43 protein-coding genes and 1 tRNA gene are annotated in these 40,771 nt (G+C 66.7%); 20 read left to right on the top strand and 24 right to left on the bottom strand.

Translation table 11 applies throughout. The annotated features are described in order from the left end of the window. The 8 genes from B3T77_RS01360 to B3T77_RS01325 all read right to left on the bottom strand — a co-directional run. Window positions 1–413 (bottom strand): response regulator (locus B3T77_RS01360; protein WP_292076408.1); only part of this gene is annotated, 413 nt, incomplete at its 3' end. Continuing rightward, window positions 410–1,270, bottom strand: a complete 861-nt coding sequence (locus tag B3T77_RS01355; RefSeq protein WP_292076407.1) for a CheR family methyltransferase — start codon at window positions 1,268–1,270, stop codon at window positions 410–412. The genes B3T77_RS01355 and B3T77_RS01360, both read right to left, overlap by 4 nt. After that, window positions 1,267–1,722, bottom strand: a complete 456-nt coding sequence (locus tag B3T77_RS01350; RefSeq protein WP_039246217.1) for a chemotaxis protein CheW — start codon at window positions 1,720–1,722, stop codon at window positions 1,267–1,269. The genes B3T77_RS01355 and B3T77_RS01350 overlap by 4 nt, the downstream gene beginning before the upstream one ends. A gap of 3 nt (window positions 1,723–1,725) precedes the next feature. After that, on the bottom strand, window positions 1,726–3,972 hold the full coding sequence (locus tag B3T77_RS01345; RefSeq protein ID WP_292076405.1) for a chemotaxis protein CheA: 2,247 nt from the start codon (window positions 3,970–3,972) through the stop codon (window positions 1,726–1,728). 29 nt (window positions 3,973–4,001) lie between these two features. Next, complete coding sequence (locus B3T77_RS01340; RefSeq protein ID WP_292076403.1) at window positions 4,002–4,367, bottom strand: response regulator; 366 nt, start codon at window positions 4,365–4,367, stop codon at window positions 4,002–4,004. Beyond that, window positions 4,364–4,639, bottom strand: coding sequence for an STAS domain-containing protein (locus tag B3T77_RS01335; RefSeq protein ID WP_039246221.1), 276 nt, complete (start codon window positions 4,637–4,639; stop codon window positions 4,364–4,366). The genes B3T77_RS01340 and B3T77_RS01335 overlap by 4 nt, the downstream gene beginning before the upstream one ends. Next, entirely contained in the window at window positions 4,639–6,570 is a 1,932-nt protein-coding gene (locus B3T77_RS01330; RefSeq protein ID WP_292076410.1) for a methyl-accepting chemotaxis protein, read from the bottom strand. Before B3T77_RS01330 ends, B3T77_RS01335 begins: the two co-directional genes overlap by 1 nt. A gap of 45 nt (window positions 6,571–6,615) precedes the next feature. Further along, the gene (locus B3T77_RS01325) at window positions 6,616–7,293 is read right to left on the bottom strand and encodes a TorF family putative porin (RefSeq protein ID WP_292076396.1); all 678 of its coding nucleotides are present in this window, start codon (window positions 7,291–7,293) and stop codon (window positions 6,616–6,618) included. Between the two features lie 351 nt (window positions 7,294–7,644). Here B3T77_RS01325 and B3T77_RS01320 point away from each other — a divergent pair, with 351 nt between their 5' ends. Genes B3T77_RS01320 through B3T77_RS01305 form a run of 4 tightly spaced genes read left to right on the top strand, consistent with a single transcriptional unit; the run spans window position 7,645 to window position 12,446 of the window. Further along, entirely contained in the window at window positions 7,645–9,039 is a 1,395-nt protein-coding gene (locus B3T77_RS01320; RefSeq protein ID WP_292076393.1) for a sensor histidine kinase, read from the top strand. Continuing rightward, window positions 9,039–9,650 (top strand): response regulator transcription factor, encoded by a 612-nt coding sequence (locus B3T77_RS01315; RefSeq protein WP_292076390.1) that lies wholly within the window; start codon window positions 9,039–9,041, stop codon window positions 9,648–9,650. Before B3T77_RS01320 ends, B3T77_RS01315 begins: the two co-directional genes overlap by 1 nt. Window positions 9,651–9,684: 34 nt before the next feature. After that, window positions 9,685–12,174 (top strand): helicase-related protein, encoded by a 2,490-nt coding sequence (locus B3T77_RS01310; RefSeq protein WP_292076387.1) that lies wholly within the window; start codon window positions 9,685–9,687, stop codon window positions 12,172–12,174. Continuing rightward, window positions 12,171–12,446 (top strand): RNA-binding S4 domain-containing protein, encoded by a 276-nt coding sequence (locus B3T77_RS01305; protein WP_066554288.1) that lies wholly within the window; start codon window positions 12,171–12,173, stop codon window positions 12,444–12,446. Before B3T77_RS01310 ends, B3T77_RS01305 begins: the two co-directional genes overlap by 4 nt. 32 nt (window positions 12,447–12,478) lie before the next feature. Here B3T77_RS01305 and B3T77_RS01300 read toward each other — a convergent pair whose 3' ends face one another. Further along, window positions 12,479–13,105 (bottom strand): YceI family protein, encoded by a 627-nt coding sequence (locus tag B3T77_RS01300; protein WP_292076375.1) that lies wholly within the window; start codon window positions 13,103–13,105, stop codon window positions 12,479–12,481. Between the two features lie 171 nt (window positions 13,106–13,276). On the opposite strand from B3T77_RS01300, the gene fdxA reads away from it, so the two are divergent. Together fdxA and B3T77_RS01290 are read left to right on the top strand one after the other, a co-directional pair. After that, a complete protein-coding gene (fdxA, locus tag B3T77_RS01295) occupies window positions 13,277–13,618 on the top strand; it encodes a ferredoxin FdxA (protein ID WP_017505910.1) in 342 nt (113 codons plus the stop codon). 300 nt (window positions 13,619–13,918) lie between these two features. Beyond that, window positions 13,919–14,449 (top strand): CarD family transcriptional regulator, encoded by a 531-nt coding sequence (locus B3T77_RS01290; RefSeq protein WP_055753908.1) that lies wholly within the window; start codon window positions 13,919–13,921, stop codon window positions 14,447–14,449. A 73-nt stretch (window positions 14,450–14,522) separates the two neighbouring features. Here the strand turns inward: B3T77_RS01290 and B3T77_RS01285 are convergent, their stop codons facing one another. Then, complete coding sequence (locus tag B3T77_RS01285) at window positions 14,523–15,002, bottom strand: DUF3617 domain-containing protein (protein ID WP_038294089.1); 480 nt, start codon at window positions 15,000–15,002, stop codon at window positions 14,523–14,525. Window positions 15,003–15,238: 236 nt separating this feature from the next. Between B3T77_RS01285 and rpmB the strand changes: the two genes are divergently transcribed. Beyond that, window positions 15,239–15,535 (top strand): 50S ribosomal protein L28, encoded by a 297-nt coding sequence (gene rpmB / locus B3T77_RS01280; RefSeq protein WP_026108540.1) that lies wholly within the window; start codon window positions 15,239–15,241, stop codon window positions 15,533–15,535. Window positions 15,536–15,644: 109 nt separating this feature from the next. Then, window positions 15,645–17,369 carry a M1 family metallopeptidase gene (locus B3T77_RS01275; RefSeq protein WP_292076370.1) on the top strand — a complete coding sequence of 575 codons (1,725 nt, stop codon included), beginning with the start codon at window positions 15,645–15,647 and terminating at the stop codon, window positions 17,367–17,369. A 7-nt stretch (window positions 17,370–17,376) separates the two neighbouring features. Here B3T77_RS01275 and B3T77_RS01270 read toward each other — a convergent pair whose 3' ends face one another. Further along, window positions 17,377–18,153, bottom strand: coding sequence for a transglutaminase-like domain-containing protein (locus B3T77_RS01270; protein WP_066628713.1), 777 nt, complete (start codon window positions 18,151–18,153; stop codon window positions 17,377–17,379). Window positions 18,154–18,285: 132 nt separating this feature from the next. Here B3T77_RS01270 and B3T77_RS01265 point away from each other — a divergent pair, with 132 nt between their 5' ends. The 3 genes from B3T77_RS01265 to B3T77_RS01255 are packed head-to-tail and all read left to right on the top strand — an operon-like array spanning window position 18,286 to window position 22,031. Beyond that, the gene (locus B3T77_RS01265; RefSeq protein ID WP_292076363.1) at window positions 18,286–18,873 is read left to right on the top strand and encodes a biliverdin-producing heme oxygenase; all 588 of its coding nucleotides are present in this window, start codon (window positions 18,286–18,288) and stop codon (window positions 18,871–18,873) included. Then, a complete protein-coding gene (locus B3T77_RS01260) occupies window positions 18,870–21,044 on the top strand; it encodes a histidine kinase dimerization/phosphoacceptor domain -containing protein (protein WP_292076361.1) in 2,175 nt (724 codons plus the stop codon). Before B3T77_RS01265 ends, B3T77_RS01260 begins: the two co-directional genes overlap by 4 nt. Window positions 21,045–21,101: 57 nt before the next feature. Next, window positions 21,102–22,031 carry a DMT family transporter gene (locus B3T77_RS01255; RefSeq protein WP_292076359.1) on the top strand — a complete coding sequence of 310 codons (930 nt, stop codon included), beginning with the start codon at window positions 21,102–21,104 and terminating at the stop codon, window positions 22,029–22,031. A gap of 85 nt (window positions 22,032–22,116) precedes the next feature. Here B3T77_RS01255 and B3T77_RS01250 read toward each other — a convergent pair whose 3' ends face one another. Both B3T77_RS01250 and B3T77_RS01245 read right to left on the bottom strand, forming a co-directional pair. Beyond that, window positions 22,117–22,320, bottom strand: coding sequence for a cold-shock protein (locus B3T77_RS01250; protein ID WP_017505920.1), 204 nt, complete (start codon window positions 22,318–22,320; stop codon window positions 22,117–22,119). 196 nt (window positions 22,321–22,516) lie between these two features. Next, the gene (locus tag B3T77_RS01245) at window positions 22,517–23,278 is read right to left on the bottom strand and encodes an extensin family protein (protein WP_292076357.1); all 762 of its coding nucleotides are present in this window, start codon (window positions 23,276–23,278) and stop codon (window positions 22,517–22,519) included. A 102-nt stretch (window positions 23,279–23,380) separates the two neighbouring features. Between B3T77_RS01245 and ppk2 the strand changes: the two genes are divergently transcribed. After that, entirely contained in the window at window positions 23,381–24,130 is a 750-nt protein-coding gene (gene ppk2 / locus B3T77_RS01240; RefSeq protein ID WP_292076355.1) for a polyphosphate kinase 2, read from the top strand. 6 nt (window positions 24,131–24,136) lie between these two features. Here the strand turns inward: ppk2 and B3T77_RS01235 are convergent, their stop codons facing one another. From B3T77_RS01235 to tsaD, 3 genes are read right to left on the bottom strand one after another with little or no spacing between them, the layout of a single operon-like run. Next, window positions 24,137–24,520, bottom strand: a complete 384-nt coding sequence (locus B3T77_RS01235) for a Rieske (2Fe-2S) protein (protein WP_161639442.1) — start codon at window positions 24,518–24,520, stop codon at window positions 24,137–24,139. Then, window positions 24,513–25,511, bottom strand: a complete 999-nt coding sequence (locus B3T77_RS01230; protein WP_292076350.1) for an NAD(P)H-dependent glycerol-3-phosphate dehydrogenase — start codon at window positions 25,509–25,511, stop codon at window positions 24,513–24,515. The genes B3T77_RS01235 and B3T77_RS01230 overlap by 8 nt, the downstream gene beginning before the upstream one ends. 26 nt (window positions 25,512–25,537) lie before the next feature. Beyond that, on the bottom strand, window positions 25,538–26,677 hold the full coding sequence (tsaD, locus tag B3T77_RS01225; protein WP_409514545.1) for a tRNA (adenosine(37)-N6)-threonylcarbamoyltransferase complex transferase subunit TsaD: 1,140 nt from the start codon (window positions 26,675–26,677) through the stop codon (window positions 25,538–25,540). A 46-nt stretch (window positions 26,678–26,723) separates the two neighbouring features. Here tsaD and hemC point away from each other — a divergent pair, with 46 nt between their 5' ends. The 4 genes from hemC (at window position 26,724) to B3T77_RS01205 (ending at window position 29,035) form a co-directional block, all read left to right on the top strand. Next, complete coding sequence (hemC, locus tag B3T77_RS01220) at window positions 26,724–27,689, top strand: hydroxymethylbilane synthase (RefSeq protein ID WP_292076345.1); 966 nt, start codon at window positions 26,724–26,726, stop codon at window positions 27,687–27,689. Next, window positions 27,686–28,393 carry a uroporphyrinogen-III synthase gene (locus B3T77_RS01215; RefSeq protein WP_292076343.1) on the top strand — a complete coding sequence of 236 codons (708 nt, stop codon included), beginning with the start codon at window positions 27,686–27,688 and terminating at the stop codon, window positions 28,391–28,393. Before hemC ends, B3T77_RS01215 begins: the two co-directional genes overlap by 4 nt. Window positions 28,394–28,434: 41 nt before the next feature. Beyond that, window positions 28,435–28,510 (top strand) — tRNA-Thr (locus B3T77_RS01210). Window positions 28,511–28,681: 171 nt separating this feature from the next. Continuing rightward, complete coding sequence (locus tag B3T77_RS01205; RefSeq protein WP_292076342.1) at window positions 28,682–29,035, top strand: helix-turn-helix domain-containing protein; 354 nt, start codon at window positions 28,682–28,684, stop codon at window positions 29,033–29,035. On the opposite strand, the gene B3T77_RS01200 is transcribed toward B3T77_RS01205, so the two are convergent. From B3T77_RS01200 to B3T77_RS01185, 4 genes are read right to left on the bottom strand one after another with little or no spacing between them, the layout of a single operon-like run. Further along, a complete protein-coding gene (locus tag B3T77_RS01200; protein ID WP_292076340.1) occupies window positions 29,036–29,404 on the bottom strand; it encodes a hypothetical protein in 369 nt (122 codons plus the stop codon). 5 nt (window positions 29,405–29,409) lie between these two features. After that, window positions 29,410–29,865 (bottom strand): hypothetical protein, encoded by a 456-nt coding sequence (locus B3T77_RS01195; RefSeq protein ID WP_165118435.1) that lies wholly within the window; start codon window positions 29,863–29,865, stop codon window positions 29,410–29,412. 14 nt (window positions 29,866–29,879) lie between these two features. Beyond that, a complete protein-coding gene (locus tag B3T77_RS01190) occupies window positions 29,880–30,218 on the bottom strand; it encodes a hypothetical protein (RefSeq protein WP_200932903.1) in 339 nt (112 codons plus the stop codon). Between the two features lie 27 nt (window positions 30,219–30,245). Beyond that, complete coding sequence (locus B3T77_RS01185; RefSeq protein WP_292076331.1) at window positions 30,246–30,692, bottom strand: helix-turn-helix domain-containing protein; 447 nt, start codon at window positions 30,690–30,692, stop codon at window positions 30,246–30,248. A 159-nt stretch (window positions 30,693–30,851) separates the two neighbouring features. Here B3T77_RS01185 and metK point away from each other — a divergent pair, with 159 nt between their 5' ends. Beyond that, the gene (gene metK / locus B3T77_RS01180) at window positions 30,852–32,054 is read left to right on the top strand and encodes a methionine adenosyltransferase (RefSeq protein WP_292076329.1); all 1,203 of its coding nucleotides are present in this window, start codon (window positions 30,852–30,854) and stop codon (window positions 32,052–32,054) included. A gap of 4 nt (window positions 32,055–32,058) precedes the next feature. On the opposite strand, the gene B3T77_RS01175 is transcribed toward metK, so the two are convergent. From B3T77_RS01175 to B3T77_RS01160, 4 genes are all read right to left on the bottom strand, one after another. Continuing rightward, a complete protein-coding gene (locus B3T77_RS01175; protein ID WP_292076327.1) occupies window positions 32,059–33,327 on the bottom strand; it encodes a pentapeptide repeat-containing protein in 1,269 nt (422 codons plus the stop codon). A 52-nt stretch (window positions 33,328–33,379) separates the two neighbouring features. After that, on the bottom strand, window positions 33,380–34,009 hold the full coding sequence (locus B3T77_RS01170) for a bifunctional diaminohydroxyphosphoribosylaminopyrimidine deaminase/5-amino-6-(5-phosphoribosylamino)uracil reductase RibD (protein ID WP_174086034.1): 630 nt from the start codon (window positions 34,007–34,009) through the stop codon (window positions 33,380–33,382). Continuing rightward, a complete protein-coding gene (gene gpmA, locus B3T77_RS01165; RefSeq protein ID WP_174086032.1) occupies window positions 34,006–34,719 on the bottom strand; it encodes a 2,3-diphosphoglycerate-dependent phosphoglycerate mutase in 714 nt (237 codons plus the stop codon). Before gpmA ends, B3T77_RS01170 begins: the two co-directional genes overlap by 4 nt. A 199-nt stretch (window positions 34,720–34,918) precedes the next feature. Next, a complete protein-coding gene (locus B3T77_RS01160) occupies window positions 34,919–37,456 on the bottom strand; it encodes a TonB-dependent receptor plug domain-containing protein (RefSeq protein ID WP_292076321.1) in 2,538 nt (845 codons plus the stop codon). A gap of 339 nt (window positions 37,457–37,795) precedes the next feature. Here B3T77_RS01160 and rpsT point away from each other — a divergent pair, with 339 nt between their 5' ends. The 3 genes from rpsT to dnaN all read left to right on the top strand — a co-directional run. Then, the gene (gene rpsT / locus B3T77_RS01155; protein ID WP_017505938.1) at window positions 37,796–38,065 is read left to right on the top strand and encodes a 30S ribosomal protein S20; all 270 of its coding nucleotides are present in this window, start codon (window positions 37,796–37,798) and stop codon (window positions 38,063–38,065) included. 455 nt (window positions 38,066–38,520) lie between these two features. Next, window positions 38,521–39,996 (top strand): chromosomal replication initiator protein DnaA, encoded by a 1,476-nt coding sequence (dnaA, locus tag B3T77_RS01150; protein WP_369814631.1) that lies wholly within the window; start codon window positions 38,521–38,523, stop codon window positions 39,994–39,996. Window positions 39,997–40,105: 109 nt separating this feature from the next. Next, window positions 40,106–40,771 (top strand): DNA polymerase III subunit beta (gene dnaN, locus B3T77_RS01145; protein WP_292076313.1); only part of this gene is annotated, 666 nt, incomplete at its 3' end.

Below are 40,771 nucleotides of genomic sequence, written 5' to 3'. Positions count from 1 at the left end.
GGCGTGTCGCCGCGGGCGCGGACGCGCGACCGGGCGGCGGTCTTCACCTTGCCGATCAGGTCGTGGAAGGCGTCGACGCTGGCGACCGCCGGCTTGGCCACCGCGTCCACGGCGCCGATTTCCAGCGCGGCCAGGGTCACGTCCGTGCCCGCCGCCGTCAGGGTCGAGACCATGACCACCGGCATGGGCCGCAGCCGCATGATCTTTTCCAGGAACTCCAGCCCGTTCATATTGGGCATCTCGACATCCAGGGTGAGAACGTCGGGGTTCAGGGCCTTGATCGCGGCGCGCGCCTCGATGGGATCGGCGGCGGTGCCGACGACCTCGATCTCAGGGTCCGACTTCAGGGCGGCCGAGATCAGCCCGCGCATGGTCAGGCTGTCGTCGACGACGAGGACGCGGACGGGGCTCATGCGCCCCCCAGGCGATAGGTGGTCAGGCCGGCGGTCTGGAGCTGGCTGGTCGCTGGGCCGGAGACTCGTTCTGAGTGACCTATGTAGAGGGTCGCGCCGGGGTTCATCAGCGGGGTGAACCGCTTCCACACCCGCTCCTGGGTCGCGTCGTCGAAGTAGATGACGACGTTACGGCAGAAGATGACGTCGAACTTGCCCTTCATCGGCCAGTCGCCGATCAGGTTCAGCTCCTTGAAGCTGACCAGACGCTTCAGCTGCTGGCCCGCAACCCACTGGCCGCGATCGGCGCGGTCGAAATATTTGCGCCACAGGGTGACGGGCGCGGGCTCCAGCGCCTCTTCGGAATAGACGCCGTCATGGCCCTGGACGACCATGTTGGGATCGATGTCGGTGGCCAGGATACGCACATCCAGCTCGGCCGCCTCGGGCAGAGCCTGGAGCACGGTCAGGGCCATCGAATAGGGCTCCTGCCCGTTCGAGCAGGCCGCCGACCACAGACGGACCCGGCCGCCGGCGCGGGCGCGCGCCGCCAGTTCGGGCATGACCCGGTCGCGCAGGTCGTCGAAATGGTGCGGCTCGCGATAGAAGCGGGTGACGTTGGTGGTCAGGGCCGCCGTCATCTTCTGACGCTCGTCCACGCCGTCCACGCCCTCGACCAGGGCGCAGTAGTCGCGGAAGCTGGTCAGACCCAGGGTGCGCAAACGCTTGGCCAGGCGCGAATACACCAGCGCGGCCTTGCCCTCGTTCAGGGCGATGCCCGCGTGGGCGTGCAGCATCTGGGCGATGTGGCGGAAATCCTCGGCGGTGAAGACGAACTCGCCCTCGACGATGGATCCCCGGCCGGCGGCGGCGGTCATGCGGCTTCGGCCTCGACTTGCGGCAGGATGTAATCCAGTTCGATCAGGCTGATCATGCGGCCGTCGATCGAGAAGATGCCCTTGACGAAGGTCTTGACCTGATCGCTGGCGACGTCGGGCGTCGGCTGGACCGAGGCCTCGCTCATCTGCAGGATGTCGGACACGGCGTCGACCAGCAGGCCGACCATGCGGCCGCCGATATGGGCGACCATGATGACGTGGCGCGCCGTCGGTTCCGAGGTCGTCAGGCCGAAGCGCGCGCCCAGGTCGATGATCGGCAGGACCGTGCCGCGCAGGTTGATGACGCCCTTCATGTAGCCGGGCGAGCGGGGCAGAGGCGTCGCCGGCGTCCAGCCGCGGATTTCGCGCACCGACATGATGTCGACGCAGAATTCCTGACTGCCGATGCGGAAGGCGATCAGTTCACGCTGGAGATCTTTGGCTTCGGTCATGGTTCAGCTCGCGAGCTTGAAGTCGGGACGGACGGATTTGCGGCGCATGTCAGTGACCAGCACATCGACATCCAGGATCAGGGCCACGCGCCCGTCGCCCAGGATGGTGGCGGCGGCGACGCCCTCGACCTGCTGGTAGTTGGTCTCGAGGCTCTTGATGACCACCTGGCGCTGGCCCTGGATGGCGTCGAACAGCAGGGCCGCCTGCTGGCCGCCTTCGGTTTCGACGACCACGGCGACGCCTTCGGTCGGGTTCATCGGCTGTTCGCGGAAGCCCATGATCAGGGCCACGTCGATCAGCGGCAGGAAGCGATCGCGGAAGCGGATGACAGGATCAACGCCGCCGACGAAATGCAGATCGACGGCCTGCGGAGTCAGGCTCTCGACGATGGCCGGCAGCGGCGCGATCAGCGTCTGTTCGGCGGCGGCAACAACCATGCCGTCCAGCACCGCCAGCGTCAGCGGCAGGCTGAGGGTGAAGGTCGAGCCCTTGCCCGGAACCGAGCTGATGGAGATGCGTCCGCCCAAGGCCTGGATCGAGCGTTTAACCACGTCCATGCCCACGCCCCGGCCCGAAATGTCGGACACGACGGCGGCGGTGGAGAAGCCCGGCGCGAAGATCAGATTGTCGATCTGTTCGTCGGTCAGGGGCGCGTCGGCGGCGATCAGACCCTTGTCGACGGCGATCTTCTTGACCCGTTCGCGGTTGATGCCGCGGCCGTCGTCGGAGATTTCGATGACGATCCGGCCCGAGCGGTGAAGGGCGGCAAGGCGCACCGTACCCTCGGCCGGCTTGCCGGCGGCGACACGCTCCTCGGGCGTTTCCAGCCCGTGGTCGATGGCGTTCCGCAGCATGTGCGTGATGGGTTCGGCCAAGCGTTCGACCACGGTCTTGTCGACCTCGGTATCCTCGCCGGCCGTGACCAGACGGACCTGTTTGGACACCATGTCGGCGACTTCGCGGACCAGGCGCGGCATGCGCTGGAACACCGACTTCACCGGCTGGGCGCGGATGGCCATGACGCTGTCCTGGATCTCGCGGGTCAGCAGTTCCAGGTCTTCGAGGCCGAGCGCGATGCCCGAGGAGCGGGCCAGACCGCTTTCGAGGACGCGCTGCGACAGCATCGCCTGCTGGATGACCAGTTCGCCGACGACGTTGATCAGGCGATCCACCCGATCAAGATCGACACGGATCGTCACCGGCGCGGGCGCGACAGGGGCCGAAGCCGGCGCGGGGGTCGCCGCCACGGGTGCGGCGACGGGCTCAACGACGGGCGTAGCGATGATCGGCACCGGGGCGGGCTCGGGCTCCAAGGCGGCGAAGGGCACAACTTCGGCCGCCGGCTCGGCGGCGCCGGAAGCCTTGGCCAACAGGGCGGCGATATCCAGATCGTCGCTGGCGGGCAGGACGGCGGCCGGTTCGTCGTCGAACGCGCCGATCTCGGTTGCGCCGCCGGCGTTAAGGGGCGTGATGGTCAGGTCGCAGTCGCTTTCGACGAAGTCGAAGACCTCGCGCACGGCCGCCTCATCGACGGCGGCGGCCAGATTGACGGTCCAGGTCAGGCAGCCGTCCTCGATCGACAGCGCGTCCAGCGTCGGCGTTTCGCTGTCGTCCACAACGACCGTGACCGGGCCGAGGCGGCCCAGTTCGCGCAGCAGCAGGCTGGTCTCGTTGGCGTTGACGTACATCCGGCCCATCGGCTTGAACACGATGCGCCAGCCGACCGACGGCGCGTGGGCGCCCAGGTCGGCGCCCAGATCGGCGATGGGCAGGGGCGCAGGCTCGTCCAGCGCCATGTCGAAGGCCATGGGGGTGAAGCCGAAATCGTCTTCGTCTTCCTCGACTTCGACCGGCGCGTCGCCGCCATGGGTCAGGACCTGCATTTCGGCGACCAGGGCGGCGGACCGCGCCTCGTCCACCGGCGGGATCAACCCTTGCGCGGCCTGGATGTGGTCGGCCAGCACATCGGAGGCGCGCAGTAGGGTCTTGATGGTGATCGCGTCGCACGGCTTACGGCCCGCACGCAGTTCGTCCATCAGGGTCTCGAAGACGTGGGCGAACCGGACCAGGGCCTCCAGGCCGAAGGCCCCTGCCCCGCCCTTGACCGAATGGACGGCGCGGAAGACGGCGTTGATCGTCTCCAGGTCGGTCTGACCCTGTTCAAGCAGCATCAGCTTGGCTTCCAGGTCCGCGAGCAGTTCGTCGCATTCCTGGAAGAAGGTGGCTTTGATGGCTTCGAAGGCGTCCATTAGGTCGAGGTCCGGCGGGCTTCAGGCGATCAGGCGGCGACGCGGCGGACGGCGTCCACCAGCTTTGCGGGGTCGAACGGCTTGACGATCCAGCCGGTGGCGCCGGCGGCGCGGGCGCGGGCCTTCTTCTCGATGTCGCTCTCGGTCGTCAGCACCAGCACCGGGGTCGTGCGGTGGTTCGGATCGGCGCGCACGCCCTCAATGACGCCGAAGCCATCCATGCGCGGCATGTTGATGTCGGTGATGATGACGTCGGCGCCCTTGGACGCCAAGGTCTCCAGACCGTCCACGCCGTCCACTGCCTGGATCACGGTATAGCCCGCGTCTTCCAGCGCCATCAGCAGCATGTCGCGCATGGTGCGTGAATCGTCGATCGTCAGAACGGTCTTGGTCATGCCAACGCCCCCTCGGTGTTGAAGTCCGGCGCGCCATAGGCCGCCCATTGTTCCGTCCAATATTGGGACACAGACCCTAAACTTAGGTTGACGCCGTCGGCCGCCCACGTCTTTCGCGCCGACAGCAGGATCTGCAGGCAAAGGCCACCCAGGCGCTGCACCGCAGAGGCGTCCAGGACCACCGGATGACCGCGCAGGGCCAGCAGTTCGGCCTTCAAGGGCTCGGCCGCATTCAGGTCCAGCACGTCGGACAGGATCAGGGTTTCGGTCATCAGAACTCCTCCCAACCGTCTTCGACGGCGGCGGCTTGAGGCTTGGGCGCGGCGCCGCCGCGGCCGATGGTTTTCAGCGCGGCGACCATGTGGCTGGAGCGAGGAGCGGGCTTGGCGACGGGCGCAGGCGTGCGAACCGGCGCGGGCGCAGCGGCGCGCGACGGCGAAGACCCGACGCGGAACTGGGCCACCGAGGCTTGCAGGCTCTCCGCCTCCTGGGCCAGCGAATGGCTGGCGGCGGTGGACTGCTCGACCATGGCCGCGTTCTGCTGGGTGACCTGGTCCATCTGGTTCACGGCGGTGTTGACCTGGGCCAGACCGACGGCCTGTTCCTGGGCCGAGGCCGCGATTTCGGTGACCAGGCTGTCGATCTCGGCGACCCGGTCCACGATGCGTTGCAGGGCCTCGCCGGTCTCGCCGACCAGTTTGACGCCCGAGCCGACCTGACCCGTCGAGGCCGAGATCAGGGTCTTGATCTCCTTGGCGGCTTCGGCCGAACGCTGGGCCAGGGCGCGAACTTCGGAGGCGACCACCGCAAAGCCGCGACCGGCCTCGCCGGCACGCGCGGCCTCAACGCCGGCGTTCAGGGCCAGAAGGTTGGTCTGGAAGGCGATCTCGTCGATGACGCCGATGATCTGATTGATCTGAGTGGACGAGCTTTCGATGACGGTCATGGCCTGGACGGCGTCGCGAACGATCACGCCGCTCTTCTCGGCGTCGCCGCGCGCGGCCTGGACGACGTCCGAGGCTTGGCGGGCGCCCGAGGCGGTCTTGTTCACCGTGGCGGTAATTTCATCCAGGGCGGCGGCGGTTTCCTCCAGCGAGGCGGCCTGCTGTTCGGTGCGGCGCGACAGGTCGTCGGCGGCCTGCGAGATTTCGCCGGCGCCCGAACGAATGCCCGAGACGTTGTTGACCACGACCGAGACGGCCTGCTGCAGTTGGGAGATCGCGGCGTTGAAATCCGTCTTCAGCTGCGCGGCCTTGGCGCTGAACTCGATGTCGATCCGGTAGGTCAAATCTCCGTTCGCCATGGCCGAAAGACCTTCGCCAAGAGCGCCGATGGCCTGAGCGTCCTCGGCGGCTTCGCGCGCCTTGTCGGCCTCGCGTTCGGCGCGTTCCTGCTCGGACATCGAGCGCTGCGCCAAGGCGTCCTGTTCGACGCGGACCTTTTCGATCGCGGCGTCGCGGAAGGCCACGATGGCCTGACCCATCTTGCCGAACTCATCCTTGCGCTCGGCGCTGGCGACCTTGATGTCGGTGTCGCCGGCCATCAGCTTTTGCATATAGCCGATCATCGTGAAGATCGGGCGCACGATGGAGCGCGTCGCGACGAAGCCCGCGATGAGGGCGATCAACAGGGCCGATATCAGGCCCACGATCGTGGCGATCAGCGCGGTGCGGCTGGCGGCGGCCTGAGCCTCGGTCGAGGCCTTGCGCGCCACATCATTGGCGCTCTTGATCTGGTCGATCGTGTCTTCGACCGGCGCGACGTAGTTGTCGGCCGTTCCGTTGCGGCCGACCATCTGAACGGCCTGGGCCGCGCGACCGTCGCGGACCATCGCAGAACCGGCTTCCACGACATTCTTGTACCAAGTCGCATTGCTTTCCACCGCCGTGTCAACCAAGGCGGCGCGGTCGGCGGGCAGTTCGCCGCGCAGCTCGTCCATGGCCGCCAGGAACTTGGCGCGGTGCGCATCGACGCGTTCGATATAGTAGGGATCCTGAGACAGAAGGTAGCCGCGGAAGGCGTTCTCCTGGCGCGCCATGTAGAACTCGGCCGTCGCCGTGGTGCGATTGACCTGGTTTTCCACCGTGCGCACTTCGCCGGCCTTCTCCAGCTGGAGCAGGCTCGTGACGACGACGACGCCCATGACGGCGATCGCCGCCAAAACGAGACCAAAGGCCGCGAACAGCTTGCGGCCGACGGGCATATTTTCAATCAACTTCAACTCAGCATCCCCCGGTGGATCGGTAACTCAGAACGAATAGGTGGCGGCGGCGACGAGGCGACCCTCATAGGGCTCGCCTGCGCTGTGGCGGTCGGTGTCGTACCAGCGCAGATCGACGGCCAAGGCGTCGGTCAGCTTCTGTTTGGCGCCGACGTTCCAGGCGTTGTAGTCGACACCGCCGTCGGCCATGCGGTTGGCGACGGCGGCCGAAATCTTTGTCTTGGCGGCGACGGAGACCGTGCCTTGAAGCTCCAGCCACCAGGCCTCTTTCGTCGCCGCGAAGCCGTCGGGCGAATAGTTGACGCGCAGGCGCGTCGCCACGGGGCCCAGCTTGCGTGAAGCGTCCGCCTGATATTCCCAGTAGTTTTTGTCGACGCCGGCGCGCGACCCTGGCAGGTCGCGGTTCATGACCCCCAGATCGAAGGTGAAACCGCCCGCCTTGGGTCGCCAACCGACCATGCTGACGATTTCCAGGTCGTAGCCTTGAGATCCGGCGGCGTCAGAGACGAAGACGCTGGCGTAGCCTTCTCCGAAGCTGGCTTCCGCCTTGGCGAAAGGCGCAACGTCCTGATTGCTCTTGCCCAGCCCTTTGCCGACATACTGGCTGGCGACACCGACATCGAGGCCGAACGATTGGGCCTGGGCGTTGATCGGTGGTGCGAGGCCTACTGCCGCGACAACAAAGAAGGCTGACGAACGAAACATGGTGATCCCTGAAGCTTCTGCATTCTGAAGCCCAAGGATGAGGCGATGATTAATATTAAATCTGAACCGGACCGTATGTAGGATTGCGTAACCCATAAGGTGTGTCGCCCAGCGTCCGAGCTGCGTCATCGGCGGGGGTGCGAGTCACTCCAAACCGATTTTGAGCGAATACGTATGTTCACGTAGTCAAAATGCGCCTATACAAAAGTTGTCAAAAAAGCGGCGACGCCCGCCAGCCTAAGGTCTCGCGAGTTTCCGCATCCCAATTCATACTCCGGTGAAATATACCCAGCGGCCCAGGAATAGCACGAAGACATGATCTTCAGGTCCAGGACATGGTGGAGCGGGGCCTTGATCGCGTGTCTGGCTGTTCTTGTGGCGACGCTGGTTCGCAGCGTGCTCGAACCGTTTGGAAACTTCTACTATCTGCCGCTGGTCCCGGCGGTGATTGTTACGGCTCTGCTGGCGCAAAGGGGGGCGGTCGTGCTGGCGATCCTGTTGGCCATCGGGGCCAATCTGTGGCTGGTGCATCGCGAAAGCGTGCTGGATGCGGCGACCAACGCCGCGCTTTTTGCGGTCATCGCCTGGGTCATCGCGGAGGTCTGTCGTCGGCTGATCGACGCCTTGGAACAGGCCCGCGCCCTGACGCGCGATCTGGCGCTGCGCGAGATGCTGCTCGACACCATCGTGGCCACGACGCCGATCGTGACCCTGGACCGTGAAGGACGCACGCGCCGCGTGACCCCGGCCGCCGCCGATCTGCTGCGTGTGGATCGAGAGGCGGCGATGGCGCAGCCTTTCGGATCGTTGCTGCCCGGCTTCGACGACGCGGCCCTGGCGAAGTCTCGCCAAGGCGGCGAGGTGCTGAGCCCATCCTCCGGCCCCTGGACGAGCGGGACTTTAGACACGCCCGGGCCGCCGCTGACGCTTCACGCCAACGTCCTGCCCGATGACATCGCTCCCGAACACATCGTTCTGACGCTGGGCGATCAAAGCCAGGCCGAGACGATCCGCAAGGGCGAGCGCGACCTGAACGACAAGCTCAGCAGCGTCTGGCGTTTGAACTCGATGGGCGAAATGGCCGCAACCCTGGCCCACGAACTGAACCAGCCGCTGACCGCCGCCACCGTCTATTTGCATGCCGGCCAGGCCGAACTGACCCGGCTGGGGACCGTCGCGGAAGGGCCGGCCAAGACCATCGATCTGGCCAAGACCCAGTTGCTGCGCGCGGGCGACATCATCCGGCGCATGCGCGAACAGGTCGCGACAGGTTCGCGGTCCTTCACCGAAGAGCGCGCCTCGCTGATCGTCCTCGACCTGGCGCCGGTCTTCGCCCTGACGGGACAGGACACCGACACGACGATCGCTCTGGATGTGGAAGAAGACGACGATCAGGTTCTGGCCGACCGCATCCAGATTCAGCAGGCGCTGGCCAATCTGGTGCGCAACGCCGTGGACGCCGTCATCGGACGCGAGGGCGCACGCGTGACGGTGACCGGCCGGACGCTGGGCGCGGACGGCTATGAAATCGCGGTGTGCGACAATGGCGACGGCATCCCCGAAGACAGAATCGACAGCATCTTTCACCCGATGGCGACGACCAAAGCCGGCGGCATGGGTCTAGGGCTGTCGGTCACGCGTTCAATCGTCGAGAGCCATGGCGCGACCTTGGTCGTCAGCCGGAATTCTCAGGGTGGAGCGACCTTTTCGTTTCGTCTGCCGCGTCCAACGGAGTCCGAAATCTGATGCGCCCGCACTCCGTTTTCATCATCGATGACGACCCCGCCATGCGCGACGCCCTGGTGCTGATGCTGCGCGGGGCCGGGTATCGGGCGCGCAGTTTCGTCAGCGCCGACGACTTCCTGACCAATCTGCCCGAAGACCGCAGCGCCTGCGTCATCACCGATGTGCGGATGCCGGGGCTTCAGGGTTCTGAGCTGGTCGGGCGTCTCAAAAGCCTGCGCGGCGACACCTGGCCGGTGATCGTCATCACGGGTCATGGGGAGGTGACGCTGGCGGTTCAGTTGATGAAGGCAGGCGTCGTGGATTTCGTCGAAAAGCCTTTCGATCCGCAGCGAATGCTGGACGCGGTTTCCAGCTGTCTGGCCTCCCTGACCAGTCTGGAGGCCGAGCGAATCGCGCGCGAGGACGCCAAGGCCCGACTGGACACCCTGACCCCGCGCGAGCGGCAGGTCTTCGACGCCCTGATCGACGGCTGTTCCAACAAGGAAATCGCGCAAAGGCTGGAGATCAGCCCGCGCACGGTGGAAATCTTTCGCGCCAAGGTGATGACGAAAATGCAGGCCGCGAACCTGTCCACCCTGGTCCGGATCGGAATGCGCGCCGGCGACGCTTGAGCCGGACGAGATTCGTCGCCACCTTAGTCTAGACATGAGCGACCGGTCCGCAGGCCTCGCCCCGCCCCGCGTGACTGCGGTTCTGGGGCCCACCAACACCGGCAAGACCCATCTGGCGGTCGAGCGGATGCTGGGTCACGCCTCGGGCATGATCGGCCTGCCGCTGCGCCTGCTGGCGCGCGAGATCTATGAGCGGATCGTCAAACAGCGCGGCGCGGCGGCCGTCGCGCTGATCACAGGCGAGGAAAAGATCGTCCCGCCGCGCCCGCACTATTTCGTCTGCACCGTCGAGGCCATGCCGCTGGAGCGATCGGTCGAGTTTCTGGCCATCGACGAAATCCAGCTGGTCGCCGACCCCGAACGCGGCCACGTCTTCACCCAGCGGCTACTGCACGCGCGCGGCCGGTTCGAGACGATGTTCCTGGGCGCCGGCACCATGGAGCCGCTGATCCGCCGCCTTGTCCCGGACGTGGAGATCGTGACGCGCGACCGGCTGTCCACCTTGTCCTATGCGGGGTCCAAGAAGCTGACCCGCCTGCCCCGCCGCAGCGCCATCGTCGCCTTCTCGACCGATCGGGTGTACGCCATCGCCGAACTGATCCGGCGTCAGCGCGGAGGCGCGGCCGTGGTGATGGGCAGTCTGTCCCCGCGCACCCGCAACGCCCAGGTGGCCCTGTATCAGTCGGGCGAGGTCGATTTCCTGGTCGCCACCGACGCCATCGGCATGGGGCTGAACATGGATGTGGACCATGTCGCCTTCGCGGGCCTGAGAAAGTTCGACGGGCGGCGCACCCGCTGGCTTTACGCCCATGAGATCGGCCAGATCGCCGGGCGGGCGGGCCGACATCTGCGTGACGGCACCTTCGGCGTCACGGCCGAGGCCGAGGATCTGGATCCCGATCTGGTCGAACAGGTGGTCGAGCATCGGTTCGATCCGATCGAGGCGGCGGAGTGGCGGAACGCCCGGCTGGATTTCGACACCCTGCCCGATCTGCTGCGTTCGCTGACGGTGACGCCGCAGCGTTCGGGGCTGAGCCTGACGGCGGAGGCGCTGGACGAGACCCTGCTGCGTCGTCTGATAAAGGACGAAGAGATCGCGCGCGTGGGGCGCTCGCGCGGGGCGGTCATGCGTTTGTGGGAGGCGTGCCAGTTGCCCGACTTCCAGAAGACGACGCTGGATGAACACGCCCGGCTGGCCAAGGACGTCTTCCACGCCCTGACCGGCAAGCGAGGCCGGCTGACCGACGACTGGATGGCGCCGCGCTTCGCCTTCGTGGATCGCGACGACGGTCAGATCGACCAGCTGTCGGCGCGGCTGTCGGCGGTGCGCACCCTGTCCTACATCGCCAACCGGCCGGACTGGGTCCATGACGCGCAAGGCTGGCGCGACAAGACCCGCGCGCTGGAAGACCGGCTGTCCGACGTGCTGCACGAACGGCTGACCGCCCGGTTCGTGGATCGCCGCACCACCGCTTTGATGCGGGCGCTGAACGTGCGCGAAGACACGTTTGCAGGCGTCGCCGATGACGGCGAGGTCACGGTCGAGGGACAGGTCGTCGGCCAACTGGAAGGCGTGCGCTTTCAGATGGAAAAGGGCTCTTCGGCCCTGGAAGACCGCACCCTGCGCCAGGCGGCCGTGCGTGCGGTGACGCCCGAGATCAATCGACGGCTGGGGCGTCTGGCGGCCGAGGCCGACGACGGTTTCTCGGTCACGCCGGACGGGGCGGTGCTGTGGCGCGGCGTGCTGACGGCGCAGATCAATGCGACGCCGCAGGGGGTCGATCCCTTTACGCCCTCCGTGCGCCTGCTTGGCGATCTGGGGCCGACGCCCGCCCGCAAGCGCGCCCAGCGCCGGATAGAGGCGTGGCTGGCGGCGGAAGCAGGCCGCGCGCTGCGTGATCTGCGACGGCTGCGTCAGGCGGTGGAGTCGGGGACATTGAAGGGCCTTCCGCGCGGCATCGCCTTTCGCCTGATCGAGGCCGGCGGCGTGATCGACCGGCGCGAGGTCGAGCGCGATTTAGCCGCGCTCAGTCAGGTCGAGCGCCGCACGCTGCGCAGTTTCGCCATCCGCATCGGGGCGCATTCGGTGTGGCTGCCCGGCCTTCAAAAGCCGCGCGCCCGCCATTTCGCCCAGGCCTTCGTCTCCGCGCCGCTGATCCCGGCGACGCCCGATCTGATCCCCGCGCCGGTGGAGCCGCCCTCGGCGCGTCTGTTGTCCGCACACGGATTACGATTGGCAGGACGCTGGCTGGCGCCGGTCGAGACGCTGGAGAAGATGGCCGAGTTGCGGGCCGCCAATCACGGTCGGCTGTCCGACGAGGCCCTGACCGATCTGGGCTGGCGCGCCGATCAGGCGAAACAGATCATCGCCGCCCTGAAGGTGGAACGCGCCCGCCTGCCCGACAAGCCGGGCGCAGCGCCGATGATCGTCAAGGACTCGCCCTTCGCGGCGCTGGCCGTCCTGACCGAAGCGCCGCCTGCGCGACCCAAGCGTCGTCGGCCGCGTCGAAAGGCGAAGGCTTGAACGAGAACGCCTGTCGCATCGACATCTGGCTGTGGCGCGCGCGGTTCGTGAAGACGCGTAGCCTGGCGGCCGGTCTGGTGGAGCGGGGGGCGGTGCGGCTGACGCATCAGGGGCGCGAGACGCGGCTCGACAAGCCCAGCCGGTGCGTTCACGTCGGCGACCTGTTGACCTTCGCCCAGAACGGACGCGTCACCAGCCTGAAGGTCGAACGGCTGGGCGAAAGGCGCGGGCCTGTCGAAGAGGCCCGCGCCCTGTACTCGCTTACGGTCTAAACGGCCTCAAGTCGCGCGCAGCGCGGCAGGCCCTACTTCTGAATGACGAACTCGCCTTCGATGTGCAGCTTCACCTCGTCGGAGACGGCCGGCAGGGCGTAGTTGATGCCGAAGTCCGAGCGTTTGATGGTCGCTTCGCCGTCGAAGCCGGCCTTGTATGCGCCCATGACGGTTCCGGCGCCGTTGAACTCGACCTCGATGGTGACGGGCTTGGTCACGCCCTTCAGGGTCAGATCGCCGACCACGGTCGCCTCGTTGGTGTCATCGGCGTCGACCGTGACCGAGCGCGAGACGAAGGTCGCAGTCGGATATTGGGCGGTGTCGAAGAAGTCGGCGGTCTGCAGGTGGGCCTTCAGACGGTCGTCGTTGGGCGCCACGTCGGTCAGCGGGATGGTCGCGGTCAGGGTCGAGGCCGAGGGGTTGGCCGGGTCCAGCTTCAGCACCGCCTTCACGTTCACGAACTGGCCCGTATAGGTCGACAGGCCGAAGTGATTGACCGACCAGGTGATCTTGCCGTGGCTGGATTCCAGATCGTAGGTCCCGGCGGTGACTTCGGCAGGGTTCTTGGTCAGGGCGGCCTGAGCCACGACCGCGCCGCCTGCGACCAGGCTGAGGGCGGCCGCGCCGGCGACGGCGTATTTCATAAAGGGGGTGCGCATGGGGATTTCCTGTCGATGGGGCGGATATGCAATCAATACAGTTGCGATTAGGCGCCGTTCTGTCAAGGCGCTGCGAATGGCTCTCGCCTTAAGCCGCGCTGTTGACAGTTGGTTGCGTGGCCGCCATGTCGCAGGCCTCCCGCCCACAGACCGACACCCGTTTTTCGCCCAATGACCTACATCGTCACCGACGCCTGCGTGAAATGTAAGTTCATGGACTGCGTCGAGGTGTGTCCGGTGGACTGCTTCTACGAGGGCGAGAACTTTCTGGTGATCGCGCCTGACGAATGCATCGACTGCGGCGTGTGCGAACCGGAATGCCCAGTCGACGCCATCGTGCCGGACACCGAGGACGAGCCGGACGGCAAATGGCTTCAGGTCAATGCCGAATACGCCAAGGTCTGGCCCAACATCACCGTCAAGGGCACGCCCCCCGCCGACCGCGAGCAGTACGAGCGCGAAACCGGCAAATACGAGAAATACTTCAGCCCCAAGCCGGGCAAGGGTTCCTGATTCAAGGACTGGCGGCGCTCAAGCCTTGCCGTATTTGCACGTCCGCCCTGTGGACGTTTTGAAATTCCGCAGATTTGTGATAGGTTCTGTTTCATTGGATCGGGCGGTCCGCGAAATCTTCGCGCCGCCCGTGTTTGCGACAGAATCCCGCCCTAGACGGGATCGGCCAGAGGTTTGGTGATCCGTTTCCGCTTTTGACGCCCAACATCATCCCCTCCGACGGAGCGTTCCGGCGGATGAGATCCTGTTTGCGTTTCCTGCGCCTTCGTTTCGCCCGGCCCTGACCGGGAAAGGACGATTATGACGAGCAAGACTGGTCTGGAGTTCAAGGTTGGCGACGCGGTCGTCTATCCGGCGCACGGCGTCGGCAAGGTGGCGGCGATCGAGACCCAGGAAGTCGCGGGCATGTCGCTGGAGGTCTATGTCGTGACCTTCGACCACGAGAAGATGACCCTGCGCGTCCCGACCAAGAAGGCCGTCACGGCCGGTCTGCGTTCGCTGGCCGCCGACGACGTCGTGACGAAGGCCCTGACCACACTGAAGGGCCGCGCGCGCATCAAGCGCACCATGTGGTCGCGTCGCGCCCAGGAATACGAAGCCAAGATCAACTCGGGCGACCTGATCTCCATCGCCGAAGTGGTTCGCGACCTGCACCGCGCCGACACCCAGCCGGAACAGTCCTATTCGGAGCGCCAGCTCTATGAATCGGCCCTTGACCGCATGGCGCGCGAAGTCGCCGCCGCCAACAAGATCGACAAGGACGCCGCCGTCGAGCTGCTCGCCAAGTCGCTCAGCGCCAAAAAGCCGATCCCGACCGCCGAAGCCGCCTAAGCTTCGAGTCTCGGACTAAAGAAAAGGCCCCGGAGCGATCCGGGGCCTTTTTTGATGCGTCGCCGAGCCGGGGTCAGAAGTATTCGGCATTGGCCGGGCACTGGGCGCTGATGCGGCGCGCGGTTATGCTGGCGGGGATATAGGGGGTGCCGCGCACGATCTGGGCGCCGCCACGGAAGCTGAAGCTGGTTTCCGTGTAGGTCCCATTCAGGCGGACAGCGATGCGACGGCCCTTGCGGTCCTGGCAGGTTCCCTCGAAGCGGGCATTGCCGTTGCCGACCACGCGGGTCGGATAGGTGCAGCGCCACTTGTTGGTCGACAGGCCGCCGAAGAATCGGTTGATCTCGCTGGGCCGCACGCACTTCTGCTCGGTGTCGCGCTGGCCCACCGCGCTGGTGGTGTATTCCCAATAGCCTGGCAGGACTTCGGACTGAGCTGCGGTCTGGGCCGGAGCGATGGCGGGCGAGGCCAGCATGAAGCCGCCGGCCATCACCGGGGCCAGGACGGCGAGCGCGCGCTTGGGCAGGCGGTCGATCAAGGACGGACGGGACATGAAAGCCTTCTGTTCTGCTTGGGTCTCTTTTGAGGTCGTCATCATATGGGCCATACAGGGCGGCATTTGAATGACGGCTGAACGAGGCGTGGGGACGATGCGTCCAGACTCGGCTTGACGCCGAACCGCCTCTTCCCTTATACGGCCCCCTCTCGCGCGGGCTGGTTCCCGCGCGCAACTGTTTCATGCGTCCTCTCCCACGCTCGGGCTGGACGCCGCACCTTAAGGATCTGACGATGTCGCGTCGTTGCGAACTCACCGGTATCGGCCCCATGGTCGGCCACAACGTGAGCCACTCGAACATCAAGACCAAGCGCCGCTTCCTGCCGTCGCTGAAGACGGTCAAGGTCACGTCGGAAGCCCTGGGCCAGACGTTCAGCCTGCGCATCTCGAACGCCGCGCTGCGCACCCTGGACTACAAGGGCGGCCTGGACGTCTTCATCGTCAAGGCCCGCGACGAGCAGCTGTCGATCGCCGCTCAGCGCATCAAGCGCCAGATTCGCGCCAAGCTGGCCGAACAAGCCGCCGCCTGATCGGCGACCGCGACATAGAGTTCTGGAAGAGGCCGGTGGAAGCACCGGCCTTTTTCTTTGCGCCATTGCCCGCTCGCGCTAGCCTGTCACCTCAGAGAGGGACGGCTTCATGCGCATCAAGATTTTGCTTTTGGCGGCAGCCAGCGCCCTGACGCTGTCGGCCTGCGCCACCGTCGCCCAGCCGGCGCCGACGCCGCGTGAATCGACCGCCTTCACTCTTGCCACCGATCAGCCGCTGACGCCGGAACAGCAGGCGATGCAGTTCGACAAGGCCGATTTGTCGATCAAGGTCCTGCCCGAAGACAAGGCCATCGACGCGGTCGCCGTGCTGGACTTCACCGCCAAGGCGCCCCTGACCGCTCTGGTCGTCGAACTGGACACCCTGCTGACCATCTCCTCGGTCCAGATCGACGGGGTCGAGGTCGCCGTCGATCGCTGGTCCAACCCCGAAGGCCGGCTGACAGTGCAGCTGCCCCACATGTTGGCCACGGGCCGGTCGGTAGCCCTGCGCGTCGCCTACGCCGGCCAGCCGCGCGTGGCGCCCCGTGCGCCTTGGGACGGCGGCTTCGTCTGGTCCACCGCGCCGTCGGGCGAGCCATGGATCGCCACGGCGGTTCAGGGCGAGGGCTGCGACATTTTCTGGCCCTGCATCGACAGCCCGCACGGCGAACCGGGCCGGGTCGATCTGCACATCACCGTCCCGTCGGCCCTGTCGGCGCCGTCCAATGGCCGCTTCCTGGGCAAGGTCGATCACGGCGACGGCTGGACCACCTGGAACTGGTCGGCGAAATCGCCCAACACCTACGCCATCGCCTTGAACGTGGGGCCATACGAAGAGGTCGCGGGCGACTACGCCAGCCGGTTCGGCAACACGATCCCGATGCGCTACTGGCATCTGAAATCGGACACCCCCGAACAGGTCCAGGCCCTGTTCGCCCAGTTCCCAAAGATGCTGGACTTCTTCGAAGCCACCGTCGGCCCCTTCCCCTTCGGCGACGAGAAGATGGGCGTGGTCGAGACCCCGCACCTGGGCATGGAGCACCAGACGATCAATGCCTACGGCAACGGCTACAAGATCGACGGGCGGGGCTACGACTGGCTGTTGCAGCACGAGTTCGCCCACGAATGGTTCGGCAACCAGCTGACCAATCAGAACGCCGACGACATGTGGCTGCACGAGGGGTTGGGGTCATACATGCAGCCGCTCTATGCCCGCTGGCTGCTGGGCGACCGCTATATGCAGCGCGAACTGGCCAACCAGCGCGAGGGTCTGATCAACAAATATCCCGTCGTTTCAGGCACGCCCAAGACCGAAGACGAGGTCTACAAAGGCGACGTTGGGCCGGGCAATGACATCTATTCCAAGGGCTCGCTGATCAGCCACTCCCTGCGGATGCTGATCGGCGACACCGCCTTCCATCAGGCGGTCACCCGTCTGGTCTATGGCCGACCCGACCCCCAGCTGGGCAATTTCGCGCCGTTGTACCGATCCACTGGCGACTTCCTCGCGATCATCAACGACGTCACGGGTCGGGACTACGGCTGGTTCTTCCGCGGCTATCTCTACAACGCCGCCCTGCCGATGCTGACCCAGACCCGCGACGGCGATGTGCTGAAGCTGGAGTGGACGACGGGCGACGGCGGTATCTTCCCCATGCCGCTGGAGATCGAGATCGACGGGCGCGTTCAAACCGTGGCCATGACCGGCGGGCGGGGCCAGATCGCGGTTCCGGCCGGCGCCCATGTCCTGATCGATCCGCAGAACAAGGTGCTGCGCCAGATGGACGTGATCGACGAGCTTCAGGCCTATAAGGCGGCGCAGAAGCCGAAGTAGCGGCCGGTCAGGCCTCGGCCACCGTCACCGACTGGCGCACCATCTGACAGCGCTCCTGCGTCGTCAGGAAGGCGATGTCCGCCGCATCGCGCCCGCAGGCGATCCGCACCAGACCCTCGACCGGCGCCAGGCCCGTCGGATCGACCAGCCACCAGCCGTTGTCGAGCCAGACCTCGAAGATGGCGTGAAAGTCGGGCGGGCTGAGTTGGTGGGCGAAAGCGCTGACCGCGCGCGCAGGAATGCCCGACGCCCGACACAGCGTCATGCCCAGGTGGGTGAAGTCGCGGCACACGCCGGCCCGGTCGATGAAGGTGCGCGCAGCCGTGGTTTCGGTGTCCGACACGCCGTGTTCGTAATCGACGTTCTCGGTGATCCAGTTCAGGATCGCCAGCACGCGCGCGCCGCCCGCCGTGTCGCCAAACTCGCGCGTCACGAAGCGGCCGAACTGATCCGACGGGCAATAGCGGCTGGGCTGGAGATAGGGCAGGACCTCGGCAGGCAGTTCGCCCCAGTCATGCTGGGACACGCTGGGCGGCAGGCCCTTCAGCACGCCGTTCTCGACCACCGCCTCATAGGTCAGCTTGACCTCGCCCTCAACGTGGCAACGCAGGGTCCGTGCGCCAAAGTCGACGTCCTCGTCTTCATGAAAATCGACAGGCGGGTCGAAGGTCAGAGTTTCTTCCAGAATGTCCTGGCCCGGCCAGTGGGCGACCTGGATCTTGTAGATGGCGTCCGTCGGCGGATCGAAACGATAGACGAGTTCGGCGCGGACGCGCAGTTTCATGAAAATCTGCCGATCAAAGGGAGATGAGAAGGTTGCTGGTGAACGCCACGCGGTCTGGGCCGTTCCGTGGTGGTCCGCGCCTTCTGGCCTGTGCAAATCGACAAGACAAGACAGTGTGTTAATCTGAGCCCCATGATCGCTTCCCCTGCCCTTCTCGCTCTTCGGGAAGCCACCGCCTCAGCCCACGAAACCCTGGAAGTCCAGGCCCGGATCGAGCCGCGTCTGTCGGACCACGCCACGCGGGCGGCGACCGTGGCGGCGTTTTACCGCTTCCATGCCGGACTGGAGCCGCTCAGTCATCCGCTTGTGGCGGGGTTGAACGCCGAACTGGACGCCAGCTTCGAACCGCGATCACGCGCGAACGGGATCGCCCAGGACCTGACGATACTGGACCAGCGCGTTCCTCCGCCGGCGCGCCCGGCTGCGCCCGCCTCGGCCGGCGAAGCCCTGGGCTGGGTCTATGTGGCCGAAGGGTCGATGCTGGGCGGTCGGATCATTCGACGCCGGCTGGCAGCCGAGGGTCGCGATCTGGACGGCCTCGGCTTTCTGGATCCTTATGGCGAAGAGACCGGCGCACGCTGGCGCGCCTTCATGGATTTGCTGGACCGGGCCTGCGTTAGCGGCCACGTCACGATCGATCGGGTGGTGAAGGGCGGCGTAGACGGCTTCGCCTTCGCCCACCGCACCTTGCAACCCCAGCCGCAGGAGGCCGCGGCATGACCGAGACGCTCGACCTGGCCGACGCCGCGCTGAATGAGTGCGACCGCGAGCAGATCCACATTCCTCAATCGATCCAGCCGCACGGCTTCATGCTGGTGCTGGATCTGCAATCCCTGACCCTCCGCCAGGGGGCGGGCGCGATCGAGGAGTTGACGGGCCGCAAGGTCTGGATCGATCGCACCGTCGCCGACGTGTTGGGCGATGTCGCCGACCGGGCCGTACGCGCCATGGCCGCGCATCAGGAGGCCGGCTTCGCCTGTCGTTGGCGCGCGACCAATCGTCTGGAATACGACGTCGTGGTGCATCGTACGCCGGGAACGACTTCTGGCACGATCAACGATCTGATGATCATCGAGGTCGAGCAGAGCTCGCAGCAGGCCCGCCTCGGCGTCGATCTGATCGCCAACCTGGACGCCGCCGGCGCCGCGCTGGAACGGGCGGTGACGATCCAGACGGTGTGCGAGCGGGCGGCGGACGCCTTCCGTCGCCTGACCGGTTTCGACCGGGTGATGATCTATCGCTTCCAGGACGACGAGGCGGGTCAGGTCGTCGCCGAAAGCCGCGCCGATGGGTCCGGCTCCTTCCTGAATCACCATTTCCCCGCCACCGACATCCCGCAGCAGGCGCGCGCCCTTTATCTGCGCAACCCCGTGCGGGTCATTCCCGACAGCCGCTATACGCCCCAGCCTCTGCGCCCCATCGCGCCTGGCGAGGCGCCGCTGGACATGAGCGACAGCGGCCTGCGCTCCGTGTCCCCGATCCACCTGCAATATCTGAGCAACATGGACGTTCGGGCCTCGGCTTCGGTTTCGATCATCGTCGATGACGCCCTGTGGGGGCTGGTGGCCTGCCACAACGCCTCACCTAAGCTGCTGCCCTATGAGTTGCGCGTGGGCTGCACGGCCCTGGCGCGTAATCTGGCGCGACAGCTGAAGTCCAAGACCGACGCTGACCTCTATCGCGAGCGCACGCGCCTGCGTCGGATGGAGGACGAACTGCTTTCACGGCTGTCGCCAGACCGGCCGATGCGAGAGGCGCTGGGCGAAAAGGCCGACGCCCTGATGCAGCTGACCAGCGCGGACGGTCTGGCCATCGTCAGCGACGGCGATATCCAGACCTTTGGCCATACACCGCCCAAAGACGGCATACGCGACATCGCCGCCTGGGCGGCGGGACGGCCGGGCCTGCGCCCCGTCTCGTCGCACAACCTGGCCTCGGTTCTGCCCGCCGCCGAGGCCTGGAAGACACACGCCAGCGGTCTGCTGGCGGTGACCCTGCCTCTGGATCAGCCGGTGTCGCTGCTGTGGTTCCGTTCGGAGGTGCTGGAAACGGTGCGCTGGGCCGGCAATCCCGCAACGGCGGAGAAGACTGGCCCCAACGCCATTCTGACGCCCCGCGCCTCGTTCGAGAGCTGGTCGGACACCGTCTCGGGCCGCGCGCACCGCTGGGGCCCCGCCGCCGTGGAATCCGCCGCTCGGCTGAGGGACGCGCTGGCCGACTACGCCGCGGTCCATCAGATCCGACGGCTGAACCGATCGCTACAGGACCGCCTGTCCGAGCGCGACCTGCGGCTGGAACAGCAGCAGTATCTGATCCGCGAGGTGAACCACCGGGTTCAGAACAGCCTGACGCTGGTGTCCAGCTTCCTGGGCCTTCAGGCGCGAGAACAGGCGGGCGGCTCGGCCGCGACCGCGCTGAACGAGGCGCGACGTCGCGTGCGCGCCGTCTCTGGGGTCCACAGCCGGCTGTATCTGAGCGATCAGGTCACGACCATCGACATGAGCCGCTATATCGGCGAGCTGATCGGCGATCTGGGCTCCAGCATGGGGCCCGACTGGGCCGCCGCCATCGAAACCGATCTGGACCCGGTCTGCATCGAGCCAGGGCGCGCCATCACCATCGGCCTGATCCTGACGGAACTGATCATCAACGCCCAGAAATACGCCTATGGCGGCAAGCCTGGTCCGCTGCGGATCGCCTTCCAGGAAGACGGCGCCTTCTTCCGCATGACGGTGGAGGACGAGGGCGCCGGCGGGCATCTGGCCGGCAAGGGGTTCGGCTCGATGATGATCAAGAGCCTGGTCGGTCAGCTGGACGGGACGATCGACTATCGCAATCGCGCGCCGGGCCTCAGCGTCGTGTTGCGAGCGCGGATCGATCCACTCCTGTAAGGCGTGGCGTGACGGCGCCTGTGGCGTCAGGTCGCAGGGCGTCGTAAGAGCCGGGCCATGTCCGCCCTGGCCTTTCGTCTCTCCTCGCGCGCCTTTGCGCTGATCGTTCTGCTGATCGCCGCCAGCGTGCTGGGCCTTGCGCCCATTCTGGTGCGGTTGACCGAGACGGGACCGGCGGCGGCGGGGTTCTGGCGGTTCCTGTTCGCCCTGCCCCTGCTGACGATCTTGGCGTCGCGCGAACCGGGCGGCGTCGGCGCGCCGTCGAAATGGGCGCTGCTGGCGGGCCTGTTCTTCGCCCTGGACCTCAGCTTCTGGCACTACGGCATCGTCATGACCTCGGTCGCCAACGCCACGGTGCTGTGCAACCTGACGCCGGTCGTCGTGACCCTGTTCGGCTGGTTTGTGCTAAAGGAGCGGCCGCACCGGCTGTTCATCCTAGCCTTGGCCCTGGCCATGGGCGGCGCCTTCGCCATGGCGGCGAGCGCGGACGGCGGACAGGGGACCAATCCATTGCTGGGCGACCTGTTCTCCCTGTCGGTGGCGGTCTGGTACTCGGGCTATTTTCTGGCGGTGCAGGCGGCACGGCGCACGGCCGGCGCGATGCGGGTGACCTTCTGGGCGACGCTGCTGGGCGCGCCCCTGCTGTTGATCGTCGCCCTGGCGCTGGGCGAGGCTGTCATCCCCGCCGGATCGGCCGGCTGGGCCGCCTGCGTGGCCATGGGCGTGATGCACGTCTTCGGCCAAGGCGGCGTGGCCTGGGCGCTGGGCAAACTGCCCGCCTCGGTCACGGCCGTGACCATCCTGATCCAGCCTGTTGTCGCGGGCCTGCTGGGCTGGTGGATCTTCGGCGAGACCCTGACGTCAGTTCAGGCCCTGGGCGGCGCCCTGGTGCTGGGCGCCATCGTCCTGGCGCAGCGGTCGCAGCGCACCAAGACCGTCCAAGCCGCCGAGACCAAGCCGCATGACGCATCAAACGGGCTCAAGTAGCGCGAGGCGCGGTAGCCCAAAAAGAACAAAACGGGCGCGGGAGAAACTCCCGCGCCCGCCTCTAAGCCTTGAAGGCTGGATCGACTTAAAGAACCTTGAGGTCGATCGCCGAAGTCTTGCCGCGCTGGTTTTCCAGCTCGTATTCGACCTTGGCGTTCTCATCGAGGCCCTGAAGTCCGGCCTTCTGAACGGCGGTGACGTGAACGAACACGTCGGAGCCGCCGCTATCGGGCTGGATGAAGCCGTAGCCCTTGGTGGGGTTGAACCACTTGACCGTGCCGGTCGCCATGTCTGCGTCTCCGTAAACGCGCTTTTCCAGGCGGATCCCCCTCGAGGTGACCCGACAATCCATCTGGACAGCTCGTTCAGGCGAAGGAGCGAAACGCGGGTTTGGACCCCACGCGAAATCCGGACTGCAGCGATGTTGTCACCCGGCTTTTCCAGACGGTCAACAGCAAAGCGAGTCGCACCGGACGCATTCAGGCTTAACGACAGAGGCCCCGCGCAGCCCCGTCGATGTGGAGATGGTTGGCGTGGGCGGCGTTGTAGTCGGGGGTCAACACCGTCGAGAACAGCTGGCAGGCCCCGTCGCGCAAGGCGTGCAGGAAGCGGCCGCCCGGCTCGCCTGCGGGCCCATCGCCGCGCCAATCGTTCAGAACGCTGACGGTCCGACCGTCCTTCAAGGTCACCGCTGCGACATCCAGCGCATTGGCCTTGGCATGTTCGCTGGGCCGCTCGGCCTCGTCCTGCGAGCCGTAGATGCGGCGGCATGAATAGGTGCCGTAGTTCTCCACCCGCGCGGGCGCCGAGCCCAGAATGTCTCGCGAGGCCGGGCGCAGCACCTGTCGATCCCAGATAACGTAGCGGACCGCCAGCGGGCACTGCATGACGACATCGGCGGGGGCCAGCGGCGTCACCTCGCCGCCCGTGATCCGCACCGCCCCGCGCACCACGCAGAAGCCGCCGTCGTCGCGGTCGGGCGCGCGTTCGACCTGAACCCCCGCATTGCGCAGCGCCTGCATACAGGCCTCGGTCGCGCCTTCGACGGCCTCGGGCGTGGCGGCGGTCGGCACATCGAAGGCGGCGACCTTTGCGGTGGTCGCGCGGCCCAGCGGACGATCCAGATCCAGCGGCTTCCACGGCAGGTCCTGGGGCGGAGCGAAGGCGTTCAACAACGCAAAGCCGGCGCAGACCAGCAGCGCCAGCTCCCACACCAGATTCCACATGTCCGCCAGATCGCGCTTCATTCGGCCCCTCGGAGGCCGGACGGGCCCGGCGCCTTAACGCCCAGCTTCGCAGTCGGCTCCCTCGCCCTTGCTCTCTGCCGGCCCTCGGCCCACTCTCTTGCTATGGGAAAGAAATCCGACGCCTATGACGCCGAGCTGGAACAGATCCAGCTGGCCATCGTCCAGACCCAGGCCTGGAGCATCGAGCATGGCTCGCGCGTGGTCATCGTGCTGGAGGGGCGCGACACCGCCGGCAAGGACGGCGCGATCAAGCGCCTGACCGAACATATGTCGCCGCGCCAGACCCGCGTCATCGCACTGCCCAAACCCAGCGACCGCGAGACCAGCCAGTGGTATGTCCAGCGCTATGTCCCGCACCTGCCGGCGGCGGGCGAAACGGTGATCTTCAACCGGTCCTGGTACAACCGCGCCGGGGTCGAGCCGGTCATGGGCTATTGCACGCCCGAGCAGTACGCCCAGTTCATGACCGACGCCCCGCGCTTCGAACGGATGCTGACCGACGACGGGATCATCCTGATCAAGATCTGGCTGGACATCTCGCGCAAGGAGCAGGCGAAGCGGCTCAAGGAACGCCGCGAGGATCCGTTGAAGAAGTTCAAGCTGTCGTCGCTGGACGCCGAGGCCGAAGCGCGGTTCGACGCCTATTCCGACGCTCGCGACCGGATGCTGGACGAGACCGACCGCGACTATGCGCCCTGGACCGTCGTCGCCACCGACGACAAGAAGACGGCGCGCCTGAACATCGGCCGCTACATCCTGTCTGTGCTGAGCCACACCAGCATCGACATCAAGAAACCGGATCCCGACGTCGTGTTCAGCGCCGGAAAGTCCAAGGGCAAGCTGGCGCGCTGAAGCGCCTCAGGCCGTTCTGACGATCCCGCCAGAGGCCGCCACCGGCCAAGGTGTCAGCCGCCCGCCCGCGCAGGGGCCGCCCTTGCATTCGCCGGTCAGCGGTTCGAACACCGCCCCATGCCAGCCGCACAGGATCAGCGCGCCGTCCGGCGTCAGATAGCGGTCGATCTCCATCGCGATCGGAAAGCCGGCGTGCGGGCAGCGATCGACCCAGCCCGCGACCTGACCGTCCTTCCTGACCACGAAGCCGTGGAAGAAGGCCTCGCCGATCTGCAGCACGAAGCCGCGCGAGCCGGGGTCGGCGATGTCGCCCTCGGCGCACAGGGCCACGCCGGGCGGCGTCTTCCAGACCCGTTTGCGCTCGCCCGGCGCCTCGGCCGCTTCAGACACGTTCGGCCTTCAACGGGCGCGACAGCAGGCCGTCGATCAGACCATCGACATCGATCTCGCCGGCCAGCAGCGCGGCGACCCCTTCCGAAATCGGGATTTCCACGCCCAGACGCGCGGCCAGTTCGCGAACCGCCGGCGCGCTTTCATAGCCTTCCGCCACCGACCGTTTGCCGGCCAGGGCCTGTTCGACCGTCTGTCCCTGACCCAGGGCCAGACCCAGGCTCATGTTGCGCGACTGGGGGCTGGAGCATGTCAGGACGAGGTCGCCCAGGCCGCATAGGCCCGCCACCGTCTCCGCCTGCCCCCCCATGGCGACGGCGAGGCGGGTCATTTCCGCAAAGCCGCGCGTGATCAAGGCGGCGTGTGCGCTGCGGCCCAACTGGCGCCCCTCGGAGATGCCGCAGGCGATGGCCAAGACGTTCTTCAGCGCGCCACCCGCCTCGGCGCCCACCAGATCGGTCGCCAGATAGGGCCGGAAGCCCGGCGCCGACAGGGTGTTCAGCAAGGCCTCGCCCAGCCCCTGATCGGCGCAGGCCAAGGTCACGGCGGTCGGCAGGCCGCGCGACACCTCGCCCGCGAAACTGGGGCCGGACAGGACGGCGGCGGGAGCGTCCGGCAGGGTCTCGGCAAGCACCTCGGTCATCAGCTTCATCGTGCCGCGCTCGACCCCCTTGGAGCACAGCACCACCGGCACGCCGGCGCGATAGTGGGGCGCAAACGCCGTCAGCGTGGCGCGCATATGCTGGGCCGGCGGCACCGCCAGGATCACGTCGCAGTCGCCCAGATCAGCCAGATCGGCGGTGAATTTCAGGTCTTCGGCCAGCGGCACGCCAGGCAGATACAGGTCGTTGGCTCGCGTCGCCCGCATCGTCTCGACCAACTGCTGCTCGCGCGCCTGCAAGGTTGTGTCCAGTCCGGCCCGAACGCACACCTGCGCCAGAGCCGTGCCCCAGGCGCCCGCGCCGATGACCCCTGCCGTGCGAAATTCCATACGCCCTCCCGAGGCTTGTTTATCGTTCACGCCTTGGCGCCCTTGCGGCCCGGCTTGTGAGAAGGATCGGACAGGGCGCGCGCTTCGTCCAGCGGCCATCGCGGCCGGGCGACGACGTCAATGTCGCTGGTCAGGCCCAGCGCCAGCCGTTCCGCCCCCGCCAGGGCGATCATCGCCGCATTGTCGGTGCAATAGGCCATGGGCGGCGCCAGGAAGTCGAAGCCGTATTTCGCCGCCGTCGCCTGCAAGGTCGCGCGGATGGTCTTGTTGGCCGCGACCCCGCCCGCGACGACGAAAAGCCGGTGCTCGTGGGTTTCGGCATAAGCGGCCAGCGCCCGTTCCGACCGATCCGAAAGTTGGCGGGCGATGGCGTTTTGCACCGCGTCGGCCAGATCCGCCTTGTCCTGCTCGGTCTCGCAGGTCTGGGCGATACGGAAGGCCGCCGTCTTCAGGCCCGAGAAGGAGAAGTCGCAATCCTTGCGGCCCAAGAGGGCGCGCGGCAGATCGATCTTCGACCCGTCGCCTTGCATGGCCAATCGTTCCAACGCCGGTCCGCCCGGATAACCCAGGCCCAAGGCCTTGGCGATCTTGTCGAAGGCCTCGCCGGCCGCGTCGTCGATGGTGGCGCCGATCCGGCTCATGTCACCGACGCCACGCACCTCCAGAAGCTGGCAATGGCCGCCCGAGACCAGCAGCAGCAGGAAGGGATAGGCGACTTCCGCTCCCAGTCGGGCGGACACCGCATGACCCTCCAGATGGTTGACCGCAATCAACGGCAGGCCGCGCGCCAGCGCCGCCGCCTTGCCGAAGCTGAGGCCCACCATGACCCCGCCGACCAGACCCGGCCCGGCCGTCGCCGCGATCCCGTCCAGCCCGTCATAGTCCATGTCCGCCTCTGCCATCGCGCGGCGCGTGACCTCGGCGATCATCTCGACATGGCTGCGGGCCGCGATCTCGGGCACCACGCCGCCATAGGCCGCATGGTCGTCGATCTGGCTGTGAACCACGGAGGACAACACCTCCGCCCGACCGCCCGTCAGGCGCACGACCGAGGCGGCGGTCTCGTCGCAGCTGGTCTCCAGGCCCAGCACCGTCAGCGGACCGGGACGAGGGGGGACATCCCGTCCAGTTGCCGCATCGGCGCCGCTGCTATAGTCGGCGGACATCTCCATCGGGTCGAGGTAGCGACCCGGCGACCGGTGCGCAACGCTCATGACCTTTCCTCTCCGCATCGGCACCCGGCGCTCCAAGCTGGCGCTCGCCCAATCCGGCATGATGCAGCGCGCCATCGGCCGCGCCCTGAACGTGCCCGAGGGAGAGATCGAGACGGCCGTTCCTCTGGTCGAGATCGTCACCACCGGCGACCGCATCCAGGATCGCCGCCTGCTGGAAGTCGGCGGCAAGGCTCTGTTCACCAAGGAGATCGAGGAGGCCCTTCTGGCCGGCCGGATCGACATCGCCATCCATTCGATGAAGGACGTCCCCGCCGAACAGCCCGACGGCCTGTGCATCGCCGCCATCCCCGAGCGCGAGGACGCCCGCGACGCCTTCATCAGCCGTGACTTCGACAGTTTCGACGCCCTGCCCTTCGGCGCGCGCCTGGGCACCGCCAGCCTGAGACGGCAGGCCCAGGCGCTGGCCCTGCGGCCGGACCTGAAGGTCGAGATGCTGCGCGGAAACATCGACACCCGCCTGCGCCGCGCGGCCGAGGGCGACTTCGACGCGATCCTTCTAGCCGTCTCGGGCATGACGCGTCTGGGCGTCACCGACCATATCCGCGAGAAGCTGTCTCTGGACGCCTTCCTGCCGGCGCCGGGCCAGGGCGCCCTGGCGATCCAGACCCGCGCCGCCGACATCGACGCGCCCCTAAACGCCCAATGGGTCGCCGCCCTGAACCATCCCGAGACCGCCCTGTGCATCGCCGCCGAGCGCGGCGCCATGACGGCGCTGGAGGGGTCGTGCCGCACCGCCGTCGGCGCCTTTGCCCGCATCGAACACGACACCCTGCACCTGACCACCGAGATGCTCAGCCCGGATGGGTCCGCCCGCTGGCGGCGTGTCGGCGATCTTTTCCAACCGACCGAAGCCGACGCGCGCGCACTGGGCCAACGCCTGGGCGGAGAGGTCCACGCCTCGGCCGGTGATCAGGAAGTCGATCCCGCGACCCTGGACGGATGAACGTTCCGCCGACACGAGTCTGGATCACCCGCGCCGAACCGGGCGCCCCACGCACCGCCGCCCGCCTGCGCGACATGGGGTTCGAGCCGATCGTCGCGCCCCTGCTGAGCCTCGAAACGCTGACGCCTCCCGTTCCCGATCTGGCGTCGTTCGCCGCCTTGGCCTTCACCAGCATCAACGGCGTGGCCGCCTTCGCCGCTCTGACGCCCCGCCGCGACCGTCCGGTATTCGCCGTCGGCGATGCGACCGCCCAGGCCGCCCATGATGCGGGCTTCGCCGATGTCCGCTCCGCTTCCGGCGACCTGCACGCCCTCGCCCGCCTGATCGCCAACGCCATCGCCAACGCCGATGTCCTGGTCCCTCAGGCCGAAACCCCCGCCGGCGATTTCACCGCCACCCTCACCGCCGCCGGCGCCCGCAATGTGTCGATCCAGTCGCTAACGGTGTATCGCGCCATCGAAATGCCAGCTGCGGCGCCCGCGCTGTTCGACGCCGTTCTGATCCACTCCCCCCGCGCCGGACAAGCCCTCGCCAAGCTTTATCACGACGTCCTGGCCCAAGCCGTCCTCGCCTGCATCTCTCCCGCCGCCGCGGCCCCGCTCGCCGCGCTGGGCCTGACGCCCGTTGTGGCAAAATCGCCCGACGAGACCTCATTGCTCACGATCTTGAACACCGCGCTTGGCAAGCGCGATCCGGCCGTATAAAGACCCCGTCTCGCGCGGACAGCTTCGTCCGTTGCAACCGGGCCGCTTTAGCTCAGCCGGTAGAGCACATCATTCGTAATGATGGGGTCAGGTGTTCGAGTCACCTAAGCGGCACCACTTCTCCGAGCGCGGTTCGCGCGGGAGGCGGCGTCTAGATCGCCGAAATATATCCTCAAGGTAGAATCGTCACCTGCAATGCACGTAGCAATCCCTAGCTAAGCAGCTTTGGCTTGACGGGGTCGGTGTTTTGGGGCCATGGCGCCGCATTATCTATGCCCGCAGGCCGACATGAACGACGCAGTTGATCCCGTAGACATCGCCATCGGCGGACGCATCCGCACCCGTCGTGAGGAACTGCGCATCACCCAGGCGCAGTTGGCCGCCGGCGCAGGCGTGACCTTCCAGCAGATCCAGAAGTACGAGCGGGGCGTGAACCGCGTCTCGGCCGCCCGCCTGCTGCAGATCGCTTCGGTGCTGAAATCGACCGGCGCGGCCCTGCTGGGCGAACTGGAAACGGCCGAGGGCGACGAGCTGGCGCTGGCCGCTCCCGGGGTCGCCGAACTGCTGGCGGCTTTCCGCGGCATCAAGGACGCCGCCCAGCGCGACGCCCTTTTGGCCGTGGCCAAGGGCCTGCGCGGCTGATCAGGCCCGGTTGCTGGCGCTTTTCAGCAACTGCTCAACCTCATCGCGATGGTCGGCGCCCTCGAGAGCCGCGCCTGCCAGCCACGACTGGATGGCATCCAAGGCACGAGCATCTCGTCCGTCCGAGCGGCCGGCGTCGGACAGGCTTTGGCGGATAATCTCGATCATGCAGACCGCCTCGACGGCCGAGGTCGGGGCGTGATCGAGAAGCGTGGTTTCCGCCGCTTCCATCGGCGCCAGATCCAGTTCGACAAGCAGGTTCTCGCCGCTGGCGGACAGCGATGACGATACGACCTGTTTCGCCAGATTGGCCGTTTCCAGCCACGAGCGGAAAAGCGGCATGAAGGCGGGGGTGGTTTGGGTGTTCATGACATTCAGACTTTCTGTAGCGCCCGGATCGATCCGGGCGCTGATTTGGGACGGGCGTAGGGGGCGCACTGGGCCTCCCAGACGCCCAAGAGGGCGAGGAGCAGGAGCTCGAACCAGACGACCATTCGGGTCGATACGATCGACCACAGCAGGGCGTCGGAGCCGGCGATGCCGGCCAGATGGGTCGAAACCGCGATGAGCTGGGCGCCGGCGGCGAGAAGCAGCCACCATCGGTCGTAACGGAGCGCCAGACCGACCAGCAGACAGAACATGGACACCGACAGGATCGCCACCCCCCACCGGAAATGCCCGATGAACAGGTGATCGACCAATGGCGTGCCCCAGTTGAGGACGACCAGAGCGACCAAGGCGATCCGCTCCGGCATACGACCCTTCCAGAGCAGAAGCGCCATGACGCCGTAGGTCAGACCCACCAGAAACAAGGACAGCGGCGACCCCATTCCGATGGCCGCGATCAAGCGGCGACGGCGAGAACCGGTGCGAACCCAGTGGGTTTGACCGTCTTGTCTTCTTGCGCGCCATCCATATGCCAGCCGACCTGATGGTCGTCGGCGACATGGGCCAGTTCGCAGTGACTGGCGATGACGGCGCTACGAACCTCGGCCAGTTGGCTTAGACCGCGCACCATATTGGCCAGCGCTTCCTGTCCAACCTCGGCCGCCAGACGCGCCTCGACCCGACCTTCCAACGCGGTCTGAACCAAGCGGCTGACCTCGATCATCGCCTGATCGACGGCGTGTTCTGCGGTTCTGACCTGCCGTGCCACGCGGACGCCGACGTGCATGTTCTTCATTGGCTCACCTTCCTTTAAGCCGTTTGGTCAGCGCATTTCAGCGGGAGCAAGCCGGTCGAAAAGGGATGGAACCACCATGCCCGCCGTCACGATCCCGATGGCGAACAGAAGGGCGATGGCGGCCCCGGCGACGATGATCCCCACTCTCGCCAGAGCGCCCCGAGGAGGCGCAGGCAGAAGCCAGGAAGTCGTTGGGTCGGAAACCGCATCGTCCGACTGTTCGGCCGACGTGGGATCATTGAGCGTATTGGGGCCGGTGTCGGGAATGAGTGTCGACGCCTCTGAGTAGCCAATACTCAGTCGCCTGGCCGCCAGTTTGCGGTCCGAAACGCCCAGCTTGGCATAGGCGCGATGCAGGTGATTGCCGACCGTGCGCGGCGAGATACGCAGGCGCGCAGCGATTTCCTTGTCCTCAAGACCCTGGCCGGCCAGGCGGACACATTCGCTCTCTCTCGTCGTCAGGCCTTCTGGCATGGGGACCCCCTTGGGCCTGTTTACCCTAAAATGAGGGGGAGTCAGCCGATATGCTTACGCCGCAAAGCAGTTTCTGGCGGCTGGGCGCTGCGTTAGATCACTTGAACATATAAGCATATCTTTATATGTCTGTCGGTCTGACACTGACAGGAGCCTCTCTTGGCCGCTCGTTCTTCCTTCCTCTTCACCTCGGAAAGCGTTTCCGAAGGCCACCCAGACAAGGTCGCGGACCGCATCTCCGACACGGTCGTGGACGCCTTCCTGGCCAAGGATCCCGAGGCGCGCGTGGCGTGCGAGACCCTGGTGACGACCCAGCGCATCGTGCTGGCCGGCGAGGTTCGCGCCACCCAGCCGGGCAACACCAAAGAACAGAACGAAGCCTTCACCCAGAGCATCATCGACAGCCTGGAGCCGCTGGTCCGCGCCGCGGTCAAGGACATCGGCTATGAGCAGGACGGCTTCCACTGGGAGACGGCGGACTACTCCTGCTTCCTGCACGCCCAATCGGCCGACATCGCGGTCGGCGTCGACTCAACCAACGAGAAGGACGAGGGCGCAGGCGATCAGGGGATCATGTTCGGCTATGCGTCGAACGAGACGCCTGAGCTGATGCCGGCGACCCTGCAGTACAGCCACAACATCCTGAAGCGCCTGGCCGAGGTCCGCCACGCCGGCGGCTCGCTGCTTGAGCCGGACGCCAAGAGCCAGGTGACAATTGAATACGAGGACGGCAAACCCAAGCGCGCCGCATCGATCGTGCTTTCGACCCAGCATGTGGCGGGCAAGGGGGCCGAGGTCGAAGCCTTGGTCAAACCGATCATTCTGGAAGTGCTGCCGGAAGGCTTCACCGACGAGAACACCGTCTGGCACATCAACCCTACCGGCATCTTCGAGATCGGCGGACCGGACGGCGACGCCGGCCTGACCGGCCGTAAGATCATCGTCGACACCTACGGCGGCGCGGCGCCCCACGGCGGCGGCGCCTTCTCGGGCAAGGATCCGACCAAGGTGGACCGTTCGGCGGCCTATGCCTGCCGTTACCTGGCCAAGAACGTCGTCGCCGCCGGCCTGGCCGACCGCTGCACGATCCAGATTTCATACGCCATCGGCGTGGCCAAGCCCCAGTCGATCCACGTCGATCTGCACGGCACCGGCAAGATTTCCGAAGCCGTTCTGGAAGACAAAATTCTGGACCTGATCGGCGGCGCCACGCCGCGTGCGATCCGCCAGCACCTGCAACTGAACAAGCCGATCTACGCCCGCACAACCGCCTACGGCCACTTCGGCCGCGAGCCGGACGCGGATGGCGGTTTCAGCTGGGAAAAGACCGATCTGGTCGATCAGCTGAAGGCGCTGGCCTAAGGCTTCAAGCGGCCTGATCGATGGTCAGGCCGCGCACGCCCGCCAGATTGGCGTCGGTCAGGTCGGCCTGACGGGTCTGGGCGCCGTGCAGCGTTGCACGGCCCAGATCGGCGCCGGTTAGGACGGCGCGCTTCAGGTCGGCGCCAGACAGGTCCGCGCCGCGGAGCACAGCGCCCGTCAGATCGGCCGGCATCAGGCGATCAGCGGCGATCAGAAGCGGGCCAAGTTGCGCCTCGCGCATGTCCGCTCCGTTCAGTCGCGCACCCCGAAGGCGCGCGCCACGCAGGTCGGCGCGCCGCAGTTTGGCCGAGCGCAGGTCGGCGTTGTCGAGCTGGGCGCCCTGCAGCTGCACCCCCTCCATATCCAGGCCGTAGAAGACCGCGCCCTTGGCCGACAGGGCGGTCAGATTCAGGCCCGTGATCGACTTCAGCGGACGCAGGTCGACGCCGTTGAAGACCGACGGCTGTCCTTCCGCGCCGCCGGTCTCGCACCAGCGCGCATGTTCACGCAGCATCTCGGCGGCTGGCATTTTTTCCACGGACTCGCAGGACGACTTGTTGTCGGTCAGGGCGCCCTGCATGTCGGCGCCGTCGGCGCGCCACATGGTCGTCTTGCAGCCCACAAGGATGGCGTCGCGAAGGTCCGCGCCCGACAGGTCCGCCCCTGACAGATCCGCGCCGGCCAGGTCGGCCCCGCGGAAATCCGCCTGTTTCAGATTGGCCCGCACGAGCTTGCAGTCCTTCATCACCGCGCCGGAGAAGTCGGCCTTCACCGCGATGACGCCGGCCATCTTGGAGCGTTGAAGATTGGCGCCGGCCAAGCAGGCGCCGCTGGCCTCGGTCTCGTCGCGGTGGCGCGGTTCGATGACTTTGAAGCCCAATCTGGCGTCGGCGGCCGCGATGGTGCCCTCGCGCAGGTCGGCCTCGAACAGATCGGCCCCCGACAGGTCCGCCCCGCGCAGGCAGGCGCCGCGCAGGTCGGAGCGGCGCAGGCTGGCCTCGGCCAGGATCGCATCCTGCATGTCCGCGCCGAAGAAGTTGGCGTTGTCCAGCTTGGCCCCGGTCAGATCGCAGCCTTCCAGACAGGCGGCGGCGAAATCGGCGTCGGCCAGATTGCGGCCCTTCAGGCTGAGGCCCGACAGGTCCATCCAGGCGAAGACCGCGCGGGCGCCGCCGGGTCGGGCCTGGAACAGCCGATCGTGCCGGGCGCAGATAACGTCCAGCTCCGCCTGCGTCAGGCGCTTTCTCACGAGGGGTTCAGCGGCGAGGGCCATCAGGGCACATTACGCGCCCTGACTTAAGAAACCTTTGAACGGCGAAGCCGCCTCAGACGGTCAGCAGCCCCTGGGCCTGAAGGGCCTCGGCCAGCTCGCCCGGCCCGGTCCACAGGCGCGTGTAGCCCGCTTCGCCCAGACGTTTCAGCTCGGTGACCAGATCGGCCTTGGGCGAGGCGACGAACCGGCCGTCGAACCCGGCGCCGTCTTCGCTGATGCGCACCATCGGGCGGCCGGTTTCCAGTCGGTGCAGGAAGCCTTCGCACAGGGCCGCGCCCTCTTCGCACATCAGGCCGGTCTCGACCGTCAGCCCTTGCGCGCGCAGCCGCTCGGTGCCGCGTCCGGCCGCGAACGGCGACGGGTCCATACAGGCGATCACGACCCGCGCCACGCCCGCCTCGGTCAGGAAGTGGGCGCAGGACTTGCGGCCCGACGACCGCGCGCCGCAGGGTTCCAGCGTGACATAGACGGTCGAGCCCACGACATCCGCGCCGGCGGCCGGCACGGCCTGCTCCTCGGCATGGGGACGACCGCCCGGCGCGGTGGCGGCCTGGGCGATGACCCGGCCGTCCTTGACGATGACGCAGCCGACCGCCGGGTTGGGCCAGGTCTCGCCCATCCGGCCGGTCGCCAGGGTGATCGCCTGGGCCATAAAGGCCTGGTCGGCTTCGCTCCAGCTCATGATGCGGTCGGCAATGTCTCGGCGCGAGCGGCGTCGAGGTAGCGGGCGGCGATGGGCTTCAGGTCCGCGTCCAGATCGATCTCCAGCGGATTGCCGGTCGGGATTTCGACGCCGACGATCTGATCGTCCGGCACGTTGAACAGAAGTTTGACGATGGCGCGCAGGGAGTTGCCGTGGGCGGCGATCAGCACGTCCTCGCCCGCCTTCAGACGCGGCGCGATCTCGGCGTCCCAATAGGGCTTCACCCGGTCCAGCGTGGTTTTCAGGCTTTCGGTGTCGGGAATGGCCTTGCCGGCGTAGCGCGGGTCGGCGTTGAAATCGAACTCGCCGCCGGGCGCCAGCGGGGGCGGCGGCACATCATAGCTACGCCGCCAGATCTTGACCTGGTCTTCGCCGTGCTTCTGGGCCGTCTCGGCCTTGTTCAGACCCGTCAGACCACCGTAGTGGCGCTCGTTCAGCCGCCAGTCCTCGATCACCGGCACATCGGTCAGGCCCGCCGACTGCAACGCCAGTGCGCCGGTGCGCTGGGCGCGCGTCAGGACCGAGGTGAACATCACAGTCGGCTTGAACCCGGCCTCAGCGATCAGTTCGCCGCCGCGACGCGCCTGGGCCTCGCCTTCGGCCGTCAGGTCCACATCGACCCAGCCGGTGAAACGGTTCTCGAGGTTCCACTGGCTCTGGCCGTGGCGGAGCAGGATCAGGCGCGGCATTCGGTCGGTCCTTCGAAATACGGCCTTTCGGGGTAGGACGCCCTCCGAAGTCGGTCAAGGCTCGCGGGCCTCGGCATTGCTTGTCGCGTCGCGCAGGTCGGGGTAACGGTCGGATCGATGTCCGACCGTCTTTTCTTTCCCCTGGCGCTCGCCGCCGCCGTCGTGATGATCGCCTTGGCGACCGTCTGGCCCTGATCCTCTAGAAGAGGATCTTGCGCAGATTGATGCGGAAGACGCGCCCCTGCGGGTCCAGATAGTCGCGCTGATAGTTGACCGGCGTCTGGCCGTCGCTGCTGGTCACCGAGACGCGGTCGTCAAAGATGTTCTGAACGCCGAAGCCGATCCGCGTGCCCTTCAGGAACGGGAAGCGCTCGACCCATGACGTGCGTTGGGTCAGGTCGGCGAAGGCGAACAGATTGACCGTGGTCCGGCCCGAGAAGTCCAGATCGGGCGAACCCAGCGCGTCGCCGTTGACCGTCGTGCCCGAGCGCCAGTTGGCGTTGACGAAGGCTCCCACACCGTTTCTGGACAGGCCGGTCTGAAGCTGGACCTCATGGCGCGACTGACCGCCAGAGCCGGAGATGGAATCGCCGTCCAGCAGATCCAGCGGCGCCAGACCGTCGCGAATGGTGACCTCGTCCTGGACACGCCAGGTGTGGGTCAGCGACAGGTTGAAGATGCCTTGGCCGGGCTGCATTCCCGATCCACGCCCGCCGCGCATCCGTCCGCCGCCAGGACCGCCTGGTCCGCCCGGTCCGCCCATCATCATCATTCCGCCGCCGCCCGGACCGCCGCGTCCGCCCGGACCACGACCACCCGCAGCCGCCGGGTTCGGCTTGCCGAACGGGCGCGAGAAGTTGAAACCCCACTGTACGTCCTGCTGCTCGCGCTTGAAGAAGTTCAGCGGACGAGCGTCGATGGACACCAGATTGCCGTCCGCATCGCGATCGAACCGCTCCGGCAGGGCCGCTTCCAGATCGGGCGTGATGGCCGGGAAGCTGGAGATTTCGTTGTCCGCTTCGGTGCGGGTGTAGGCCAGGTTCAGGCGGAAATCCTTGTCCGACACCGGCTGCCAGTTCATGCCCAGCTTCAGGATACGCCGATCCTCGGCCTGCAGATTGGGATCGCCGCCGGTGATGCGGTTGATCTCGACGGTCTGGCCGGTCCGGAAGTCGAAGACCGGCGTATTCGGAGTCGATACTGTCGGGTCGTTCAGCTGCTGGACCGTCGGCGCCTTGCCCTCGTCGGAATAGTTGGCCGAGAAGGACAGCCGCTCGACCGGCGACCAGTTCAGCCCGGCCCCGACCGAGGATACGCCGCCGAAGTCGGACAGTTCTTGGTAGGCCAGGTTCAGATTGGCCGACAGGTCGCCGATCTTGGACAGGACGCCGCGCTCGACGTTGGAGATCGGCAGATCGAAGTTGGCCTGGACGCTGCCTGCGTTGCGCGACTGCGACCGATCCACGGCCACGCCCGAACGCAGGCTCTCGGAGTCAAGCGATTGATAGCCGGCCCCGACCTTGATGGTCGAGGTAATGTCGCCGGCCGGCAGCTCATAGGGACGCCCGTTCAGCACCAGTTCCGCCGTCGCCGTCTGGGCCACGGAGTTGGCGGTGTCGCGCGGTCTCACCACAGCCCGGTCGGTCAGGTCGCCGAACGGATTGACGGTCAGATCGCCCGCGATGAGATCCTGCAGCGCATCCGCATCGACGCCGCGTCCCGTCGTGGTGTCGGTCTCGACGCGGCTGTATTCGCCCGTCGCCGTCCAGCGCCAGTCGCCGACATAGCCGTCGAACACCGTGCCCAGTTCGGCCGTGCGGGTATCGGTCTTGCGCGTCAGAGCGTCGGGCAGATCCAGATAGCTGAACAGATTGACGTCCTGGCCGGTCGGCGAGAACGGATTGGTCCCCGGCACGGTCAGCTGAACATTGGGCAGCCCGTGGTAGCTGAAGCTGTTTGAGTCCTCCACGCTGCCGCTCAGCGTCATGCCGACCTTGTCGTTCAGGTCGTGCTTGTAGGTCCCCGACACCGAAAGCTCGTCCGTCTTGGGCAGCAGGGTGCGATAGGCGCTAGCCAGTTCGCTGTCGCCGCCGGCAGTCGTGCTGCGGTCGATGTCGCGCTCGGTCTCGAACAGGGTGTTGGAGGTCGTGCCATTGATATCGACCGACCAGCGATCGGAGCCGGCGATGCGCAGGACATTGTTCTCGTTGGCGGTGGTCGTGCGACCGCCCTGCTCAGGCCGGCTGACGTTGACCGAGGCGGTCAGGGACTTGAAGTCCGCCTTCAGCACGATGTTCACCACCCGCTGATTGGCGCTGTAGCCATACGACAACGCGGTCTCTTCCGGCAGGACGTCGAACCGTTCGATGGCCTCGGGCGGAATGCCGCGGATCTCGCGAAAGCCCGAAATACGCCGTCCGTTGACCAGGAAGACCGGAGACCCGCCGCGCGCGCTGCGGGTCTGGGCCTCCAGCAGGGTGATCAGCTCGCCGATGTTGGTCGCGCCGAACGCCTGGATCTGCGCGGCGTCGTAGGAGACGATCGGTTCCTGCCCGCCCAGGGCCACTCCGCGCCGCGCCGCCGTCACCTCCACGTCTGGCAGAACGACCGTCGGCTCTTCCTGCTGGACCTGCGCCTGGGCTTCTACCGGCTGGGCCTCGATGGTTTGGGCCTGAACAGGCTGGACGACACCGGCGGCGGGGGCCAGCGCAAGCAGGAGAAGCGCGGTCTGGGTCATGGAACGACGATCCGGGAGATAATTTCAGCCCATGTCAGGACGGGACAAACATGGCCGTAAAACGACACAATTCACGAACAAAGTGAAAGCGTTGCGCGCTTTCAACAGAATGCAAAAACCTGCGACGGAAAGCCGGTCACAGCGCGTTAAAGACTGTTGGGTTGCATTCTGAAGGCGGCCTGCAAGGCGTGCTCAAACAGCAGTCTTGGCCCAACCTCGGAGTCCAGCGATGAAGACTCCGCGTTGACCGCCTCCGGGCTTTCGGCTATAGGCCCGCCCTCTTGAGATTTCCGCGCCGTGGACGTGTGCTCCGCGGCGTTTTCCGTTCGAAGGTTTGACATGGCCAACAACCCCGGCGCCCGCAAGGCGATCCGCAAGATCGAAGCGCGTACCGAAGTGAACAAGGCGCGCCGTTCGCGCGTCCGCACCTATCTGCGCAAGTTCCAGGAAGCTCTGGCCGGCGGCGACGCCGCCGTCGCCAAGACCGCCTTCATCGAGGCTCAGTCCGAGCTGATGCGCGCCGTCTCCAAGGGCGTCGTTCACAAGAACACCGGCTCGCGCAAGGTCTCGCGCCTGGCCGCCCAGCTGAAGAAGCTGTCGGCCGCCTAAGCCAAAATTAATCCAACAGCGGACGGAGCAGCTGTCGCTGTTTCGTTGTGGGATTATAAAGCAATATCAACGGCGAAGGCGCGCAAGCTCCTTCGCCGTTTTGCGTTGCAGCGCTAACTGTCAAAATTCAAAACTGCGATCGACGAGCCCCGATCTCTCCGAAATTCCAAGCGGTGTCAGGGTTTGGCGGAGTCAAACAATTTAACTGCGAATCGACCAACGAATCAGCGTTGACCCACCCGGCTCGCAGCGTAAGTTTTGGCCTCTAACGCACTTCCATCCCAGCACGGATGAAGACGGCGCGAGGCCTATGTTTCGCGTCGGCGGGAGATGTCTGTTCAGAGGTTAGACCCCGTCCGAAAAGCATCGCTTTTCGGCGCAGGAGAAGTCGTCCCTGAACCATCGCCCTGAAGCGCGGAAGGTCGGAATGGTTCTTCTAAGGTGGGCGGGCAAAGATGGTTGGGGGCGCAACGGCGATGGCAGGCGGAACGAAGACGTCGGGACTGACGGATCCGGACCGCATCTGGAGCGAGGCGTCCGTGCGCCTGCGCGCTGAAATCGGCGATGGCCCGTTCTCCTCCTATATCGCCCCGTCGGCCGTCCGCCTGGACAACGCCGGCCACCTGATCCTGGTCACCCCGACCGCCTATGCTCGCGACTGGGTGCGCAAGAACGCCCTGCGTCGCATGAACGAGTTGTGGCTGGGCCTGGACGGCCTGTCGCGCCGCCTCGAGGTGCGCTGCCGCGCCGAAGTGGGTTCGGCGCCGCCAGCCTCGGCCGTGATGCCGGGCAATGTGGTGGACGCCGCCCCGCGCCTGGCCGCTTTCTCCGCCTCGCCGCAGATGGCTCCCGCCGCCCCGATCAGCGCTGACGGCGCCCGCGCCGTACGCGCCGCCGGTCTGCAGGATCGCCTGACGTTCGACAGCTTCGTCGAAGGTCAGGGCAACGCCTTTGCCCTGGCCATCGCCAAACAGGTGGCCAGCTGGGCCGACGGTCACTTCAACCCCGTCTTCTTCTGCGGCCCCTACGGCTATGGCAAGACCCACCTGCTGAACGCCATCGCCTGGGAGGCCCAGCGTCTGCGGCCCGAGGCCAAGGTCGTCTATCTGACCGCCGAACGCTTCCTGTCGACCTTCGTCAAGGCGATGCAGGACCGCTCGACCGCCGCCTTCAAGGAAAGCCTGCGCTCGGCCGACATGCTGCTGCTGGACGACGTCCAGTTCGTGGGCGGCAAGACGTCGACCCAGGAAGAACTGCTCTCGACGCTGACCGCCCTGATCGAGGACGGCAAGCGCATCGTCTTCTCGGCCGACCGTGCGCCCATGGCCCTGACCGAGGTCGAGCCGCGCCTGCGCAGCCACCTCGCCGCCGGCCTGACCTGCCCGGTCGAGGCAGGAGACCGCGAGTTGAAGATCGCCGTGGCCCAGAATCGTCTGAAGGCGCTGTCGGCCCTGGGCGTCGTCCAGGGCGAGGCCAACCCGGAGGTCCTGGCCCAACTGGTGGACCGCACCCCCGGCTCGATGCGCGAGCTCGAGGGCGCCGTGAACACCCTGGCCGCCGCTGCGGGCGCGCGCCTGTCGTCGGTGTCGGTCGATGAAGCCTCGACCCTGCTGGGCATGGCCATGCGCGGCGGGCCCGAGCGCCGCATCACCGTGGACGAGATTCAGAAGACGGTCGCTGACCACTTCAACATGAAACAGGCCGACCTGCTCAGCGAGCGCCGCACCCGTTCGGTCGCCCGCCCGCGCCAGATCGCCATGTATCTGTGCAAGCAGCACACGACCCGCTCCTACCCCGACATCGGTCGCCGTTTCGGCGGGCGCGACCACACCACGGTCCTGCACGGCGTGCGCAAGATCGAGGAGCTGATGCCGCAGGACGATCAGATCGCCCGCGACGTCGAGGCGCTGACGCGCAAGCTGCGGGGCTGAAGCTGTGGAGCAGCGGGTCTGACCCGTTGCTCCCGCCGCGCAATCCGCTAGTGTCCCAGGTCACTTAACCGCAGCCGCCTTGCGAGTCGGCCGCGCCGGGCGAGACGACATGCAGCTGACCATCGAACGATCCGCGCTCCTGAAGGCCCTGGGCCACGTGCAGAGCGTCGTCGAACGTCGAAACACCATTCCGATCCTGTCCAACGTCCTGCTGAGCGCGGGCCGCGACCGGCTGGCCTTCGCCGCCACCGATCTGGACATGGAAATGGTGGACGAGGCCGAGGCCCAGGTTCAGGTCGAGGGTCAAATCACAGCTCCCGCCCACACCCTGTACGAGATCGTGCGCAAGCTGCCGGAAGGCGCCGAGGTCTCGTTGCTCTATTCGGGCGACGATCCCCGCCTGGTCGTCTCGGCCGGCCGGTCGCGCTTCAACCTGCCGGTCCTGCCGGCGGGCGACTTCCCCGTCATGTCCACTGACAGCGCCGGCGCCTCCTATGTCCTGCCCAAGGAGGATCTGGCCCGCCTGATCGACAAGACCCGGTTCGCGGTCTCGACCGAGGAAACGCGCTACTATCTGAACGGCCTTTATCTTCACACGGTCGCCGAGGCCGGCATTCCCCTGTTGCGCGCCGTCGCCACCGACGGCCACCGCCTGGCCCTGGCCGAGACCCCGGCGCCCGAGGGCGCGGCCGGCGGCCCCGGCGTCATCGTGCCGCGCAAGACCGTGGACCAGGTCCGTCGTCTGCTGGACGACGCCGGCGGCGCGGTCGAGGTC

Origin of the sequence: Brevundimonas sp. UBA7838 (genome assembly GCF_002500885.1) — a bacterium.
In the GTDB taxonomy this organism is placed as follows: domain Bacteria; phylum Pseudomonadota; class Alphaproteobacteria; order Caulobacterales; family Caulobacteraceae; genus Brevundimonas; species Brevundimonas vesicularis_C.
Note: the sequence above shows the minus strand (reverse complement) of the source record. Positions and strands in the feature narration are given on the sequence as shown.

What these genes read in the sequence shown, in the direction of transcription:
- B3T77_RS01190 (WP_200932903.1), bottom strand. Translation starts at nt 30,218, where the DNA reads ATGAAGAACATGCACGTCGGCGTCCGCGTGGCACGGCAGGTCAGAACC.
- B3T77_RS01315 (WP_292076390.1), top strand. Translation starts at nt 9,039, where the DNA reads ATGCGCCCGCACTCCGTTTTCATCATCGATGACGACCCCGCCATGCGC.
- rpmB (WP_026108540.1), top strand. Translation starts at nt 15,239, where the DNA reads ATGTCGCGTCGTTGCGAACTCACCGGTATCGGCCCCATGGTCGGCCAC.
- B3T77_RS01335 (WP_039246221.1), bottom strand. Translation starts at nt 4,639, where the DNA reads ATGACCGAAACCCTGATCCTGTCCGACGTGCTGGACCTGAATGCGGCC.
- B3T77_RS01275 (WP_292076370.1), top strand. Translation starts at nt 15,645, where the DNA reads ATGCGCATCAAGATTTTGCTTTTGGCGGCAGCCAGCGCCCTGACGCTG.
- hemC (WP_292076345.1), top strand. Translation starts at nt 26,724, where the DNA reads ATGACCTTTCCTCTCCGCATCGGCACCCGGCGCTCCAAGCTGGCGCTC.
- B3T77_RS01330 (WP_292076410.1), bottom strand. Translation starts at nt 6,570, where the DNA reads ATGCCCGTCGGCCGCAAGCTGTTCGCGGCCTTTGGTCTCGTTTTGGCG.
- gpmA (WP_174086032.1), bottom strand. Translation starts at nt 34,719, where the DNA reads ATGCCGCGCCTGATCCTGCTCCGCCACGGCCAGAGCCAGTGGAACCTC.
- B3T77_RS01215 (WP_292076343.1), top strand. Translation starts at nt 27,686, where the DNA reads ATGAACGTTCCGCCGACACGAGTCTGGATCACCCGCGCCGAACCGGGC.
- B3T77_RS01270 (WP_066628713.1), bottom strand. Translation starts at nt 18,153, where the DNA reads ATGAAACTGCGCGTCCGCGCCGAACTCGTCTATCGTTTCGATCCGCCG.
- rpsT (WP_017505938.1), top strand. Translation starts at nt 37,796, where the DNA reads ATGGCCAACAACCCCGGCGCCCGCAAGGCGATCCGCAAGATCGAAGCG.
- B3T77_RS01325 (WP_292076396.1), bottom strand. Translation starts at nt 7,293, where the DNA reads ATGTTTCGTTCGTCAGCCTTCTTTGTTGTCGCGGCAGTAGGCCTCGCA.
- B3T77_RS01195 (WP_165118435.1), bottom strand. Translation starts at nt 29,865, where the DNA reads ATGGGGTCGCCGCTGTCCTTGTTTCTGGTGGGTCTGACCTACGGCGTC.
- B3T77_RS01350 (WP_039246217.1), bottom strand. Translation starts at nt 1,722, where the DNA reads ATGACCGAAGCCAAAGATCTCCAGCGTGAACTGATCGCCTTCCGCATC.
- B3T77_RS01285 (WP_038294089.1), bottom strand. Translation starts at nt 15,002, where the DNA reads ATGTCCCGTCCGTCCTTGATCGACCGCCTGCCCAAGCGCGCGCTCGCC.
- B3T77_RS01300 (WP_292076375.1), bottom strand. Translation starts at nt 13,105, where the DNA reads ATGCGCACCCCCTTTATGAAATACGCCGTCGCCGGCGCGGCCGCCCTC.
- B3T77_RS01345 (WP_292076405.1), bottom strand. Translation starts at nt 3,972, where the DNA reads ATGGACGCCTTCGAAGCCATCAAAGCCACCTTCTTCCAGGAATGCGAC.
- dnaA (WP_369814631.1), top strand. Translation starts at nt 38,521, where the DNA reads ATGGTTGGGGGCGCAACGGCGATGGCAGGCGGAACGAAGACGTCGGGA.
- B3T77_RS01185 (WP_292076331.1), bottom strand. Translation starts at nt 30,692, where the DNA reads ATGCCAGAAGGCCTGACGACGAGAGAGAGCGAATGTGTCCGCCTGGCC.
- B3T77_RS01170 (WP_174086034.1), bottom strand. Translation starts at nt 34,009, where the DNA reads ATGAGCTGGAGCGAAGCCGACCAGGCCTTTATGGCCCAGGCGATCACC.
- B3T77_RS01250 (WP_017505920.1), bottom strand. Translation starts at nt 22,320, where the DNA reads ATGGCGACCGGCACGGTCAAGTGGTTCAACCCCACCAAGGGCTACGGC.
- B3T77_RS01265 (WP_292076363.1), top strand. Translation starts at nt 18,286, where the DNA reads ATGATCGCTTCCCCTGCCCTTCTCGCTCTTCGGGAAGCCACCGCCTCA.
- ppk2 (WP_292076355.1), top strand. Translation starts at nt 23,381, where the DNA reads ATGGGAAAGAAATCCGACGCCTATGACGCCGAGCTGGAACAGATCCAG.
- B3T77_RS01290 (WP_055753908.1), top strand. Translation starts at nt 13,919, where the DNA reads ATGACGAGCAAGACTGGTCTGGAGTTCAAGGTTGGCGACGCGGTCGTC.
- tsaD (WP_409514545.1), bottom strand. Translation starts at nt 26,677, where the DNA reads ATGTCCGCCGACTATAGCAGCGGCGCCGATGCGGCAACTGGACGGGAT.
- B3T77_RS01205 (WP_292076342.1), top strand. Translation starts at nt 28,682, where the DNA reads ATGAACGACGCAGTTGATCCCGTAGACATCGCCATCGGCGGACGCATC.
- B3T77_RS01175 (WP_292076327.1), bottom strand. Translation starts at nt 33,327, where the DNA reads ATGGCCCTCGCCGCTGAACCCCTCGTGAGAAAGCGCCTGACGCAGGCG.
- B3T77_RS01255 (WP_292076359.1), top strand. Translation starts at nt 21,102, where the DNA reads ATGTCCGCCCTGGCCTTTCGTCTCTCCTCGCGCGCCTTTGCGCTGATC.
- B3T77_RS01260 (WP_292076361.1), top strand. Translation starts at nt 18,870, where the DNA reads ATGACCGAGACGCTCGACCTGGCCGACGCCGCGCTGAATGAGTGCGAC.
- B3T77_RS01355 (WP_292076407.1), bottom strand. Translation starts at nt 1,270, where the DNA reads ATGACCGCCGCCGCCGGCCGGGGATCCATCGTCGAGGGCGAGTTCGTC.
- B3T77_RS01245 (WP_292076357.1), bottom strand. Translation starts at nt 23,278, where the DNA reads ATGAAGCGCGATCTGGCGGACATGTGGAATCTGGTGTGGGAGCTGGCG.
- B3T77_RS01230 (WP_292076350.1), bottom strand. Translation starts at nt 25,511, where the DNA reads ATGGAATTTCGCACGGCAGGGGTCATCGGCGCGGGCGCCTGGGGCACG.
- fdxA (WP_017505910.1), top strand. Translation starts at nt 13,277, where the DNA reads ATGACCTACATCGTCACCGACGCCTGCGTGAAATGTAAGTTCATGGAC.
- B3T77_RS01340 (WP_292076403.1), bottom strand. Translation starts at nt 4,367, where the DNA reads ATGACCAAGACCGTTCTGACGATCGACGATTCACGCACCATGCGCGAC.
- B3T77_RS01310 (WP_292076387.1), top strand. Translation starts at nt 9,685, where the DNA reads ATGAGCGACCGGTCCGCAGGCCTCGCCCCGCCCCGCGTGACTGCGGTT.
- B3T77_RS01160 (WP_292076321.1), bottom strand. Translation starts at nt 37,456, where the DNA reads ATGACCCAGACCGCGCTTCTCCTGCTTGCGCTGGCCCCCGCCGCCGGT.
- B3T77_RS01200 (WP_292076340.1), bottom strand. Translation starts at nt 29,404, where the DNA reads ATGAACACCCAAACCACCCCCGCCTTCATGCCGCTTTTCCGCTCGTGG.